Consider the following 55,411-nt stretch of genomic DNA (forward strand, 5'->3'; position numbering starts at 1 on the left):
GGCTTTCCGTACTATTTTTCAGCCAAAATCTTCAAATCAATTCTTTTTATTCACTCTTGATCGTGGGTGTTCTTTATTATCAGTTCTTTCATGGGTAGCTATAGCTATAATTATATCATATCATAGATATTTATTAGCACTGATATATTACCTGATAATTTTTTATTTGCTCTATATCTCAGATAGCCTTGCAAGCTTTTTAGCATTTACCGTAGCTGGATTAGTATTTTTAACAAATAGGCTGTTAGTAACCAAATCACTGCAATCTGTTTTTTTGAAATTATTTACCTTGGCTATGCTTACCGGTTCAATATTGATGCCGATAATTGCCTATAAAATACAGCCACATTATGCCTCAGATCACTATGCCAAGTTTCTACCAGACTCTGCTAAGCACCGTGTATTTATTTGGCACTTTGTTGCCAAGCAAATTATCAAGAAACCAATTTTAGGACATGGATTTGCTTCATCAAGAAATTTTAAAATTGATGAGAAACAAATGATTAGCTATAATCAGTGGACGTGGTCTCCCCTTCCTCTACACCCACATAATAATATAATGCAAATTATATTGGAAACGGGCTTAATAGGTTTGATATTATTTTTATCTTTAATTTACAAATATATTCAAAAAATTAGTAATATATCCTTAGTGCAGTCTTCTAAAAGTGGTAAGATGAATCGAACGACTGAAAATAACAAAAAAATAGGTGTATACTCAAATGATTTGGAGAATTGGAACGTAAGACAAGGGGTGAGCGGACTAGGCGTACATGAAGTACGTGAGTACGCGAATACCCCGCAGTTTTACGAAACCAATTCTTCAAAGCAGAAGAGTATAGATACGTTAAATTACAAGTCAGTTGCCTATGCTTGCTTTACAAATTATTACATAATAGGTATGATTTCATTTAACATTTGGCAAATATGGTGGGTTTGCAGCTCTTTTGGAGCGATGATTTTGTTTCAGTTACTTCTTTCAAAATCACAGGAGTACAATTACTAATGTTGGAAACATCTAATATTTTACAGGAATACTTGCCTATAGCTGTGTTTTTTGGTATAGCATCAGTTTTATCATTGGTAATAGTTACATTGCCAAGGCTTTTAGCTCCTCAAAAATATAATAAGGCTAAGTTGGATAGTTATGAATGCGGATTTGAACCTTTTGGTGATGCTAGAAGCAAATTTGATGTACGTTTTTATCTAATAGCTATTTTATTTATTATTTTTGATCTAGAAATAACTTTTTTGGTGCCATGGGCTATTACGCTTGGACAAATTGGTAAATTTGGTTTCTTCTCAATGATGTTTTTCTTATTGGTACTTACCATCGGTTTTGTATATGAATGGAAAAAGGGAGCTTTAGACTGAGAGTAATGACATGCAAGCAAAGATAGATCTATATGATCAAGATAAGCTCCTTGAAGAAGAAATTTCAAATCGAGGATTCCTTATAACTAAACTCGATGATTTGATAGGTTGGGCTAGATCTAATTCACTTTGGCCCATGAGTTTTGGTCTTGCATGTTGTGCAGTAGAAATGATGCAAGCTGCTGCTAGCCGCTATGATATGGATCGTTTTGGCATGTTGTTTAGACCAAGCCCTCGTCAATCTGATTTAATGATAGTTGCAGGAACCTTAACCAATAAGATGGCTCCGGCTCTTAGAAAAGTTTATGACCAAATGACTGAACCTAAGTGGGTTCTGTCAATGGGAAGCTGTGCCAATGGTGGTGGTTATTATCACTATTCATACTCAGTAGTACGTGGCTGTGATCAGATTGTTCCAGTAGACGTATACGTACCAGGCTGCCCTCCAACTGCTGAAGCTTTGATTTATGGTTTAATGCAGTTACAAAAGAAGATTAGAAGAACTACTAGATTTAGAGAAGGTGACAATGGAAAATATCATTGACGACTTAATAAAAAATCAGGAGCTTGAGATAACTGCTTTGCCTGAAAATGATTTGAATATACATTCAATTAGCTATAAAGCTGGTATAGAAAGTTTGCTACCATTTTTATCGGTAATTAAGGAATCTGAGGATTTACGTTTTACTGTGTTGACAGATTTGTTTGCTGCTGATTTCCTAAACCGCTCTAATCGGTTTGAGATAGTGTATAATTTACTGAGTCTTAAATTAAATAAACGTATATTAGTAAAAATTGAGGCTGGAGAACATGACATAATCCCCTCAGTTACCAAAATATTTAGTGCTGCTTGCTGGTATGAACGCGAAGCATATGATATGTTTGGAGTAATTTTTGCTGGTAGTCATGATAATCGTCGTATTCTAACAGATTATGATTTTGTCGGTCATCCTCTCAGAAAAGACTTCCCATTAACGGGTTACGTGCAGGTTAAATATGATGAGAATCTTGCAAAAGTAGTATATGAGCCAGTGAAACTCGACCAACCATATAGAGAATTTGATTTTTCATCAAGTTGGCAAGGACCAAGTTATGTATTACCTGGAGATGAAAAGGCGAAGTGAAATAACTGTCATATTTACCTTCTTGATTATGGGTATACTGCTCGTAAATGAAGAGTTGGTAGACGATAGTATAACTTCAAGAAGAGCTAGGCAGTAGCAAAGTCGAGCGGCGTAGCGTACATGAGTAACGGAGCAGCTTCGATCTTTGGTCGCGGGAACGCCAATTCTTGAAGTTCTACCTGAGCATATATTCCAGGAAGATAATACTTGCAAAATTGCTTTTTACTAATTATGTTAATGGTGCAATTAGTTTCATAATTTTATTTTAAAAGATATCATGTTAACAATACTAGACTTAGAAAATTTTAAAACCAGGAAAAAAAATAATTCAAATAAGTTGTTTTCAGCTGTTAGTGGTGATTTGCTGGATGCAATAAACGCAGGTAGTTTTTCTAGGTGTTACGGTCTTATCTTACGGTCTTTCGATGACTATAATTTAAAGCAAGTAAATGAAAATTTGCATGAATGTGCAGTATTTGGGTTGGTATTAAGTCTATTACAGCATAAAACATCTGATGACTGCAATAAATTCCTTAAAACTCTAGGGCAAGCCATCAGTGATTCAGATGTTGACACAAGAGAGTGGTTATGTGCTTGTGCACAGGCAAATTCGTTTTCAATGTTATATGATTCTTTAAGAAATTTGAATGGTTTTGAGCTAAACTATAGTTTAGCTTGTCATGATGCTTTAAATCTCGTCAGTACTCCTGAAAATCTAAATACTAATGACAGACAAAACAGTAACAGCGATGTTGCTCTTGCAGGTGTAGAGGAGTTAATTAATCTATTGCTAGAATAGCATAGTTAAATAGTCAATCCTTCAAAAGTCTAAAAACACAACATCTACTATGAATAACAAGCATTGTTAGTGAGTAGACTTAAAAATTTTGAAAATCCATAAGGTTTTAAACAAAATAAGGTGAAAATCTTATGGATTTTGATGTGATTTTTGACCACGAACATGTATTATCTCTTATGTCTACAGCCTTTTTGACGGATCGACTATATAGGATTTTACTATAATTATCTTTTATCAAAAGGAATAAATTCTCTTTGTATATACCCAGTATATAATTGCCGAGGTCTGCTAATTTTTTGTTCAGGATCTTCATGCATCTCTTTCCATTGTCCCATCCAACCAACAGTTCTTGCTATAGCAAAAAGCACTGTAAACATCTGTGATGGTATCCCCATAGCTTGATAAATAATACCAGAATAAAAATCAACGTTTGGATAAAGCTTACGATCTATAAAATATTGGTCATTGAGAGCAATTTTTTCAAGCTCAGTAGCGATTTGGAGTAATGGGTTATTATTTTCTCCTAATTCATCTAATACTTCTTTGCAGGTCTCTCTAAGTACAACTGCTCTTGGATCATGATTTTTATAGACTCGGTGACCAAAGCCCATTAAGCGGAAAGAATCATTTTTATCTTTTGCTCTTGCAATATATTGTGGAATACGGTCTATTGTCCCAATCTCTTTCAGCATATTAATTACTGCCTCATTTGCTCCGCCATGTGCTGGTCCCCATAAAGATGCTATGCCAGTACTGATACAAGCAAACGGGTTAGCACCGGATGATCCGGCTAAACGTACTGTTGAAGTGGAAGCATTTTGCTCATGGTCAGCATGGAGAATAAATATTTTATCTAAGGCGTTCTTTACTACTTGGTTTACCTTATATTTTTCACAAGGCGTCGCAAACATCATATGGAGAAAATTTTCAGTAAAATCTAAACTATTATCAGGATATATAAAAGGCTGGCCTATTGAATATTTATATGCCATTGCTGCAATAGTTGGCATTTTTGCAATCATTCTAATAGCAGCTAACTCGCGTTTATTTTCTTCTACATTTAAAAAACTTGGATAAAATGCAGATAAAGATCCTACCATAGCCAACATAATTGCCATAGGATGAGCTGAGTGACGGAAAGCCATAAATAAGCTTCTAAGCTGTTCATTAACCAACGAGTGATTAGTAATTTTCTGAGAAAAAGATTTATACTGATTAGTGGTTGGTAATTCACCATTTAACAGTAAATAGGCGACTTCTAAGAAATTACTTTTTTCTGCTAACGTTTTAATATCATATCCTCGATGTCTTAATATCCCTTGATCCCCATCTATGTACGTCATTGCAGATTTACAAGCTGCTGTAGACATAAAACCAGGGTCATAAGTGAAATAGCCTGTTAATGAATATATACCGCTAACATCAATAACATCTTGACCAATCGATGCTTTTTTTATTGGTAAATTAAAAGACTTATCACCTATTTTTAATTCAACATCTTCTACTTTCATATATCCTCATTTTATCATATAGCTAACCCTATTAGGAGTAATGTATAGTCTAGGTTAACTATACTACTATATCATATTTTTATTGCCCACTAATACCAAAATGCTAATATTTTACACCGAATTATATGTATCTTTATCTAGAGTACCTTCACTATTATCGATAATCAAGGTAATTGTTGCATCACCTGTAATATTAATGGTGGTACGTAACATATCTAATATCCTATCAATTCCAGCAATTATAGCAACACCTTCAATCGGTAAATGGATTGAAGACAGAACCATAGGTAGCATTATTAAAGAGGCTCCTGGAATACCAGCACCACCTATAGAGCCAAGAGTTGAGGTAATAATAATGACTAAATAATCATGTAATGCTAAATCTACACCCATCATTTGGGCAAAAAATATGGTAGTAAGAGATAAATTTATTGCAAACCCATCCATATTTATCGATGCACCAAGTGGTAATACAAAAGAAGTGCTAGATTCAGAGATGCCTAGACGTTCACGACAAACTTGCATAGTGGTGGCAAGTGTTGCCTTACTACTAGAAGTAGAAAAGGCAAGTATTTGGTATTCCAAACTCTTTTTATAAAAAGGTAATGGTGACATTCGACAAAATACATAAATTAACGCACCAAAAATACCATATTGACATATCATGGCAATCACTACGGCAACAACTAATTTTGATAAACTAATCATTACATCAAAACCTTGCGTACCGACTACCCAAGCCGTTAAAGCAAATGCACCATATGGAGAAAGTTGAATGATCATTGAGATCATTTTTAATACCATTTTTGATAATCTATGAAATAAATCTTTAACAGGTGCAGCACTAGTTCCCATTTTATTTAGTATAAGTCCAGAAAATATTGCAAAGAATACAATTTGTAAAACATTAGAATTGGCAAAAGCTCCTACGATATTATCAGGCACAATATTCACAAAAAAATCAATCATATTAAAGGATTTCTCTTGTGAAACATTTGAGGCAACATCAAAGTTAATATGAACACCATGACCTGGCTTTAATACAAGAGCAACTGTAAGACCAAAAACTACGGCAAAAAAAGTAGTTCCTAAAAAAGCAGTAACAGCCTTTATTCCTACTCTGCCAAGAGAAGTAGGTTCACTCATGCTAGTTATGCCTGCTACTAAACTAAAAAATATTAAAGGAGCAATAATCATTTTGATCAAACGCAAAAAAATATCTCCTACCGGTTTTATATAAGATACATATTCAGGAAAATATATACCAAACATTATACCTAGGATTAATCCCAAGGTAACTTTTTTCCATAATTTCATTGTTTTACTTAATTAAATTAAAGAGTGTTTTGATCCGACATCATCCTGAAATAAATTCAAGATAATATCCACTTGTGTTCAGGATGACACCAACTTTGGAATTCTAGATATACTCAAATGATGTGAAGAATTGGATTTGAAAATGAATGGTGAGCATGCTAGGTGTACATATAGTATAATTACGCATGCGAATCCATGATATTTTCAAAAAATAATTCTTCAAAGCAGAAGAGTATAACATCGCTGACTTAAACTCAGGAAACATTGGACTATATAGTTTGAGTAAATCTTAGCTCTAATAAACACTCTCTTAAAATTAGATACTTTGAGTTACCCAATTTAAATAGCTAGACAGCCCATCTTGAATGTCGAGCTTTATTATTTGCGGAAGATCATAATTATGTATATCAGTAATCACCTTTTCTATTGTATTGTAGTTATCAGACTTAGCCTTTATCACAATACGATATTCTAGCACAGAAGATATCTTGCCTTCCCATTTAAAATAGCTGACTATATTATCTACTTGTATACAAGCAGCTAGATTTTCTTCCAATAAGCTAGTTGTTATTTTATCTACCACCTGCTGGTCATTGGTCGTAGTTAAAATCACACAACATCTTTGTACCACTTATACCTCAACAAAGCAATTAGGTGTTTCAAATAATTTGACTTTTGTAATAATAAAAGAACTATTAGTAAATAATTTTGGTAAAATATTCAATTTTAAGTATAGTGCTATATTTTCTGCAGTTGGATTTTCCTGCATATAATATATTTTTTGACCAGTCCAGTCACATATTCTATCCCCCATTTCTCTATCATTTTGGTGTAATATAATATTATGATCAAAATTATCATCTATCCACTTTTGTATTATTGACTTCATGTAACCAAAATCTATAACCATACCAAGATTATCAGTAACACTTGATTCCACTGTAACTTCAAGGACATAACGATGACCATGTAGAAATTGACACTTATTCTCATGTCCAACAACTCTATGACCTGCATCAAATTCAATTTTACGAGTACACTTTATCATCATTAACCTCAAGTATAGATGTAAGACATCGGTTTAATAGCCTAGGGTATCATCCATGCACTTTTGATATCATCTCAGGCCTATAAGGCCGGCTGGTATCTAAGAAAATAGCCTAGAAGGATGTTATATCTATAGTATCTACATTTTTTATATAACCACTATTAAAATGGCTGCTGATCGTCTATTAGCGAGGAGTCGCGAAAAAGCGGCGACATGGCAATCTAGGATACGCGAAGCGTTACTCTAAAAAACAGCTTCGCTGTTTACCTGGATCGCCACGGCATCTAAAGAGCCTTGCTATGACGATTATAGAAAAATGTGTACTATGATGTTATATACTCTTCTGCTTTGAAGAATTGTTTAATTCTTTAAATATGAGCTAGCAAAGATTCATATCTAGCAATATCCAATTTAATAATATCAATTTTTGTATCATCAATTTCTTCGTCTATTTCTTTTGTTAAAGAGTCTATTTTCCTAATTATCTCATGTAGTTGCAAACTACTAGTATCAACAGCAAACTCTATTACTATATTTACATTTGTCCATGTGACCTCAGCTAACCCTGAGTAGATAAAATACTTAAATACAGAATTATCTACTGTAATTTTTGTCAATCCATCTTTTAAATTTGCAATCAATAACTCATGACCTGGTAAAACCTCAAATTCTCCTAATTCTCCCGGCATTGTTATCATCCGAGCTTCCATGTCAAACACAACATTCACTGGCGTTACAATTTTAACTCTAATTGTTTTATTCATTATGCCACTTTTTCTTTAAGTGTTTCACCTTTCTCTACTGCTTCATCAATGCTACCAACCATATAAAAAGCAGCCTCTGGTAAATAGTCATATTTGCCAGAAACCAACCCATGAAAACCTTCAATAGTATCAGCTAAACTGACAAATTTTCCAGCTATACCTGTAAATACTTCGGCAACATGGAAAGGTTGAGATAAAAAGCGTTGAATTTTCCTTGCCCTAGTAACGGTTAATTTATCTGCTTCCGATAACTCATCCATTCCTAGAATGGCAATTATATCTTGCAGAGACTTATATGTCTGCAAAACTTTTTGTACCTCACGAGCAACCGAATAATGTTTCTCTCCAACAATTGCCGGATTTAGTAATTGTGAACTACTATCAAGTGGATCTACTGCCGGGTAAATACCAAGCTCAGCAATTTGTCGACTAAGTACGGTAGTCGCATCCAAATGGGTAAAAGAGGCAGCAGGAGCAGGATCAGTTAGGTCATCTGCTGGCACATAAATAGCCTGTACAGAGGTAATTGATCCAAGCTTTGTTGAAGTAATACGCTCTTGCAACTCTCCCATATCTGTTGCCAGTGTTGGTTGATAACCAACTGCTGAAGGTATTCTTCCTAAAAGGGCTGATACCTCAGAACCAGCTTGAGTAAAGCGAAAAATGTTATCGACAAAAAACAAGACATCCTGTCCTCCATCTAAATCCCTGAAACTTTCGGCTATAGTAAGACCACTTAAAGCAACTCTAGCTCTTGCCCCGGGTGGTTCGTTCATTTGCCCATAAACAAGAGCTACTTTAGATTTTTTAGGATTTTTTAAATCAATTACCCCAGAGTCAATCATTTCATGATAAAGGTCGTTACCTTCTCTAGTCCTTTCCCCAACCCCTGCAAAAACCGTATATCCTCCATGTGCTTTTGCTATATTATTAATAAGTTCCATAATTAACACTGTCTTTCCTACCCCAGCACCACCAAATAACCCAATTTTTCCTCCTTTTGAATAAGGCGCTAAAAGATCAATGACCTTAATCCCTGTAACCAAAATGTTTCTTTCAGTTGATTGTTCAACAAAACTTGGAGCTGGTTTGTAAATTGAAGCAAAGTCAGTTGAATCAATCTTACCTCTTTCATCAATTGGTACACCAACCACATTTATTATGCGTCCGAGTGTACCAATACCGACAGGTATCTTAATAGTCTCACCTGTATCTATTACTTCTTGCCCTCTTACTAACCCTTCTGTTGGTCCCATAGATATACATCTAGCAATATCGTCTCCTATATGCTGTGATACTTCTAGTATCACTTTCTCTCCATTATTATTGCACTCAAGTGCATTGAGAATTTTTGGCAATTTACCATCACTACTAAACTGCACATCGACTACAGCTGAAATAATCTGCACAATCTTGCCAATATTTGTCATATTTTACCTTAATTGATTTTTTATACGGCTTCTGCCCCTGCAATAATCTCTATCAAATCCTTAGTAATCAGATCTTGTCTAGATCTATTAAGTTTTAGTGTTAACTTATTAATAAGCTCCTTAGCATTTTTTGTTGCATTATCCATTGCTGTCATTCTAGCTCCTTCTTCGCTAGCTCTATTTTGTAGTAGAGCATAATTAATTTGAGCCGATACATAAAGATTAATCATATGCAAAATAAGTCCTTCACCTTCATATTCATAGCTCAAATATTTCTCATTTGAACATAGCTGTTTTTCAATTGGTAATATTTGCTTTTTAGTTGGAATCTGTATCATAGCATTTTTACAATTGTTAAAATATATTTGACAATTGCTAATTCTAGAATCCTCTACCATCTCCATCAGTTTTTCTTTGACCTGAAATGACAAATTATTATTATGAGCTTTTGGAAACTCATAATAATTATCAATATAATGGGAATATTGCCCCTTAAATGCATCATAACCCTTTTTGCCAATAATAATAAGCCTTACTTGTTTACCAGCATTTTCCAAATTTGCAATATCAGATTTTACCTGCTTGGACAGTAAAAAATTAAAAGCTCCGCACAAGCCTCGTTCGGAAGTGACTACTATTAGTAAATGTAACTTATTTATATTAGACCTCTTGCATAATTCTACTTCTGCAAGAGATCTATTCACGTCACCTTGGTATAATAATTCTTCCGAAAAAAATTTTTTCTGTTCGAGAGGCATATCCTGTAAATTATTGCTAGATGCCACACTAGACATTATATCCTGCAGAATCCCAATATAATCCTCTGAGTCCTTAACTTGGTTTTTGGCTTTTGTAAACTTAGTAGCCGAAACTATCTGCATAGCCTTAGTAATTTTTTGCGTTGTTGTAATGCTCTTAATACGAGATCTTAACTGTTTTAAACCTGACATAGCTACCTAATTAATCTTAACGTGAAGTCGATTTAACTTACTGAACAAGCATTAAAGTTTTGCACAAAATTTTCTAAGAAAATTTTTAACTTTTGTTCCATTTCTTCAGTAACTCGTCCTTGCTCTCTAATAGATACTAAAATATTGTTTTCACTCAGTTTTATTTCTTGTAGCATTCTACACTCAAATTCTTTTATTCGTTCAACAGGAATACTATCAAGATAATTCTTTACCCCAGCATAAAGGCTAACCACTTGTTCCTCAACAGGGAAAGGACTATATTGATCCTGCTTCAATATTTCGCTAAGCTTTGTACCATGTGAAATAAGTTGTTTAGTTGAAACGTCTAAGTCTGAACTAAACTGAGAAAAAGCTGCTAATTCCCTAAATTGTGCTAACTCAAGTTTCACACTTCCTGCCACTTGCTTTATAGATTTTACTTGTGCTGCTGATCCTACCCTACTCACGGATATACCAATATTTACCGCTGGTCTGATACCTTTATAGAACAACTCATTTTCTAAAAAAATCTGTCCATCAGTAATTGATATAATATTGGTTGGAATATATGCGGAAACATCACCTGCTTGGGTTTCAATAATTGGCAAAGCCGTAAGAGATCCACCACCAGATTCATCTGACATTTTTGCTGCTCGTTCAAGTAACCTAGAATGTAGATAAAATACATCTCCTGGATAAGCTTCACGTCCCGGCGGTCTTCTAAGTAATAGTGAGATTTGTCTATAAGCAACAGCATGTTTACTTAAATCATCGTAAATAACTAGTGCATGCATACCATTATCACGAAAATACTCACCAATACTACAACCAGTGTAAGGAGCAACATATTGTAACGCAACAGGATCAGAGGCAGTAGCTGCCACAACTGTGGTATATTCCATTGCTCCTGAGTCTTCTAATCTTTTTACTATCTGTGCAATAGTCGATCTTTTTTGACCAATAGCTACATAAATACAATAAATTTTATTTTTTTCATCACCGTCAAGATGAGCTTGTTTTTGGTTAATAATAGTATCGATAACAATAGCGGTTTTACCTATTTGCCTGTCACCAATAATTAACTCCCTCTGACCTCTACCAATAGGAATTAGGGCATCAATTACTTTAATGCCCGTTTGCACCGGCTCTGTAACACTTTTTCTAACAATTATCCCCGGAGCTTTTTCCTCTATATTCCTATATGTATCAGTTATAATCTCGCCTTTACCATCAATAGGATTTGCCATACCATCAACGACCCTACCAAGCAATGACTTACCAACTGGTACTTGTAAAATCTTTCCAGTTCTTTTTACCGCATCACCTTGTTTGACTTCTCGATCACTACCAATTAATACAATACTTACAGAGTCTGTTTCAAGATTAAGAGCTAGACCTTTTACTCCTGACGCAAACTCAACTACCTCGCCAGCTTCCACATTATCAATACCATATACCCTAGCTATACCATCACCAACTGTTACAACCTGCCCTACTTCTCGTAAATCACTAAGCTGATCAATATTAGCAATTTCTTTTTTTAATATTTCAGCAAGTTCGACAGCCTTTAATTGTTGGGTAGACCCCATAGTTATTCCTCATATAAAATTTATTTAACCTACCTTTGTAGCTTTCAAGGTTTTCGTTATTTTTTCTAACATTCCAACAATAGAATAGTCCCTAACTATGCTATCATATTGCACCACAATACCACCAATAATTGACTGATTTCGGTGGAAATTTATGACAACCTTCTGCTGAAACTCATCTGCTAAATATTTTGTTAACCATTCTTTCTCTCTAGTTTGCAAAGATTTAGAAGAAGTTACTTTTACCATTTTAATATTTCTGCTGTTATTAAGTAGTTGTTGGTATAATACTATTATGTTTGATAAAATAGGCATACGTGAATGCCTTAGTAATATTAACAAAAACCGCTTAACTATAGATTTGATATTAAAGGTTTCTGTAATTAACTCAATTATTTCACATTTGTCAATATCCTTTACTATCGGAGAAAATATAATAGCCTTGATTTGCGGATTATCCTCGATAAATTGATTAATAATGGTAATCTGCTGTAATATTTTATCTTCCAAGCTACTTGCCAATGCATTATCAAATAAAGCAGAAGTATAGTTACGTACTAATTTATTGTTAATCATTATGTTTTTATATCCATAAAATTCTATAATCTTAGCGTCTTATATACTCAAATGATTTGGAGAATGGAGACAATAAACAAGGAGTGAACGAACGCAAGCAGTATATAAAGTACGTAAGCACACGAATCTCCCACAAGTATTTGCAAGAACCAATTCTTCAAAGCAGAAGAGTATATATGATCCTTTTTTATTATGCTAAAACTAAATCAAACAATAATAAACCACATACAGCCAAGAAAACAAGCCATGCACGATTGCCCATAATACAGAATGGTTTATATTAAATGAAATAGCCATAGCAAGTGCCGCACCAAATGACACGCCATGCTGCATAACAATGTTTATTCTCCTCCTTGGTGGATAAACTCCATAATCTTCACGGTTCATTTTACTCATTTTTTTTTCCTCATATTAATTCTAGGACAATTTATAACATAATTTATACTTACCACTAAGTAACAAAAAGAATTTTTTTAATTATATATGAATAGCTCTACCATAAGCCTGCAATACTGACTCACCCATCATTTCAGATAAAGTTGGATGAGGGAAAATAGTATTGATTAAATCAAGCTCTGTACCTTCCATAGTTCTAGCAATCACATAACCTTGAATTAGTTCAGTAACCTCTTCGCCTATCAAATGGGCTCCTAACAATTCACCAGTCTTTACATCAAAAATCGTTTTAATCATCCCTTCAGTACAACCATCAACCAAGGCTTTACCATTAGCGATAGACGGGAATCTGCCCATTTTCACTTGGTAACCAGCTTTTTTTGCTTGTTCTTCAGTAAGCCCTACACTAGCAATCTGAGGTGAGGAATAAGTACAGCCTGGAATATTACGTTTCTCTATAGGATGAGCTTTAAGCCCCGCAATAGTTTCTACAGCAATAATACCTTCATGACTTGCTTTGTGGGCAAGCCATGGTGCTGATGTGACATCGCCTATTGCATAAATTCCCTGTTCATCAGTTTGCATAAACTGATTGGTAATAATATGACCTCTATCTATTTTGATATTAGTTTTTTCTAGATTAAGATTTTCCGTATTGCCAACTATACCAACTGCCATCAGCAAAGTTTCAGCTTGTATCTTGTGATTCTTGCCTTCTATCTCAACTTCAATCGTGATATGATCTTGTGTTTGGCTATGATTTAACAATTTGCTATTAGTATGAATTTTTATACCCTTTTTTTCAAAAGTGTTTCGTGCCATTAAAGAAATTTCTTCATCTTCAGCCTGTAATATCCTATTTTGCACTTCAATTACAGTGACATTTGTTCCTAAAGCATTATAAAATGAAGCAAATTCTATACCAATCGCTCCTGATCCAACGATAATCATAGATTTTGGTAATTTATCAAGAACCATAGCCTCTTTGGAGGTAATAACTTGCTTGCCATCCGGCTCAAATCCATCTAAGATTCTAGACCTTGCACCTGTTGCAATTATTATGTCCTTTGCTTTAATCAAAATTTTTTGACCATTATTATTTATCTCCACTACCTTGCCTGTTCCTAGGCTAGCCGTGCCATCAATTATCGTAACCTTATTTTTTTTTAGCAGAGATTTAATACCAAATGTTAACTGCGTCGATATATCTCTAGAACGCTGTACTATTGTTTTTAGGTCAAAACTTGCTTCACCTACTATAATACCATAATCTTTAGCATGTTTAATTTTTTGAAATAATTCAGCTGATTTAAGCAATGCTTTTGTTGGTATACAACCCCAATTTAAGCAAACTCCCCCTAAATGCTCCTTCTCAATCAACACAACTTTTTTATTTAGTTGTGCGGCCCTAATTGCAGCCACGTAACCACCTGGTCCACCACCAATAATCGCTAGATCATAATTTTCCATTAATATATCCACTCATTCTTTCTAGATTTCTTTTATAACTTAATTTAACGGAAGAGTCTATTATTGAAATTTATAACAAGTTTGATTTTTTATACCTTTCTGAGTTAGGATACCTTCCTTAACCCCAAAGATTAGATCACGACTGGCCGACGCAGAAGAAATATCCTTATGTAACAGAATATAATCTTTCCTTGAAAACCAACTATTTGCTAATTTTATTTTAGCAAATTCTAACCTAGACTTAGGAGTTTTGACTTGCGATACTACATTATTAACATATAGTTGCAGAGCTTTTAGTATCTGTGTTGCCATAAATTCAATGAACAAGGTAGACTCCCCTACTTTATCACACTCAGCTAAAACGTCATAGTACTCACTTTGTTCGTTTTTTATTAGTACCTCTACCGAAATATATTTAAAAATTGGATTTGCTTTCATTAATAATCATTGTTGCCATAATACCAATTGCAATAATTAACGCAGTGGTCTAAGATGGGTTTTTAACTGATAAAAGGTACTCAAATGGCTAGGTTAATATTACCACAAGGTTTTCATGGTCATGATTTTATAAAAATGATGAAACATGAGCCGCATGGTCGAAATCGTATACGTTTATTGGCGATGTATCACCTTCAATTAGGCAAATCTTTTAAAGCCATATCTGAAATAGTGAAGTCACACTGGAAAACCGTGCAATCATCGCTCAGAAGATTTAGGAATCATGGTTTTGAAGGATTATTTGAATCACAAAGAAGCGGTGCCCCTAGGAAGATTAACACTATACAAGAATCTGCTATTTTTGATAAAATCAATACGCTCAGTAAAAGTAAAACTGGTGGGTATATAACTGGAAAAGAGCTACATATCATGTTACTTGAGGAATATGGTGCTAAATGTGCTTTAAAAACAGTCTACAATACTATGCACCGCCTTGGTTTTAGCTGGATTACTTCTCGTTCAATGCATCCAAAGTCAAATCAAGAGACTCAAAATACATATAAAAAAACTTTCCAGACATGTTAACAAAATTATTAGCAAAAAATATCGATAGATGTAAAGTTGATATATGGTCTCAGGATGAAACTAGAGTGGGGCAACAAGGTAGCTTAACTCGTATATGGGCTAAGCGTGGCACTAGACCCCGTAAAGTTCGGCAACAGCAATTTATTTCAACATATATTTACGGAGCTGCTTGCCATGAGACAGGAGAAGCTTGTGCATTAATTTTACCATATGCAAACACACAGGCAATGAATAAATTCTTAGAAGAGCTTTCTCGCAGTATTCAAGGCAACCGACATATAGCTTTACTAACGGATAATGCAGGTTGGCACACAGCCAAAAAACTAACTGTGCCAAGCAATATCACTTTGATACCGCTTCCGCCCTATGCACCGGAACTTAATGCAATGGAACAAGTTTGGGAATGGATTAAAAATCATTTCTTGTCTAACCAATGTTATGGTGTATATGAAGATATCGTTACTATGGCTTGTTACGCTTGGAATCAACTTGCTCATAATGTAGATTTAGTAAAATCAATTATGTATAGAGATTATCTATGGATAAATACACCGTGTTAATTATTGCAATTGGTATTACTAGAAACCACAAAACTGGCTACTCTTCTAGCGAAAGAACATAATATAAACTTTACTAAAATTAAAATTAATAATAAGGGCAAATGGGGAAGCTGCTCTAGTAAGGCTGTACTTGCTTTTAATTGGCATCTTATTTTTGCTCCAAAAAAAATATTAAAATACTTAGTGACCCATGAAATATGTCATATAATTGAAATGAATCACAGTCCTCGTTTTTGGAATTTAGTAGCAATACTTTATCCTGACTATAAGTTGGCTAGATTATGGCTTAAGGAACATGGAAATACTCTCCATCAATATTTAATGTCTTAGTAAGTCTATTTGTTTTTGATAATCTTTTGATTGGAAAATAAAATTACCTGATACTAAAATATCAGCTCCAGCTTTTATACAGTTCTTACCAGTAACATCATTTATTCCTCCATCTACAGAAAGCATTATAGGTTTACCAAAATTTTTGATTTTTTCTGAAATAATTTTGACTTTCTCTAGCTGATTCTCTATAAACTTTTGGCTAGAAAAACCGGGGTTTACGGTCATTGCTAGAATTAGTTCTACTTTATCAATAATATAATCTATAGAATTTGGACTTGTAGAGGGAAGTAATGCCACCCCAGCTTTTAACCCTAAATTTTGAATAGTACTTAAAGTTCTGTCAAGATGGATAGTGGTTTCAGGATGGATAGTGATAATATCCGCTCCACTACTAGCATAATCTTTAATCGAATATTCTGGGTTATTAATCATTAAATGTACGTCAAATGATAATGTAGTGTGAGGTCTTAAAGCTTTTATTATAGGAGGTCCAAATGTTAAGTTAGGTACAAAATGTCCATCCATAACGTCTATATGGATCATATCAGCACCAGCTTCTTCCAAAGAACTGATTTCTTTTTGCAAATTAGCAAAATCTGCTGACAGTAACGAAGGTGCGATCTTAATTATTTTCACTTTTGTTTTTATCCTCAATATGAACTTTTTGGCTATTTTTTCTTCTTGCTATATTCTGTTTTAAAGCACTAGACAGTTTTTGAAATTTACTCTCACTAAATTTACTCCCACTATTTTGCAATTTCTACTGCTTTTCCTTTGTTATAAAACCCTTCCTATAAACTTTTTTAAGTTTTTCACTGCATTCTATAAAATACATATCACTTATGTTATACCACCCAAAAACTATAGATATATACCCACAGTTAAAGTGTTTTTAAGCTTATAGCTATTCTATTTAAGACATTTATAATTGAAATACAAATAGTAATATCTACAATTTCTCTCTCAGAAAAATACTGTAATACCAATTGCAATAATTAACACGGTGTATTTATCCAATCTCTATACATAATTGATTTTACTAAATCTACATTATGAGCAAGTTGATTCCAAGCGTAACAAGCCATAGTAACGATATCTTCATATACACCATAACATTGGTTAGACAAGAAATGATTTTTAATCCATTCCCAAACTTGTTCCATTGCATTAAGTTCCGGTGCATAGGGCGGAAGCGGTATCAAAGTGATATTGCTTGGCACAGTTAGTTTTTTGGCTGTGTGCCAACCTGCATTATCCGTTAGTAAAGCTATATGTCGGTTGCCTTGAATACTGCGAGAAAGCTCTTCTAAGAATTTATTCATTGCCTGTGTGTTTGCATATGGTAAAATTAATGCACAAGCTTCTCCTGTCTCATGGCAAGCAGCTCCGTAAATATATGTTGAAATAAATTGCTGTTGCCGAACTTTACGGGGTCTAGTGCCACGCTTAGCCCATATACGAGTTAAGATACCTTGTTGCCCAACTCTAGTTTCATCCTGAGACCATATATCAACTTTACATCTATCGATATTTTTTGGTAATAATTTTGTTAACATGTCTGGAAAGTTTTTTTATATCTATTTTGAGTCTCTTGATTTGATTTTGGATGCATTGAACGAGAAGTAATCCAGCTAAAACCAAGGCGGTGCATAGTATTGTAGACTGTTTTTAAAGCACATTTAGCACCATATTCCTCAACTAACATGATATGTAGCTCCTTTCCAGTTATATACCCACCAGTTTTACTTTCACTGAGCGTATTGATTTTATCAAAAATAGCAGACTCTTGTATACTGTTAATCTTCCTAGGGGCACCGCTTCTTTGTGATTCAAATAATCCTTCAAAACCATGATTCCTAAATCTTCTGAGCCATGATTGCACGGTTTTCCAGTGTGACTTCACTATTTCAGATATGGCTTTAAAAGATTTGCCTAATTGAAGGTGATACATCGCCAATAAACGTATACGATTTCGACCATGCGGCTCATGTTTCATCATTTTTATAAAATCATGACCTTCAAAACCTTGCGGTAATATTAACCTAGCTATTTGAGTACCTATTTATCAGTTAAAAACCCATTTTATAACACCGTGTTAATTATTGCAATTGGTATTATTCCTGAACAATGTCTATATCTAAACCATTCCATCTGTCAAGTAAAGAACTGACAAATTCAGTAGTAAGTTAAATTCTATAACTATTGAAATAAATTTCTACTATCTTTTCGACATTTTATTATTATACTACAGGTTATGATTTTATAATGAACTAGTATAGCCATAATGAATCAACATATTGTAAACTCTCCTGAATCACTTGATGAAAAACGTAATAATGCCTGTCAAGGTGGGGGAGGAGAGAGAATCGCCTTACAACATAAAAAAGGTAAGCTTACTGCAAGAGAAAGAATAGAAGTATTGCTAGATCCTGAGAGTTTTGAAGAAACAGGAATGTTTGTTGAACATAGATGCAGTAATTTTGGCATGAACGACAAAAAATTTCTTGGGGACGGTATAATAACTGGACATGGTACCATAAATGGTAGGTTGGTTTTTGTGTATAGCCAAGATTTTACCGTGTTAGGTGGATCTCTTGGTGAATATCACGCTAAAAAAATTTGTACTATACTCGATTCTGCTTTAGCAGTAGGAGCAGCAGTTATTGGCATCAATGATTCGGGGGGGGCAAGAATTCAGGAAGGGGTTGACTCTCTTAGTGGTTATGGAGAATTATTTCAACGTAATGTAATTGCTTCCGGTATTATTCCACAAATCACCTTAATTATGGGACCTTGTGCTGGTGGTGCTGTTTATTCTCCTGCCTTAACAGATTTCATATTCATGGTTAAAAATACTTCTTATATGTTTGTAACAGGACCAGACGTAGTTAAAACTGTTACAGGTGAAGAAGTAAGCCAAGAACAACTTGGCGGAGCAAAAATGCATACTACAAAGAGTGGTGTTGCTGACCTTGCTTTTAAAAATGATATAGAGCTACTTCTAGAAACTAGAAGGTTTTTTAATTTTTTACCTCTATCAAATCGTAGTCCCCTACCACATCGTCGTACCGAAGACCCAGCTGATCGGGTTGATATGTCCCTAAACACCTTAGTCCCAAGCATTCCGAACAAAGCTTATGACATGAAAGAATTAATTGAGCGTATTGTTGATGAAGGAGAATTTTTTGAGCTGCAACCAGATTTTGCTAGAAACATTATAATCGGCTTTGGTTATATGGAAGGAAGACCTATAGGATTTGTTGCGAATCAACCATTACATTTAGCTGGCTGTTTGGATATTAACGCATCAAGAAAGGCAGCAAGGTTTGTTCGTTTTTGTGATGCGTTTAATATCCCAATAGTAACTTTAGTTGATGTACCAGGTTTTTTACCTGGCACTGATCAAGAGCATAACGGAATTATTAAACATGGAGCAAAATTGTTATATGCGTACGCTGAAGCAACTGTACCAAAAATTACCATAATTACTAGGAAAGCTTATGGTGGAGCTTATATAGTGATGAATTCAAAACATCTTCGTGGTGATGTAAATTACGCGTGGTTCAACTCAGAAATTGCAGTACTTGGTGCTGAAGGAGCTGCTGAAATAATATTTAAAGAAGAATGCAAAGATACAGAATCAAAAAAACGAAAAATCCAAGAGTATAAAGATACTGTCACTTCTCCTTTCACTGCAGCATCTAGAGGATACTTAGACGATATTATAAAGCCTCAAAATACTAGATGGCGTATATGTAAAGCACTAAACTTTCTTCAAAACAAAAAAATACAATTACCATGGAAGAAGCATGATAACTTACCACTTTAGTATACTTAAGCACGAGATTTTATGACTAAACCATTATTTGAGAAAATTTTAATCGCCAATCGTGGTGAAATAGCTTTGAGAATAATGCAAACCCTAAAGAAGATGAGTATTAAATCAGTTGCCGTATATTCTGAAGCAGATACACATTCAATGCATGTACAATATGCTGATGAAGCTTATTATATCGGCAATTCTCCTGCCACTGAGAGCTATTTGTCAATTAAAAATATTGTAAATGCTATTAGAGCAAGTGGTGCTTCAGCAGTACATCCAGGATATGGATTTTTATCAGAAAATTCAAATTTTGCAAATATCTTAAAAAGGGAAGGAGTTGCCTTAATAGGTCCCAATGCTTCTGCTATTAAGAAAATGGGTGATAAAATTGAAGCAAAAAAAATCGCTATGGAAGCAGGAGTCAGCACTGTCCCTGGCTATATTGGTACTATCAGCAACATAAATCAGGCCATAGAAATTGCAGAAAAAATAGGTTTCCCTGTTATAGTTAAGGCAACAGCTGGTGGTGGTGGTCGTGGAATGAGAGTGGTAAAAAACTCTGAAGAAATGGCTAATGCCTTTGAATCAGCTAAGCTTGAGGCAGTAAATAATTTTAGCGATGGTAGATTATTCATTGAAAAATTAATTCAGTCCCCAAGGCATATTGAAATACAATTATTAGCTGATCAGTATGGTAACAGTGTTTGTCTTGGTGAGCGAGAATGTTCAATTCAACGTTACCATCAAAAAGTAATTGAAGAAGCCCCAAGCTCCTTTATTACCGAGGAAATACGGCAAAAAATGTATAAAGAGACCATAGCTTTATCTAGCAAGGTAGGTTATTACTCAGCCGGGACAGTTGAATTTATAGTTGATTTAGATAAGAATTTTTATTTCCTTGAGATGAATACTAGGTTACAAGTTGAGCATCCAGTAACTGAACTGATCACTGGTATTGACATAGTAGAAGAGATGATAAAAATTGCTGCTGGTGAAAAATTATCATTTTCTCAAGAAGATATAAAATTAAAAGGGCATGCGTTTGAATCTAGAATTTGTGCAGAAAACCCCATGCGTGGATTTCTGTCGTCTAGCGGTAGAATTACTGAATATGTAGAACCACCAAAAAATGCTAATATACGTGTGGATACAGGTCTTGGACTTGGTGGAGAAGTTAGTATGTTTTATGATTCAATGATTGCAAAACTTTGTACTTACGGAGAGACTAGAGAACAATCTATTGAGGTTATGCGTTCTGCTTTAAGTGCTTACATAATACAAGGTATTTCTCATAATATTAGTTTCTTAGAAGCAGTAATATCACATCCTCGTTTTATAGCAGGTGATATAAATACTGCATTTATAGAAGAAGAATATCCAGATGGTTTTTCTGGAGCAAGCTTAACTTCTGAAATCACTAAAATATTCCTAGCTACAGCCATTTTTGTTTATATTGCTGAGCAAAAACGTGCTGCGTTAATTTCTGGTCAAATAGTCGATCAAACTAATAAAATCGGTACTAGATGGGTTGTATCAATTGATGATAAACTATTTCCAGTTTTAATTAAATCAGTAGATTATGGTTATAATATAAGACAAGAAAATGATAGAATTTATATCCGTAGTAACTGGAACTTAGGTAGTAGACTCTTTTCCTGTATTGTAAATGGTAGAAAAGCCAATATAAAAATTGGCAATATCTTAACAGGTTATATGTTATCACATTCAGGTATTACTGTTAAAGCTTATGTCCGTTCTCCACGGATGTCTGAACTAGAAGCGTTGATGATTACAAAAAATATCCAAGAAGAGCAAACAGAGCTGCATGCCCCGCTTGCAGGACAAATTATTGCAATTAAGATTCAAGAAGGTAGTACGGTAGTTATTGGTCAAGAGATTATGGTTTTAACTGCCATGAAAATGGAGAATATACTTGTTGCTGAGCGTAATGGGAAAATTGCTAAAATCTTAGTTAATGAGAAAGATCAGGTGGTTAGTGGGCAGGTGTTACTTGAATTTGCTTAGGTTTAAACTAGATATAATAATAGCTTGAAAATTAATTGTAACTAGGTTCTGTTGACAAAAATTATAACGTAACCATATTAAAGTTCCAACAAAATTTAGAAAAGCTAAGAAAGTGGCTGGAGCCTTATCAAATCTAGAAAATATACGCCTAAAATGTTTGATTTTACCAAATAAGCACTCAATTAAATATCGTTCCTTATAAGTATGTTTATCATATTCACGTTGTACTTTACGGTTAGATTTTGGTGGTATAACAATCTCACACCCCTTATTTTCTAAACTTTCTACAAATGCACTACTATCGTATCCTTTATCGGCTATCACAGTCGTATTCTGAACATCTTGAGTAAGATTTCCCGCTTGAGTTATAGCCGAGTAGAAATCATAGCTCTTACCATCCTTTAATTAATAAAGTTTCATTGCTATTATAGCCCTCACAGAACCGTGCTTGTGGTTTTCCCACACACGGCTCTTCAATATAGCTATTCTGCTTTGAAGTAGTACCATATAAAGAAAACTTTATTTTTGGCATTGGTAGCGGATTCCACTGCAAATAGTTTTTAAACCATTTATAGCTTACTTTTCTACTACCTCTTCGGTTTATCCACTTATACTAATTGCAATAATTAACACGGTGTTATAAAATGGGTTTTTAACTGATAAATAGGTACTCAAATAGCTAGGTTAATATTACCGCAAGGTTTTGAAGGTCATGATTTTATAAAAATGATGAAACATGAGCCGCATGGTCGAAATCGTATACGTTTATTGGCGATGTATCACCTTCAATTAGGCAAATCTTTTAAAGCCATATCTGATACCAATTGCAATAATTAACACGGTGTATTTATCCAATCTCTATACATAATTGATTTTACTAAATCTACACATTATGAGCAAGTTGATTCCAAGCGTAACAAGCCATAGTAACGATATCTTCATATACACCATAACATTGGTTAGACAAGAAATGATTTTTAATCCATTCCCAAACTTGTTCCATTGCATTAAGTTCCGGTGCATAGGGCGGAAGCGGTATCAAAGTGATATTGCTTGGCACAGTTAGTTTTTTGGCTGTGTGCCAACCTGCATTATCCGTTAGTAAAGCTATATGTCGGTTGCCTTGAATACTGCGAGAAAGCTCTTCTAAGAATTTATACTAATTGCAATAATTAACACCGTGTTAATTATTGCAATTGGTATTACAGAGATGTACAAGAACAGATGGCCTATCGAGGTATTATTTTAAGTCATGAGACAGTAAGATTTTGGTGCAATAAATTTGCGGTTTATTTTCAAGATGTTATCAGAAAGCGAGAGAGGAAACCAACTGATAAATGGCATTTAGATGAGATGAATATTAAGATTAAAGGCGAGGTATTTATATTATGGAGAGCTGTTGACTCTGAGGGGCATGAATTAGAAGTATTACTGCAGAAGCGTCGTAATAAAAAATCAGCTATTCGTTTTTTATCAAAATTATTGGGTCATTATCCAGCTCCAAGAGTAATTGTTACTGATAAGCTCAGAAGTTACATTAAGCCGATTAAGCTTATGTGCCCTAAAACTGAGCATCGCACTCATAAAAGACTAAATAATCGTGTTGAGAATGCTCATCAACCAACTAGGCGCAACGAGAAGATATTAATTAAATTTAAGCATCCTAATTCAGCCCACTGTAAATTATCACTGATGGGAAAAGTCAGAAATATATTTGCCGTAAATGTTGGAAGATATAGTAAAACAGCAATTGAGCAAAGAATTGCATTTGCATCAGCTAAATCCATTTGGGACGAAGCCACTCAAAGACTTCTTGCTGCCTGAAATCTAAAAATTGGTAGTACTACCTGGAATACAGTGTGCTGGTGCATCCATATGTGTACCAATCCCTGCATGCATTTTGAACTGCTGCACACGAAATTCTTCATTCTGTCGGCAGTCAGAATAATCCAATTTAACATCAATATTAAACCCACAACCTCCACTCCACGAAGGAGTCTGCTCATCAAGAGTGTGTGTGAGATCAATAATTTTGTATGGAAAAATTATAGCTATCCCTCCTTCAAACTTACCAAAAAGAATCAATTCGCAATATTCCTATTATAAAGAAAGTAATATAAACAACTATACATAAAACTATATATAAAGTGTAATTAAATACGTAACCTGTCTGCGATCTACTCACCAAAAAACCAAAGTAATTTACCGTTTTAGCAAAGCTATTTGGACCAAATCTATCTATCACTCTTTGATCCATCAAATTGCATAACTTACTTAAGTTAGTTACTAATCTTACTATCACAAAGTCATAAACCTCATCAAAATAATATTTATGTACCAACAGCTTTTCTATAAATCCTATTTTTATTTTTTCTTTGATTCTTCTATAAAAATAAAGCCCCAAAACAATACCTATTAGTCCCGAAACCATTGGTAATAATTTTATATAAAGAGGAGGATGCATTGCTAGTATTTGGTAAATATGAATGTTAAATATACTATCAAGGAAATAACCATTTGGTTTGTCAAAAAACAATATATAATAACCTATCATTCCTGCAAGAAAACTACCTGCCACTAAAAGACTAAGTGGTGCATTCATGATATGGGGTGATTCATGGACATGATTGATGTCAATAGTTAGTCTAGTTTTTCCATGAAATACTAATAAGATAATTTTCATAGAATAAATGGCAGTCAGGACTGCAGTAAGAATTCCAATAATAAACACGATAGTACCGATACCACCGCTACTATATGCTAGCTCTAAAATAGCATCTTTTGAATAAAATCCTGCTAAAGGATAAATACCTATGAGTGCCAGTGATCCAATTAAAAAATTACAATAAGTAATTGGCATCTTATCTTTTAAACCACCAATCTTAAAAATATTTTGCTCATGACAAGCGTGAATTACACTACCAGCTGATAAAAATAATAAAGCTTTAAAAAATGCATGGGTGACTAAATGAAAAATACCAGCATTATAAGCTGACACACCACAAGCAAGAAACATATAACCAAGTTGGCTACAAGTAGAATAGGCAATAATTTTTTTTATATCATCTTGAACTATGGCAATAGTTGCGGCAAATATACATGTAATACCACCAATAATGGAAATAAAGTGCAATACCCCTATACTATATTCAAATAAATAAGAACATCTAGCTACTAAAAAGACCCCAGCTGTTACCATGGTTGCAGCATGAATAAGTGCCGAGACAGGAGTTGGTCCTTCCATAGCATCTGGTAGCCATATATGCAAGCCAATTTGAGCCGACTTGCCCATGCATCCCAAGAATAATAGTAAACATACCACGTCAATTACTGTTGCTTTAAAACCCAATATACTCAATTGCATCTTAGATAATGACTCTGCTTTATCAAATACACTAGCAAAATCAACTACACCAAAATAAACAATAATGGTAATAATCCCAAGTATAAAAGCAAAATCTCCTACCCTATTTACTATAAAGGCTTTAATTGCTGCTTTATTCGCTGATTCTTTCTGATACCAAAAACCAATTAACAAATACGAACATAGGCCAACACCTTCCCAAACAAAAAATAATTGGACAAAATTATCTGCTGATACCAAAGCTAGCATAAAGAAAGTGAATAATGATAGAAATGCTAGAAATTTAGGTAATCCATCATCATCCGCCATATAGCCAAGAGAATAAATATGTACTACAGCTGAAATCCAAGTAACCACTATAAACATAATAGCGGTTAGCTGATCGACATAAATCGCCCAACTTACTTTCATGTTACCAATTTCTAGCCATTTTGCTAAAATTATATGAATAATGGCTTTGTTTATACCCACATTGTAAAATATAAACATAGATAATAATGCCGATAAACTTATTGCAATAGTGGCAATAAAAGCTGCTTGCTTCTTGCTAAAACACTGACAAAACAAACCATTGATAATACCAGAGATTAAAGGTAACATTACTGTAAGTGTTGCTGCCGAAGCTATCATATCAATTAGCCCTTCATCTGATTTATATCACCCACTTCTATTGAGCCTTTATTTCTAAAATAAACTAGTAATATTGCAAGTCCTATTGTGGTTTCAGCAGCTGCTATTGTTAAAATTATTATACTAAAAATTTGCCCAGACATCTCATGTGTATAAGTAGAGAATGCCACAAAATTGATGTTTACAGCCAGCAGCATCAATTCAATTGACATAAGAATTGTTATGACATTCTTACGATGCATAAACAAACCAACCATCCCTATACTAAAAATGAGGGCCGATAAAGTTAAATAATGTTCCAAAGTAATAGTACTAATCATATTTGAGTCCTTCTATTCCCTTATTTAAATGTGGTTTGCCCATTAATATGGAGTTATCTTTATTTTTAGCATACTGCTTAGCAATATCCTGTCTTTTAAGTTCGCTGCGATGTCGAATAGTTAAGGTAATACAAGATATCATTGCCACAAATAGAATAATACCCGAAACTTGAAAAGGTAAGATATAATCGGTATATAGTATTTCCCCAATAGCATGAGTATTAGTTACACCTGATGTTATCTCAAATTGGTTATTATCCAAAATTATATTTTTAGTACCTAACCAAATTATCAGGACAAGATCAGCAAACATAATAAGTGCAACAGAAATACTTATAAATAAGTTTCTTTTAAATTGCACAATAACATCGGTAAAACGAATATTCAGCATCATGATAACAAACAAAAATAATACTGCTACTGCCCCAACATATATAACAATCAATATCATTGCTAAAAATTCTGCCCCTAGCAAAACCATTAGCCCCGAACCGTTACAGAAAGTAAAGATCAACCATAAGACAGAATAAACAGGGTTTTTACTGATGACTACCAAACAACTACTTATAACCATTAATCCCGCAAATAAATAAAAAAATATCTCCATAATTATCTATATTTATAATCATCATGTAGCTTAATTGTTAGTTCTTGTTCCCACATATCACCATTTTTCAGCAATTTTTCTTTGTCATAAAGCAATTCTTCATGGGTAATAGTAGCAAATTCAAAATTAGGGCCTTCCACTATCGCATCAACTGGACATGCTTCTTGGCATAGACCACAATAAATGCATTTAGTCATATCAATATCATATCTAGTGGTACGCCTACTACCATCTTCTCTTTCTTCTGCTTCAATAATAATAGCTTGAGCCGGACAAATTGCTTCACAAAGCTTACAAGCAATACAACGCTCCTCACCATTAGCGTAACGCCTTAATGCATGCTCACCTTTAAATCTTGGGCTTATCCTTCCCTTCTCATAGGGATAATTTATAGTTACTTTAGGTTTGAAGAAATACTTCAAAGTTAGACTAAGCCCTGAGATTATTTCAAATAAAAAAAAAGACTTCAGGTAACTAATTATTTTCATTTTATTATACACCAAAAATTTGTAGCACTAAGCATGTTTACAATTTATTTTTTCTTCCTAGAGAAGGTTTTAGGTATACTATATACACTCTTCTGCTCCTACAAATTGTTTTTTGAAAATATCATGGATTTGCATGCTCACCATTCATTTTCAAATCCAATTCTTCAAAGCATTTGAGTGTACTTAAAAAGTTCTATCTTTTAATAAATCAGCTATTGCCTGATAAGATTTCAGAGCTTTTTCTGGATCACTGGCAATCATTTCTGCTCCAAGTTTCTCATTATTATTCATATTCCATAAACGACAATTATCCGGGCTAATTTCATCCGCCAACATTACCATAAATTCCTCACCATTAAACACTCTGCCAAATTCTAGTTTGCATTCAACAAGCCTTATACCAATACCTGTAAATAATCCACTTAAAAAATCGTGTGTTCTTATGGCTTTATGTTTTACTTCATCAATTTCTTGTTTACTTAACCAACCAAAATTTAGTATTTGGTGTTCATTAATTATAGGATGCTTTAACTCACTACTTCTAACTCTAAAATCGATAATTGGATGATCAAATACGTATCCTTCTTCCATAGAGAATTCTTTTACAAACCTACCGCAAGCTACTGTAGAAACTAATATTTGAACGGGGAAAATATCTACAGATTGTATTAATTGCTCACGCATGTTAATTTTTTCAATTAGGTGGTTATCTATTCCTACCATATCAAGTCTGCTCATTATGAAGGACGAAATATTATTATTCAGCACCCCTTTGCCCGAAATATCAAAAATCTCTCCGTTTTCTAAAGTAATTTTGTCAGTAAACGCCATAATAAAAGCAAAATCTTCTTGTGACTGATAAAGAGCTTTACTTGATCCTTGATATAACTTTTGTTTCATTTGAAAAAGATTCTATAGTAGCGGCTTTCACCTTTTGTACAAATTTAATATTTATTATATCAGAAGAATAGATTAAATAAATATTTAATACTAATCCAGCTAGCAGAGATTGCTATAACAGCTATAATAATACCAATTGCAATAATGAACACGGTGTATTTATCCAATCTCTATACATAATTGATTTTACTAAATCTACATTATGAGCAAGTTGATTCCAAGCGTAACAAGCCATAGTAACGATATCTTCATATACACCATAACATTGGTTAGACAAGAAATGATTTTTAATCCATTCCCAAACTTGTTCCATTGCATTAAGTTCCGGTGCATAGGGCGGAAGCGGTATCAAAGTGATATTGCTTGGCACAGTTAGTTTTTTGGCTGTGTGCCAACCTGCATTATCCGTTAGTAAAGCTATATGTCGGTTGCCTTGAATACTGCGAGAAAGCTCTTCTAAGAATTTATTCATTGCCTGTGTGTTTGCATATGGTAAAATTAATGCACAAGCTTCTCCTGTCTCATGGCAAGCAGCTCTGTAAATATATGTTGAAATAAATTGCTGTTGCCTGTTGCCCAACTCTAGTTTCATCCTGAGACCATATATCAACTTTACATCTATCGATATTTTTTGCTAATAATTTTGTTAACATGTCTGGAAAGTTTTTTTATATCTATTGTGAGTCTCTTGATTTGATTTTGGATGCATTGAACGAGAAGTAATCCAGCTCAAACCAAGGCGGTGCATAGTATTGTAGACTGTTTTTAAAGCACATTTAGCACCATATTCCTCAACTAACATGATATGTAGCTCCTTTCCAGTTATATACCCACCAGTTTTACTTTCACTGAGCGTATTGATTTTATCAAAAATAGCAGACTCTTGTATACTGTTAATCTTCCTAGGGGCACCGCTTCTTTGTGATTCAAATAATCCTTCAAAACCATGATTCCTAAATCTTCTGAGCGATGATTGCACAGTTTTCCAGTGTGACTTCACTATTTCAGATATGGCTTTAAAAGATTTGCCTAATTGAAGGTGATACATCGCCAATACACGTATACGATTTCGACCATGCGGCTCATGTTTCATCATTTTTATAAAATCATGACCTTCAAAACCTTGCGGTAATATTAACCTAGCTATTTGAGTACCTATTTATCAGTTAAAAACCCATTTTATAACACCGTGTTCATTATTGCAATTAGTATAACAATTACTCTTGGAGCTGGATAATGACCCAATAATTTTGATAAAAAACGAATAGCTGATTTTTTGTTACGACGCTTCTGCAGTAATACTTCTAATTCATGCCCCTCAGAGTCAACAGCTCTCCATAATATCAATACCTCGACTTGAATCTTAATATTCATCTCATCTAAATGCCATTTATCAGTTGGTTTCCTCTCTCGCTTTCTGATAACATCTTGAAAATAAACCGCAAATTTATTGCACCAAAATCTTACTGTCTCATGACTTAAAATAATACCTCGATAGGCCATCTGTTCTTGTACATCTCTGTAACTATTATTGAATCGATGATATAACCATACTGCATGGCTAATAATGATTACTGGAAAACGATGTCTCTTTGGGGATTGAATAATACACATAGCACTGAAATTTAGGTAACAATTGTCACTGATAATCTATAAATTATTCCCTACATTTGCTCAATACTTAATTTACATTTCTCTTAACTTGACGGTGCCGTTGGAAGATATAGTAAAACAGCAATTGAGCAAAGAATTGCATTTGCATCAGCTAAATCCATTTGGGACGAAGCCACTCAAAGACTTCTTGCTGCCTGAAATCTAAAAATATAGCTCTTTTTGATACTATTTTACTTAACTTGACGGTGCCATATGTGTTAATAATATCAACAAGAAACATAAAGTGAAAATATTTTATAATATAGATAACTTTAATAGCTAATAATTATTGATTTACAACATCTATATCTATATCTTTACCTGATAGACAAGCTATCATTAGCTGAATTAAATTAACTCACTTAAAGGAAAAATTTATGCACAAAGGTGAATTCATTGATTATATAGCAAACCAACAAAATTGTACTAAAGTTGAAGCTGAAAAAATTATAAATACATTTACCAATGCAGTTACTTCTATTCTTGCTGAAGGTAAAGACGTAATACTGATTGGCTTTGGTAAGTTTTACTCTAGTAAAGTAGCAGCTAGAGCTGGCAAAAATCCTAGAACTGGTCAGCCTCTTAAAATTGAAGCTTACGTTCAACCTAAGTTCTCTGCTGGTGAAAAACTAAAATCTGCCTGCAATGGACGTAAAGACTCAAAACCAAAAACTGCAAAGTAAGTAATATACTCAAATGATTTGAAGAATTGGATTTGAAAATGAATGGTGAGCATGCAAACCCATGATATTTTTAAAAAACAATTCTTTAAATTATTTGAGTATACTCTATTTTGAGCTAACCATGATCAAAATGAAACATCGCTTTAATTTGTTACTCACACTTATTAGATTTTATCAATTCTTTATTTCCCCCCTACTTGGTGATAATTGTCGTTTTAATCCATCATGTTCAGAATATGCTAGATCAGCAATAATAATGCATGGTAATATTAAAGGATTATGGTTATTTATTAAGAGAATAATTAGGTGTAATCCTTTCTGTCAAGGTGGATATGATCCTGTGCCTAATACTACCCAACCTGAAAATTAATTGGAAGAGTATACTCGAATGCTTTGAAGAATTGTTTTGTGAAAATATCAGGAACTCGCGTACTCATATACTAAATGTACACCTAGTTCGCTTGCCCCTCATTTTCAACTAGAGCTACGGCACCGTCAAGTTAAGAGAAATGTAAATTAAGTATTGAGCAAATGTAGGGAATAATTTATAGATTATCAGTGACAATTGTTACCTAAATTTCAGTGCTATGTGTATTATTCAATCCCCAAAGAGACATCGTTTTCCAGTAATCATTATTAGCCATGCAGTATGGTTATATCATCGAGTCAATAATAGTTACAGAGATGTACAAGAACAGATGGCCTATCGAGGTATTATACCAATTGCAATAATTAACACGGTGTTATAAAATGGGTTTTTAACTGATAAATAGGTACTCAAATAGCTAGGTTAATATTACCGCAAGGTTTTGAAGGTCATGATTTTATAAAAATGATGAAACATGAGCCGCATGGTCGAAATCGTATACGTTTATTGGCGATGTATCACCTTCAATTAGGCAAATCTTTTAAAGCCATATCTGAAATAGTGAAGTCACACTGGAAAACCATGCAATCATCGCTCAGAAGATTTAGGCATCATGGTTTTGAAGGATTATTTGAATAACAAAGAAGCGGTGCCCCTAGGAAGATTAACACTATACAAGAATCTGCTCTTTTTGATAAAATCAATACGCTCAGTAAAAGTAAAACTGGTGGGTATATAACTGGAAAAGAGCTACATATCATGTTACTTGAGGAATATGGTGCTAAATGTGCTTTCAAAACAGTCTACAATACTATGCACCGCCTTGGTTTTAGCTGGATTACTTCTCGTTCAATGCATCCAAAATCAAATCAAGAGACTCAAAATAGATATAAAAAAACTTTCCAGACATGTTAACAAAATTATTAGCAAAAAATATCGATAGATGTAAAGTTGATATATGGTCTCAGGATGAAACTAGAGTTGGGCAACAAGGTAGCTTAACTCGTATATGGGCTAAGCGTGGCACTAGACCCCGTAAAGTTCGGCAACAGCAATTTATTTCAACATATATTTACGGAGCTGCTTGCCATGAGACAGGAGAAGCTTGTGCATTAATTTTACCATATGCAAACACACAGGCAATGAATAAATTCTTAGAAGAGCTTTCTCGCAGTATTCAAGGCAACCGACATATAGCTTTACTAACGGATAATGCAGGTTGGCACACAGCCAAAAAACTAACTGTGCCAAGCAATATCACTTTGATACCGCTTCCGCCCTATGCACCGGAACTTAATGCAATGGAACAAGTTTGGGAATGGATTAAAAATCATTTCTTGTCTAACCAATGTTATGGTGTATATGAAGATATCGTTACTATGGCTTGTTACGCTTGGAATCAACTTGCTCATAATGTAGATTTAGTAAAATCAATTATGTATAGAGATTATCTATGGATAAATACACCGTGTTAATTATTGCAATTGGTATTATTTTAAGTCATGAGACAGTAAGATTTTGGTGCAATAAATTTGCGGTTTATTTTCAAGATGTTATCAGAAAGCGAGAGAGGAAACCAACTGATACATGGCATTTAGATGAGATGAATATTAAGATTAAAGGCGAGGTATTTATATTATGGAGAGCTGTTGACTCTGAGGGGCATGAATTAGAAGTATTACTGCAGAAGCATCGTAACAAAAAATCAGCTATTCGTTTTTTATCAAAATTATTGGGTCATTATCCAGCTCCAAGAGTAATTGTTACTGATAAGCTCAGAAGTTACATTAAGCCGATTAAGCTTATGTGCCCTAAAACTGAGCATCGCACTCATAAAAGACTAAATAATCGTGTTGAGAATGCTCATCAACCAACTAGGCGCAACGAGAAGATATTAATTAAATTTAAGCATCCTAATTCAGCCCACTGTAAATTATCACTGATGGGAAAAGTCAGAAATATATTTGCCGTAAATGTTGGAAGATATAGTAAAACAGCAATTGAGCAAAGAATTGCATTTGCATCAGCTAAATCCATTTGGGACGAAGCCACTCAAAGACTTCTTGCTGCCTGAAATCTAAAAATATAGCTCTTTTTGATACTATTTTACTTAACTTGACGGTGCCAGTAAGTCTATTGCAAGGAGCTATATCACCCCCCTTCCCTATTTACTTCGTATTTGTAACATCCCCAAAAAGAGTAAAAAATAGGCAAACATCTGCATAAAAAATACCATGCCACTCAATGCTGGTAAAAATATAACGATAATAGGTTGTAATAAAATGGGCACTCCACTTGAAAATAATACTATCCTAGTGCATGTTTGCCAAGAGGATTTAGGACCAAAATAATTAGTTAACAGATATACTAATATAATAATAAAGCTTTTTTCGAATAAAATTGTTACAAAACGAAAGACTATCATTATTGGCATTAAAATGTAAATAAATACCTTCGGTGCTTGTGTAAGAATCCTAGAAAAATGCTTTTTAATGACTTCTTCAGTTAGAATTTTTTGATCAGAAGTAAATAATTTAGAATATCCAATACTAAATGCACTCTTTTTTTTATCAGTTATTTCAATCGTAGTAAGGGTTATATTATTGCTACTAAAGAGGATAGGAACTTTAATTTTTTCGCTATAAGGTAGTTGATTCTTTGAGTCTATAACAGCAATTTTATTACCATTTTCATCGAGTAAATATATAGCTTCATCTTGATCAACTAAAATTTTACTACCATCATAATAGATTTCCGGTAACTGTTTTAATATATATTCAATAGTTGTGGTGCTTTTTGTAGAGCGGTTTTCAGTAAAATAATCCGTCAAAGCCAACAAATAATTAAATATAAAAAGACAGAAAATCAATGATGATATAAAAGATACAGTAAATATGTATTTAATTCCATACCCTGTATATGATCTATAAACATCTTGGTAAAAATTTATTGAACTGATTGATAACCGTAATTGATGAAATAAAGTAGTAAACCACGAGAAAACGGATAATAGTTTTGTTGTCATAATATCTATTTTGATGTAGATTCATAAAAAATTTTTATCAATATATTCCAATTCTTAAAACTAGAAAAGTATATATCTTTTAACATAAAAGCGATATTTATCATAATGAAGTTTAATAAAATACCAAAATATTCAAAAGAATATTGTAAACTAAGTAACTGTATTAGAGTTTTAGCAAGTGATAGCATAGAGCATGCCAAGTCAGGCCATCCAGGTATGGTACTTGGCATGGCAGATGTGATGACAGTTTTAGTGTTTGATTTTCTTAAATTCAATCCTAATGATCCAACTTGGTTTGACCGTGATCGCCTAGTTCTATCAGCTGGGCATGGATCTATGTTACTTTATAGTTTTTATTATTTAACAAATTATAAAAATTTTCACTTAGAAGATTTAAAACAATTTCGCAAATTACATTCAAAAACTCCTGGACATCCAGAATATGGAGCATATGAAGCTATTGAGGCTACTACAGGTCCTTTAGGTCAGGGATTTGCCACTTCAGTGGGTATGGCTATTGGTCAAAAAAAATATCAACAAAAATTGGGCAAAAATCTTAGTGATCATAAAATTTACTGTATAATTGGAGATGGATGCCTAATGGAAGGTATAAGCTACGAGGCTGCTTCTTTAGCTGGACATTTATGCCTTAATAACCTAATAGTTTTATTTGATGATAATAAAATTTCCATCGATGGCTCTATCAACCTTACCGTATCTGAAAACCATTTGCTTAAATTTACTGCCATGGGTTGGATTACCGAATCTATAGATGGGCATGATTTTGAGCAAATTAATGCCAGCTTAACTAGGGCAAAAAATTCTGATAAACCCTACTTTATTGCCTGTCGTACTTTAATTGCCAAAGGTTCTATTAACAAGGTAAATTCAGATGCAGCCCATGGTTCGCCCCTTGGCAAAGATGAAGTTAAATTGCTAAAAGAAAATTTAGGTTTTAAGGATGAAGAATTTGACCTAGCAAAAGAATTAAAAGATATATGGGGCATCGCTTGGCTAAGAAATCAAGTGAGTTATAATAATTGGCAGGAAAACTTTGTTGATATAAGTCAAGAACAAAAAGTGTATTTTGCTAGACCTAATATCGATTGTTCTTTTCTTGACAATATCCCGATCCCGGTAAAAGATGAAGCAACCCGTAGTTCATCCGGTAGAATTGTAGAAGAATTAAGCAAACTATCTGACAAAATTATTTTTGGGTCAGCTGATTTATCATTATCCAATAATATCAAAAATAATCATAGTAAAGTAATCAGTAAAGATGATTTTAGCGGCAACTACATCCATTATGGTGTTCGTGAGAATGCTATGGGTTCTATCATGAACGGACTGTCATTATCAGGATTTTTGCCTGTAGGTGCTACTTTTCTAGCCTTTTCTGATTATATGAAGCCAAGTATGCGACTTTCTGCTATTATGCAGCAACAAGTAATCTATATAATGACTCATGATTCAATCGGTGTAGGAGAAGACGGCCCTACTCACCAACCAGTTGAGCATCTAGCGTCCTTTCGAAGCTTACCAAATATGATGGTATTACGCCCTGCAGACTATATAGAAACAGCCGAGTCTTGGCGAATTGCACTATCTAATAAACAAGGTCCTTCTATTCTTGCTTTAACAAGACAAGCTGTTCCTCAAATTACTAAGATTCAAAATGGGGAAAATCAAATAGTTAGCCACATTAGTTCACAAAATTTATACTCTAAAGGTGGTTATATATTGTCAGGAAATAGTCAAGAAAAAGTAGATGTTGCTATCTTTGCTACAGGTTCTGAATTATCAATTGCCTTAGAGGTAAAAGATATACTAAGCAAAAATGGATTTAGTGTAAATGTTATTTCAATATTATGTTTTGAGTTATTTTTTAAACAGCCTCGTAGCTATACCCAAAATATCCTATCCAATGCCAAATTGAAAGTGGCTATAGAAGCTGCAAGTAGCTTTGGCTGGCATCGAATCATTGGAGAAAACGGACTGTTTTTTGGAGTCGACCAATTTGGTCTATCTAGTTGTTCTGAAGATGTATACTCATATTTTGGTCTTACTCCTTCAAATATCCTAGAAAAGATTATGGCAAAAATTAAGGAGATGTAAAAAAGGTATCATTGCAAGTAGGCGAAAGGGCACCGTCAAGTTAAGTAAAATAGTATCAAAAAGAGCTATATTTTTAGATTTCGGGCAGCAAGAAGTCTTTGAGTGCCTTCGTCCCAAATGGATTTAGCTGATGCAAATGCAATTCTTTGCTCAATTGCTGTTTTACTATATCTTCCAACATTTACGGCAAATATATTTCTGACTTTTCCCATCAGTGATAATTTACAGTGGGCTGAATTAGGATGCTTAAATTTAATTAATATCTTCTCGTTGCGCCTAGTTGGTTGATGAGCATTCTCAACACGATTATTTAGTCTTTTATGAGTGCGATGCTCAGTTTTAGGGCACATAAGCTTAATCGGCTTAATGTAACTTCTGAGCTTATCAGTAACAATTACTCTTGGAGCTGGATAATGACCCAATAATTTTGATAAAAAACGAATAGCTGATTTTTTGTTACGACGCTTCTGCAGTAATACTTCTAATTCATGCCCCTCAGAGTCAACAGCTCTCCATAATATCAATACCTCGACTTGAATCTTAATATTCATCTCATCTAAATGCCATTTATCAGTTGGTTTCCTCTCTCGCTTTCTGATAACATCTTGAAAATAAACCGCAAATTTATTGCACCAAAATCTTACTGTCTCATGACTTAAAATAATACCTCGATAGGCCATCTGTTCTTGTACATCTCTGTAACTATTATTGAATCGATGATATAACCATACTGCATGGCTAATAATGATTACTGGAAAACGATGTCTCTTTGGGGATTGAATAATACACATAGCACTGAAATTTAGGTAACAATTGTCACTGATAATCTATAAATTATTCCCTACATTTGCTCAATACTTAATTTACATTTCTCTTAACTTGACGGTGCCCTTCAAAGCATAAGATTGTACTTTTTTATCATCCTTTCTACTGAATTATCTAGCACAAGTTCTTGATAATTAGAAGCAAATTCTATCCATCGTAATTCGTTTGATTCAGAATTTTTTATAAAATAGTCGTTGCAAACGGTTTTTAATAAAAATCTCACATCATAATGATAATGTTCTTGGTCTATAGAATTATACCAATTGCAATAATTAACGCAGTGGTCTAAGATGGGTTTTTAACTGATAAAAGGTACTCAAATGGCTAGGTTAATATTACCACAAGGTTTTCATGGTCATGATTTTATAAAAATGATGAAACATGAGCCGCATGGTCGAAATCGTATACGTTTATTGGCGATGTATCACCTTCAATTAGGCAAATCTTTTAAAGCCATATCTGAAATAGTGAAGTCACACTGGAAAACCGTGCAATCATCGCTCAGAAGATTTAGGAATCATGGTTTTGAAGGATTATTTGAATCACAAAGAAGCGGTGCCCCTAGGAAGATTAACACTATACAAGAATCTGCTCTTTTTGATAAAATCAATACGCTCAGTAAAAGTAAAACTGGTGGGTATATAACTGGAAAAGAGCTACATATCATGTTACTTGAGGAATATGGTGCTAAATGTGCTTTAAAAACAGTCTACAATACTATGCACCGCCTTGGTTTTAGCTGGATTACTTCTCGTTCAATGCATCCAAAATCAAATCAAGAGACTCAAAATAGATATAAAAAAACTTTCCAGACATGTTAACAAAATTATTAGCAAAAAATATCGATAGATGTAAAGTTGATATATGGTCTCAGGATGAAACTAGAGTTGGGCAACAAGGTAGCTTAACTCGTATATGGGCTAAGCGTGGCACTAGACCCCGTAAAGTTCGGCAACAGCAATTTATTTCAACATATATTTACGGAGCTGCTTGCCATGAGACAGGAGAAGCTTGTGCATTAATTTTACCATATGCAAACACACAGGCAATGAATAAATTCTTAGAAGAGCTTTCTCGCAGTATTCAAGGCAACCGACATATAGCTTTACTAACGGATAATGCAGGTTGGCACACAGCCAAAAAACTCACTGTGCCAAGCAATATCACTTTGATACCGCTTCCACCCTATGCACCGGAACTTAATGCAATGGAACAAGTTTGGGAATGGATTAAAAATCATTTCTTGTCTAACCAATTGTTATGGTGTATATGAAGATATCGTTACTATGGCTTGTTACGCTTGGAATCAACTTGCTCATAATGTAGATTTAGTAAAATCAATTATGTATAGAGATTGGATAAATACACCGTGTTCATTATTGCAATTGGTATTACTAGGAATTAGATGAACATCTATATCATAAATCTGTCTAGAAATCGGCTCAATCTCTAAAATACCCGATTCTTCCTGTGCCTCTTTAATTGCTACAGCCAAAATGTTATTATTACCGTCACAATGTCCTCCTGGTTGCAACCATTTATCCAACTTACGATGATGCATCAGTAAGAACTTTGTTTTATCAGAATTAAGCAAGAATCCTGAAGCGGTAAAATGTCCTTCTTTTGTCTCCCTACTAAATGGATTTTTACAATTATCTAGAAAGTCCAACATCCTTTCTTTATATTCTTCTTGAAAATTGCTGACATAGTTTTTTATACTCTCACGTAAGTTCATAATACTTCTTTTCGTCCCATCTCTGTCATTTCCATTACAAGCTGCTTTATTTTCTCAACTCTTGATTTATTTACGATCAATAAAGCATCCTCAGTATTAATAATTATTATATTATCAACGGTACCGTCAAGTTAAGAGAAATGTAAATTAAGTATTGAGCAAATGTAGGGAATAATTTATAGATTATCAGTGACAATTGTTACCTAAATTTCAGTGCTATGTGTATTATTCAATCCCCAAAGAGACATCGTTTTCCAGTAAGCATTATTAGCCATGCAGTATGGTTATACCAATTGCAATAATTAACACGGTGTATTTATCCAATCTCTATACATAATTGATTTTACTAAATCTACATTATGAGCAAGTTGATTCCAAGCGTAACAAGCCATAGTAACGATATCTTCATATACACCATAACATTGGTTAGACAAGAAATGATTTTTAATCCATTCCTAAACTTGTTCCATTGCATTAAGTTCCGGTGCATAGGGCGGAAGCGGTATCAAAGTGATATTGCTTGGCACAGTTAGTTTTTTGGCTGTGTGCCAACCTGCATTATCCGTTAATAAAGCTATATGTCGGTTGCCTTGAATACTGCGAGAAAGCTCTTCTAAGAATTTATTCATTGCCTGTGTGTTTGCATATGGTAAAATTAATGCACAAGCTTCTCCTGTCTCATGGCAAGCAGCTCCGTAAATATATGTTGAAATAAATTGCTGTTGCCGAACTTTACGGGGTCTAGTGCCACGCTTAGCCCATATACAAGTTAAGCTACCTTGTTGCCCAACTCTAGTTTCATCCTGAGACCATATATCAACTTTACATCTATCGATATTTTTTGCTAATAATTTTGTTAACATGTCTGGAAAGTTTTTTTATATCTATTTTGAGTCTCTTGATTTGATTTTGGACGCATTGAATGAGAAGTAATCCAGCTAAAACCAAGGCGGTGCATAGTATTGTAGACTGTTTTTACAGCACATTTAGCACCATATTCCTCAACTAACATGATATGTAGCTCCTTTCCAGTTATATACCCACCAGTTTTACTTTCACTGAGCGTATTGATTTTATCAAAAATAGTAGACTCTTGTATAGTGTTAATCTTCCTAGGGGCACCGCTTCTTTGTGATTCAAATAATCCTTCAAAACCATGATTCCTAAATCTTCTGAGCGATGATTGCACAGTTTTCCAGTGTGACTTCACTATTTCAGATATGGCTTTAAAAGATTTGCCTAATTGAAGGTGATACATCGCCAATAAACGTATACGATTTCAACCATGCGGCTCATGTTTCATCATTTTTATAAAATCATGACCATGAAAACCTTGTGGTAATATTAACCTAGCCATTTGAGTACCTTTTATCAGTTAAAAACCCATCTTAGACCACTGCGTTAATTATTGCAATTGGTATAAAACAGCAATTGAGCAAAGAATTGCATTTGCATCAGCTAAATCCATTTTGGACGAAGCCACTCAAAGACTTCTTGCTGCCTGAAATCTAAAAATATAGCTCTTTTTGATACTATTTTACTTAACTTGACGGTGCCGTATGCTTTCTTTTCATAACTAATTACCTTAATTATTGATTGTATTTTTTCTAAAATTAAGTTTCAAAGATGACTCTCAGCAAATTGCCAATTAATCATATGTTCTATATAAACTGAGACATAGTCTAGACGCTTATTACGATAATCTATATAGTATGCATGCTCCCAAACATCACAGGTAAGCAGAGGTTTCATAGATTTAGTAATAGGAGTTTCACCATTACTAGTTTTTACTATTTTTAATTTCCCATTATTAGAGACTAACCACGCCCAGCCGCTACCAAATTGACTTACTGCTGCTTGCTTAAATTCAGTAGCAAAATTCTCATAACTGCCAAAATCTTTATTTATCTGTTCCAATATCTTACCAGTAGGCTTTCTTCCACCTGAAGGCTTAATAGAATGCCAAAAGAAAGTATGATTCCATATTTGTGCTGCATTATTAAATATGGCTGCTTCAGTTGGTTTTATGCTTGTAGAAATTATTAATTCTTCCAAACTTTTTTGCTGCAACTCCTGGTTATCTTGCAAAAGATTATTCAGGTTAGTTACATATGTTTGGTGGTGTTTCCTATGGTGGTAGTCAAAAGTTTCAGGGGAAAAATGCGGAACAAAATCACTTTTACCATAAGGTAATTCCGGTAAGACAAAAGGATAAGATGTTTGGTTAGATTGTTTGCAATATATCATAATTTCCTCAATTTTAGTATAAAATATTTACTTTTTTATTAAGCACTCTCGTTATCATTCCAATTCTAGATTAATAAAATTAATCCGAAATTGAGGTTTAGTATATCATAAGGCACCGTCAAGTTAAGTAAAATAGTATCAAAAAGAGCTATATTTTTAGATTTCAGGCAGCAAGAAGTCTTTGAGTGGCTTCGTCCAAAATGGATTTAGCTGATGCAAATGCAATTCTTTGCTCAATTGCTGTTTTACTATATCTTCCAACATTTACGGCAAATATATTTCTGACTTTTCCCATCAGTGATAATTTACAGTGGGCTGAATTAGGATGCTTAAATTTAATTAATATCTTCTCGTTGCGTCTAGTTGGTTGATGAGCATTCTCAACACGATTATTTAGTCTTTTATGAGTGCGATGCTCAGTTTTAGGGCACATAAGCTTAATCGGCTTAATGTAATACCAATTGCAATAATTAACGCAGTGGTCTAAGATGGGTTTTTAACTGATAAAAGGTACTCAAATGGCTAGGTTAATATTACCACAAGGTTTTCATGGTCATGATTTTATAAAAATGATGAAACATGAGCCGCATGGTCGAAATCGTATACGTTTATTGGCGATGTATCACCTTCAATTAGGCAAATCTTTTAAAGCCATATCTGAAATAGTAAAGTCACACTGGAAAACTGTGCAATCATCGCTCAGAAGATTTAGGAATCATGGTTTTGAAGGATTATTTGAATCACAAAGAAGCGGTGCCCCTAGGAAGATTAACAGTATACAAGAGTCTGCTATTTTTGATAAAATCAATACGCTCAGTGAAAGTAAAACTGGTGGTATATAACTGGAAAGGAGCTACATATCATGTTATACCAATTGCAATAATTAACACGGTGTATTTATCCAATCTCTATACATAATTGATTTTACTAAATCTACATTATGAGCAAGTTGATTCCAAGCGTAACAAGCCATAGTAACTATATCTTCATATACACCATAACATTGGTTAGACAAGAAATGATTTTTAATCCATTCCCAAACTTGTTCCATTGCATTAAGTTCCGGTGCATAGGGCGGAAGCGGTATCAAAGTGATATTGCTTGGCACAGTTAGTTTTTTGGCTGCGTGCCAACCTGCATTATCCGTTAGTAATACCAATTGCAATAATTAACGCAGTGGTCTAAGATGGGTTTGTAACTGATAAAAGGTACTCCAATGGCTAGGTTAATATTACCACAAGGTTTTCATGGTCATGATTTTATAAAAATGATGAAACATGAGCCGCATGGTCGAAATCGTATACGTTTATTGGCGATGTATCACCTTCAATTAGGCAAATCTTTTAAAGCCATATCTGAAATAGTGAAGTCACACTGGAAAACCGTGCAATCATCGCTCAGAAGATTTAGGAATCATGGTTTTGAAGGATTATTTGAATCACAAAGAAGCGGTGCCCCTAGGAAGATTAACACTATACAAGAATCTGCTCTTTTTGATAAAATCAATACGCTCAGTAAAAGTAAAACTGGTGGGTATATAACTGGAAAAGAGCTACATATCATGTTACTTGAGGAATATGGTGCTAAATGTGCTTTAAAAACAGTCTACAATACTATGCACCGCCTTGGTTTTAGCTGGATTACTTCTCGTTCAATGCATCCAAAGTCAAATCAAGAGACTCAAAATACATATAAAAAAACTTTCCAGACATGTTAACAAAATTATTAGCAAAAAATATCGATAGATGTAAAGTTGATATATGGTCTCAGGATGAAACTAGAGTTGGGCAACAAGGTAGCTTAACTCATATATGGGCTAAGCGTGGCACTAGACCCCGTAAAGTTCGGCAACAGCAATTTATTTCAACATATATTTACGGAGCTGCTTGCCATGAGACAGGAGAAGCTTGTGCATTAATTTTACCATATGCAAACACACAGGCAATGAATAAATTCTTAGAAGAGCTTTCTCGCAGTATTCAAGGCAACCGACATATAGCTTTACTAACGGATAATGCAGGTTGGCACACAGCCAAAAAACTAACTGTGCCAAGCAATATCACTTTGATACCGCTTCCGCCCTATGCACCGGAACTTAATGCAATGGAACAAGTTTGGGAATGGATTAAAAATCATTTCTTGTCTAACCAATGTTATGGTGTATATGAAGATATCGTTACTATGGCTTGTTACGCTTGGAATCAACTTGCTCATAATGTAGATTTAGTAAAATCAATTATGTATAGAGATTGGATAAACACACCGTGTTAATTATTATAATTGGTATAATAGGGGGTAAATTCAAGAATTACTTAGTTTGTCCGTGAAAACTATATAAACCGGCATCCTCTCACAGAGGTGTCTACTGATAAACATGTCTCACAGATGCGACAGAACCCTTTTTGAGACCAATTTAATTAACTTGACGATGCCGTCTAATTTGCTAAATTTTTCTCTAGACAGATAAGAATAATCTGTGTATATTGTATGTAAATTAATTAATTATATTAAGAATCATGAGTATTAAAGATATTGCATCTAAGGTAACTGATCTTGCTTATAAGGTAGGTTCATGTCATTATATGGCAACAGTGGAGCAATTGTATGATAAAACGTTGGTAGGGACTGGGTGGAATGTATTATGTAATTCTGCAGATTATGCAAATACTAATCAATATAGTTATAAATCAGTAGCATTAATCAATGCTAAAACTAAAGAAATTCATATTACTAGTGCTGGTACTAAACCAAATAAAGATGATATACTAGATGATATAAGGATTACTTTTGCATACACTCCTAATAAGCTTGAACCACTACAAAACTTTGTTAATAAGGTAATAGAATTAGTTGGTGGAAATGAAAAAGTGCAGGAATATACCTTTAGTACTAGTGGGCATTCTTTAGGTGGGATTATCTCAGATTTAACATCATGTGAAATTGGTTCAAGAGGTTTTAGTTTTGATAAATCTGTTACTTTTGATAATCCCGGTTCAAAAGAAGTTGTACAATATGCAATACGCAATAATTTATTTACTGGTACAGTGCAAACTACAATAGATGAATTATCAGAGCATTGTGAAGTGTATAATGCTAAGCCGAATTTTATTAATACTACTAATACCCAACTAGCTAAAAAGATACATTTACTTGTTCCTGACAATAAATACACTGATGTTGAAGTAATTGAGTCATCTGGGTTTTTTAATTACTTATATGATAAAGTAGGTGCAGTAGTAAATAAATGTGCAGACTATTTCGGAGTGACAAACGTAATAGAGCAAATACAAAGTCATAAACTATCTAATTTCAATCAAGATGGGATTACATATATTCCTGTAGAAAGTTGGAACAAAGGTTTGTTCAATAAAGAAAAGTTAATTGTACAAGATAGCAATCAATTAAAAAAACAGATGAAACATATTGATTCTACAGGTGATGATATAGTGCTATTGAGTTCGCAAGAAGAAAATGATAGCAGTCTAGTTTTTTTTGAGAAAAAAGAATATGATTGTAGAGATATTGTAAGAGCCTCATGTGCTACAGAGGCTGATTTAATTTTACCACAAGGATGTGGTTCATTAATAGAGATGGGATGGGACGTAATTAATTAATATGTTAACATATCCTATTGTTTTTTATATTGTGGATTGAGTTATAAATGTTACATTATCTTATTTTAAACCTAATAAAAAGTATACCGCCTGCTATAAATGCAGTGGTTCACTCTAGTATTAATCATTTGATGCCTAAAACAACTATAAAAATAAGCGATCAAGAAGCAATAGAAAATCTTTCTAATTTAGTAGTGACTACAAGTGCAGATGGATTTGATACTGTAACTCATATCGGTGTTGTGAAGGAAGTAAAGGGCTCAGAAGTTGAAGAGTAATTCCAAATATGAGATAGAAGCCTTGGAGTATCTGGTATCCAAACTCAATAACAACCAGCTTCAGCTGGTTGTTTGATATCTAGACTTCTTGCTGCATGAAATCTAAAAACATAGTAATGTAATTAACTTGACGGTGCCGTCTAACTTGCTAAATTTTTCTCTAGACGAATAGAACAATTATATTATATTACAAATATATTTGTAATATAATTAGGAAGAAAAAATATGGGACGTATTAATAATGGAAATTGGGTTAATCAGCATCGGAAGATCCAAGGAAAGTTTCAGAATAAACAAGATATTGAAGCATACTTATTTGATAAAAAGCTGAGTAATTGGAACAATATACAAGAAAATAATAGACTAAACACAGATGACTTACCTAATATTCCTGCCATACTGGATTACGAACCTAATCTTTCAAGACAGAGTATTATATAGCCTATTGATGGAAGTAAAGCACATACCCCTGCTACACAAGCTTTCTTGACCGCTCTTACCACCCTTTCTGTTATTTCTCCTAATATTACCGCTTCGTCTAAGAAATATATCTCGACAGATAGTCAAAATAGCTTATCACATACGGTAAGCAGTTGGTAAATATACTATATATGATAATGAGTTATACCAATTACAATAATTAACACGGTGTATTTATCCAATCTCTATACATAATTGATTTTACTAAATCTACATTATGAGCAAGTTGATTCCAAGCGTAACAAGCCATAGTAACGATATCTTCATATACACCATAACATTGGTTAGACAAGAAATGATTTTTAATCCATTCCCAAACTTGTTCCATTGCATTAAGTTCCGGTGCATAGGGCGGAAGCGGTATCAAAGTGATATTGCTTGGCACAGTTAGTTTTTTGGCTGCGTGCCAACCTGCATTATCCGTTAGTAATACCAATTGCAATAATTAACGCAGTGGTCTAAGATGGGTTTGTAACTGATAAAAGGTACTCCAATGGCTAGGTTAATATTACCACAAGGTTTTCATGGTCATGATTTTATAAAAATGATGAAACATGAGCCGCATGGTCGAAATCGTATACGTTTATTGGCGATGTATCACCTTCAATTAGGCAAATCTTTTAAAGCCATATCTGAAATAGTGAAGTCACACTGGAAAACCGTGCAATCATCGCTCAGAAGATTTAGGAATCATGGTTTTGAAGGATTATTTGAATCACAAAGAAGCGGTGCCCCTAGGAAGATTAACACTATACAAGAATCTGCTCTTTTTGATAAAATCAATACGCTCAGTAAAAGTAAAACTGGTGGGTATATAACTGGAAAAGAGCTACATATCATGTTACTTGAGGAATATGGTGCTAAATGTGCTTTAAAAACAGTCTACAATACTATGCACCGCCTTGGTTTTAGCTGGATTACTTCTCGTTCAATGCATCCAAAGTCAAATCAAGAGACTCAAAATACATATAAAAAAACTTTCCAGACATGTTAACAAAATTATTAGCAAAAAATATCGATAGATGTAAAGTTGATATATGGTCTCAGGATGAAACTAGAGTTGGGCAACAAGGTAGCTTAACTCATATATGGGCTAAGCGTGGCACTAGACCCCGTAAAGTTCGGCAACAGCAATTTATTTCAACATATATTTACGGAGCTGCTTGCCATGAGACAGGAGAAGCTTGTGCATTAATTTTACCATATGCAAACACACAGGCAATGAATAAATTCTTAGAAGAGCTTTCTCGCAGTATTCAAGGCAACCGACATATAGCTTTACTAACGGATAATGCAGGTTGGCACACAGCCAAAAAACTAACTGTGCCAAGCAATATCACTTTGATACCGCTTCCGCCCTATGCACCGGAACTTAATGCAATGGAACAAGTTTGGGGAATGGATTAAAAATCATTTCTTGTCTAACCAATGTTATGGTGTATATGAAGATATCGTTACTATGGCTTGTTACGCTTGGAATCAACTTGCTCATAATGTAGATTTAGTAAAATCAATTATGTATAGAGATTGGATAAATACACCGTGTTAATTATTGCAATTGGTATAAAACAGCAATTGAGCAAAGAATTGCATTTGCATCAGCTAAATCCATTTGGGACGAAGCCACTCAAAGACTTCTTGCTGCCTGAAATCTAAAAATATAGCTCTTTTTGATACTATTTTACTTAACTTGACGGTGCCTTATCAAAAGCTAAAAAACAGAAACTTGATTTTAATGAATTCTTATTGAGCGGTACAAAATTTGAACAACTAGAAATCAAGAGAGTGAGGGAAGAAACTTGGGAGACTTGAGTTATGAGATATCTTCTAGTACAGGGCATTTAAACATTGCAGCTTATCTAGCCATATTATATAATAATTATCTTAAAAATTGTTTCGGTATTTATGAACAAATGGATCTATTATTTTGGTACTAACGGTGGGGAAGGCAATGCTCAAATGAAAGACATACTCGGTAGTAAAGGAGCTGGTCTTGCTGAAATGTCTAACTTAAATTTACCTATTCCCGATGGTTTTACTATTACTACAGAACTTTGTAATTATTTTTATAAAAATAATTACAATTTGCCTGAAAATTTTAATAAGGATTTAGCGGTAGCTGTTAAAAATTTAGAAAATGCTACTGGTAAGATTTTTGGGGATCATAAAAATCCACTACTACTATCCGTCCGTTCAGGTTCAAGAGCCTCTATGCCCGGCATGATGGATACTATACTTAATCTTGGGTATAATGATCAAGTTTGCGATGTGCTATCCAGTACTGGAAATGAAATTTTTGCTCTTGACAGCTACCGAAGATTCTTAGAAATGTACGGATCAACAGTATTATCCGTTTCAAACGGATTATTTAAGAATGCATTTGAAATGCATAAGAGCAAATGTAATATTTATCAAGAGAACGAAATTGCTGGGGATTTCCTAAGAATAATAGTTGAAGAGTTTAAAAAGATAATCTTTAATCATTGTGGTGAATCGTTTTTTGATCCATATACACAACTAGAAGAATCAATAAAAGCCGTATTAAAATCTTGGACAAGTGGTAGAGCAATAACTTATAGAAAGCTACATAATATACCCAATGATTGGGGTACAGCGATTAATGTACAGTCAATGGTTTTTGGTAATCAAAACAATAATTCTGCAACAGGAGTAGTATTTTCACGTTGCCCTGCAACTGGTGAAAATAAGCTTTTTGGTGAATATCTAGTAAACGCCCAAGGTGAAGATGTAGTGTCAGGGACAAGAACCCCAAGCCCTATTATGTCAAACGATCATATTCCTGATTGCTCAATGCAAACAGTTATGCCACAAATATTTGATCAATTACAGAAAATTTGTAAGAAGTTAGAACTACATTACTTGGATATACAAGATATAGAATTCACCGTGGAAAACGGTAAGTTCTATGTCTTGCAAACACGTACTGCTAAAAGAACAGCTTTAGCCAGTATTAAAATTGCCACGGATATGGTACAAGAAGGACTGATTACTAAACAACAAGCAATAATGCGTGTAGATCCGGAATCTCTAACTCAGCTTTTGCACACGGCTATTGATTATAGCAATACTCTAAGCCCCATTGCTAAAGGACTGCCAGCATCTCCTGGGGCTGCCACTGGTATAGTAGTTTTTTCTCCATATGATGCCGAGAAAATGTCACATCACCATAAAGTAATTTTGGTACGCCATGATACTAGTCCTGAAGATATAAATGGTATGTATGTTTCAGCCGGTATTCTTACAGCTAGAGGCGGAATGACATCACATGCGGCTGTAGTCGCTAGAGGATTAGGAAAACCATGTGTTTGCGGGGCAAGTGATGTGGTAATAGATGAAAAAAAACAGCTCTTTAAAATAGGGGAAACTATCATTAATTATGGTGACTTAATAACTATAGATGGTGGAACAGGAAAAATTTTTTTAGGGGAAGTACCACTTATTCAGCCTAGTTTTACTAAGAAATTTCAAACAATTTTAGATTGGGCAGATGAATTTGCTACTTTAAAAGTTAGAGCCAATGCTGAAACTATTTTAGACGCTGGTGTTTCCATGAAATTTGGGGCGTGTGGAATTGGACTATGTAGAACAGAACATATGTTTTTTGACCCTGATAAAATTCCATTAGTACGAGAAATGATAATTGCTCCTGATATAGAACGGAGAAAACATACGATAAATAAATTATTGCCCTTGCAAATTCGAGATTTTAAGGCATTATTTCGAATTATGCATAATAAAGCCGTAAATATAAGACTGCTTGACCCTCCTTTACATGAATTTTTGCCAACAACAGAGATTGATAAAAGAAACTTAGCAGATGTTATGAATCTACCTTTAGCTGTTGTGGAACAACGTTTGCACGCATTATATGAAGTGAATCCCATGCTTGGACATAGAGGATGTCGCCTAGGTATTTCTTATCCTGAGATTTATCAAATGCAAATAATGGCAATTTTTACTGCTATCAGAGAATTGCAAATTGAAGAAAATATAAATATTGTTCTAGAGTTAATGATTCCGTTAATCAGTGACGTTAATGAGCTAAAAGCTTTAAAGATACATATACAAGATGTGATCATTGACATGGAGAATACTAACCAATGTAAGTTTGATTTTACTCTTGGTACTATGATCGAGCTACCAAGAGCTGCTTTAAAAGCTGGAGAAATTGCCAAGCAGGTAGATTACTTTAGCTTTGGTACCAACGATTTAACACAAACAACTTACGGCATTTCTAGAGATGATGTAGCGTCATTTTTTCCAGACTATTTGGAAAAAAAAATCTTTGCATTTGATCCTTTTAGTAAATTGGATGAGGAAGGGGTTGGTGAGTTAATAGAAATTGCTATAAAACGTGGGCTAAAAAACAACCCTACATTAAAACTTGGCGTATGCGGAGAACATGCGGGCAATCCTGATTCTATAGAGTTTTTTCATAAAATTGGTTTGCATTATATATCCTGTTCACCATACCGAATTCCTATAGCTAGGATTGCCGCAGCTCAAGCGGAAATAAAGAAATGTGGGTAAAAATATCCCGGTAAATCTATATTAATTATTATTTCTTTACCAAATATTTTCTCCGGTAAGATTATTCTTTTGGCATGTAATAACATTTCCTTGGATAAAGCCATGGCTTCTTGAGTACCATATTTTGTGTCACCTATTATGGGACAACCCAGCATTTTCGCATGAAATCGAAGTTGATGCATTCTGCCAGTAAGAGGAGTGAACTCAACTAGAGTCAAACCATTATTTAAGTTTTTTAGCAATTTATAGCAAGTTATGGCTAATTTGCCATGTTCTTCATCATTTTGTACAGTCTCATACGCCCCTCCCCTATTCTTCCCTATCATACCACTAATTTCTCCTTCATGTTGCGGAAGGTTACCTAAAACTACTGCAATATAGGTTTTCTGAATATTCTTTTCCTTAAAGGCTTTCACTAATTTTATACTACTCGCATAATTTTTAGCGATTAGTAATATACCTGAAGTATCTTGATCTAACCTATGTACTAGTTTTAAATCTGCCCCTTGGCTATTTAAATATTGTAGTGCATCATCTATAGATAGGCTTATTTTACTACCGCCTTGGGTTGCAAGACCTACTGGCTTATTAATTGCTATAAGCCACTCATCCTGATAAACTAGGTAATCCTTCATTAACTTACCAGCTAGTATAACTGTCGAACTCGAAAAAACCCTATCAGACGCTTTTTGAGGTTCTAAATTTAAACTATCCTCTATAAAAATTTGATCCCCAGCCTTTATTCGCAAATTTGCCGCTACCTTACAAGAATTAACCATTATCTGTTTAAACCTTAAGGCACGCTCAACCATCCCTTGGGTAAGGCTAGGATATAATTTCTTCAAGTAACGATCCAACCTACAAGGTAGTTCGATATCTACATTTAATATTGCCACTAGCTACTCTTTAACAAAAAATACCCCCATAATATACATGATAATAGTATAATAGCAAAAATCTGATGCACTAAGGCCATTAATATAGGTACTGAATATAAAATAGTAATTATGCCAGCTAACATTTGTAATATCAGCACACCAACAATATAATAAGCAACTTTGTTTAATTTAGGATGCTTGGTTTTTATTAGACTCAACACTAACAAACCAACACTAGTACAAACAATATACGCTCCAATTCTATGGATAAACTGAACAAAAACAGCATCACTTAAACTATCTCTACTCAATAGTGTAAAAGCTATTTCTTGAGGTATAAAACTATTCCCCATTAACGGAAAGCTATTATATACAAGCCCTGCATCAAGACCTGCAACTAGACCACCTAAAAAAATCTGTATATAAACTATAATAATAGTGAATATACAAAAGAATTTTGCTAAATTTAAACTTATTGTCCGTTCAACTAGTAAAATATCAAAACTATTTTTCATCAGCTGATAGAACAGTAAATTATAGATAATAACTGCAATAACCAAATGACAAGCTAAACGGAAATGACTGACATATGGCTGCGAAATTAGACCACTTTTCACCATATACCAGCCCATAAATCCTTGGACTGCAAATAATAACGATATCGCCAAATATACAGGCAGTAACCTTGTATCAATCCGTCCACGTACAAAAAAATATAGTAATGGTACTAGATACAACAAACCTGTTACTCTGCCAGCAAAACGGTGAATAAACTCAAGCCAAAAAATAAATTTAAACTCTGAGAGAGCCATATTAGTATTTTTTTGCTTATATTCAACAGATTGTTGATATTTAGCAAACTCATCCTGCCAATCAGCATTACCCAACGGGGGAACAATACCTGAAACCGGTTTCCATTCAACAATTGATAAACCAGCATCAGTAAGCCTAGTGAGACCTCCTAAAGAAATCATAAATATTACCATGCAGCAGCATACCGCCAACCAACGCTTTACTAATATGTGTGACATTAGACCCGCTACCTTTAATATCTATAATATAAAATATAACAAATTTTTATCGTCCACTAATACTCTTTTTCATTATGAACCTCATGTATGATATTTTTTACCTAAATATTCTATCAATAACAGCACCTACATCTAATTCTTCCATTTTTCCAGTCCTACGATCTTTTAGTTCGACCACATTATTTTCAGCTTTTTTAGGACCAATGATTATTTGGTATGGTGATCCTATAAGATCATGGGTGGCAAATTTGCTACCGGCTCTTTCATTGGTATCATCGTATAATACTTCTATTTTACTTGCCACAAGTTTATCATATAGATTTTGTGATAGTTCATTGCATTTGCTATCAAGTATGTTCAAATTTAATATTGATACCATAAAAGGAGCAATATTTGTAGACCATATAATCCCTTTATCATCATGACTTGATTCGATTATGGCAGCTAAAAGTCTTGAAATACCAATACCGTAAGAACTCATTTCCACTGGCACAAGATTACCATTATTACTATTTACTAAAGCATTCATGGCTTTGGCATATTTTGTGCCAATATAAAAAATATGCCCAACTTCAATACCCTTACTACTGGCAAGGTCATGTTCTGATAACAGGCATTTATCAGGATCATGCTTTTCTTCTGCTGCCGCATATAAGGTTTGTAATTTTTCAATATCTAAACTTTCCTGGTCTGTTAAAGATAGAAATTTTTTATCATAAAAAATTGTACTCTCACCATTATCAGCAAGAATATGGAACTCGTGGCTTAAATTGCCACCAATTGGACCATTATCAGCAAGTACTGGGATTACAGTTAAACCCATATCACGAAATGTTTGCATATAGGCTAGATACATCTGATTATAGGTTTTTACAGCACTTATTTGATCTATATCAAAAGTATATGCATCTTTCATTAAGAATTCTCTACCACGCATAACCCCAAAGCGAGGTCTAATTTCATCCCTAAATTTCCATTGAATATGATATAAGTTTTTTGGCAAATCCTTATAGGACTGAATATTATTTCTAAAAATATCAGTCACCATGTCTTCATTAGTAGGCCCAAACAATAACGTATTATCATGGCGATCTTGGAATTTTAGCATTTCTTTGCCATAATTCTCAAATCTTCCAGATTCCACCCATAAAGATGCTGGTTGAATACAAGGCATTAATATTTCAATAGCCCCTACCTTGTTCATATTAAGTCGAACGATATTTTCAACATTTTTAAGGACTTTTAAGCCTATCGGCAACCAGCTATAAATCCCAGCAGATTGCTGTCTTATCATACCACTTCTAAGCATCAACCGATGAGAAACCACTTGTGCCTCCACTGGTTCTTCCTTCAGCACAGGTAAAAAATATTTTGATAGTAACATAAAGTTTACCTTGGATTATTTTTTGGAAATAATATTTAGGAATTCGTGGCGATATTTCTGCTGCTCTATATATATACCTGTATAATGCATAGTATTCATAATACTATCATTTTGCATAACTCCTCTAAGAGTCATACAGCTATGTAATGCAGAAATCTTAACCGCAACACCTAGGGGCTGAATATATTTCTGTAATGTTTCAGCAATTTGTACAGTCATCTTTTCTTGAATCTGTAGTCTCCTAGCAAAAACATCAACTATCCTAGCGAGCTTGCTGATACCTATTATACAATTATCAGGTATATAAGCTATATTTACCGTACCAGTTATCGGTAACATATGATGTTCACAAAATGAATTAAAATGTATGTCTTTTAACACTATGAAATCCTGAAAATTACAAGTATCGTAAAATTTAGTCGTTAATATTTCTTCCACATCTCTATCATACCCAGAAAACACTTCTTGGTAAGTTTTTATTACTCTATAAGGAGTTTTGAGTAGCCCTTCCCTATTTGGATCTTCACCAATAAATCGTAATAAAGTTTTAACTGCCTCTTTGGCTTCTTCTGTAGTAGGTTTTTTCAAGTCCATTATTTTTATTCCAATTACTTAAACAAGATTCTTCTACCACAAATAATAACAAACATCAAGCCACCAACAATAGCAATCAGCCCACCACCACCCATTATACCCATTAATAATTTACTGCCAATAGTCATTTCTACCCCTGGTGTTTTTCGCATCACCCCGTACCCACCAGCAAAAAGAAGAGCTATAATATGTAACATTTGCCCTATAGTTATCGTTATAATTGCTGTTGTAAAATATGAGTTCTTCTGCTGTTTATCGTCACATAGAAGAAAGCAGAAACCCATACACGCTACACTAATCCCAACAATTGAACCATGATAGTGGGCAGGAATAGTAACATTCATACCTGTAATTAATATACCAATAAATCCCCCGGATAAAAATAATATGCTAGAACAAATTATGCTCATCTTTATATAGCTAACTTGATTACTATTTACTCGTAGCAAACTAGTGTCATTGCGAGGAGCTACTTTAGTAGCAACGAAGCAATCTATAACAGTGATTAGAAATGGATTGCTTCGTTGGCTTACGCTTCCTCGCAATGACGAAGTAATATTATTCAAATTAGCTGTAACTAGCTCATAAAACATTATTATCAAAGACAAAGTTTCTGCTATCCCGCCACCATATTTCATTTGTTTAGTGTAGTATTCTTTAAATTCAGCATCTATAATATCATATAATAAATGTCCACTAATAGCTGCAACACTTATAACAAAATTTAAATATAATAGTGCAAGGTACAGCTTTTTAAATCTTAATTCCTTACCTATCCACACATGGAATAACACTATCATTACTAATATCAAAATTTGCGTGTAAATAAACTGTAATAAATGCCCGCCACTCCAAAAAAGCAATTCATAGTAAAATTCCATATCGATTGGTACAAGTTTAATCATTTCTTGTAATTGGTAATAAGACCAAATAAAACATACCCATACTAATAGCCACATTATTACGGTAGAAAGAATAGTAAAATTAATGAGGGAGTTAAAGTAAGATATTTTGCAACAGTTCCATAATGTATATAAGGCAAATAACAATACAGATACACCAAACAAACTAATTCCGAGAATAAATATTAGATTCTCCAGCATTGGTATGTAATTGTTCATTACAGGAAAATTTTGGGCACAAAATGGTGATAAAGCTATTAGTGCAGTAGAAATAAATGCTATTATTACACATGTTATGCTGGGAGTTGTTGCCTCTAGATTATAGCTCCAAACACATGCTATAACTGACATCAACCAAACTAGGATTGATAAATTAACATGAATAACCAAAGCTGAGCGAAAAATTTCTGTATTTGAAAATAAGTTAACTAACATTGGAGTGCGGAGCATTACCAATATTATTGAATACACACCAGCAAGAGCAAGCGAAAATACACCATTCCTAAGCCAGTAAATAGCTAACTTATTATGGCTTAATTGTAGAATTATATTCTCAAGATTCATAAAGAATACTTACGAATGGTGGGTTTGAGAAGACTTGAACTTCCGACCTCACGCTTATCAGGCG

The 55,411-nt window shown here is 33.9% G+C and carries 72 protein-coding genes, 1 tRNA gene and 3 pseudogenes (2 of these 76 cut by a window edge); 32 read left to right on the forward strand and 44 right to left on the reverse strand.

From position 1 onward, the window contains the following. From ACFE3K_RS03430 to ACFE3K_RS03450, 5 genes are all read left to right on the forward strand, one after another. Nucleotides 1-1,006: the 3' portion of an O-antigen ligase family protein gene (locus ACFE3K_RS03430; RefSeq protein ID WP_375359368.1), read on the forward strand. Its footprint begins 431 nt before the window's first position; 1,006 of the gene's 1,437 nt are visible here — the last part of the coding sequence; its start codon lies off the left edge, out of view; the stop codon is at nt 1,004-1,006. After that, nucleotides 1,006-1,374, forward strand: a complete 369-nt coding sequence (locus tag ACFE3K_RS03435; protein ID WP_375359369.1) for an NADH-quinone oxidoreductase subunit A — start codon at nt 1,006-1,008, stop codon at nt 1,372-1,374. The genes ACFE3K_RS03430 and ACFE3K_RS03435 overlap by 1 nt, the downstream gene beginning before the upstream one ends. A 10-nt stretch (nt 1,375-1,384) precedes the next feature. Continuing rightward, nucleotides 1,385-1,918 (forward strand): NADH-quinone oxidoreductase subunit B family protein, encoded by a 534-nt coding sequence (locus tag ACFE3K_RS03440; RefSeq protein WP_341747808.1) that lies wholly within the window; start codon nt 1,385-1,387, stop codon nt 1,916-1,918. Further along, entirely contained in the window at nt 1,896-2,498 is a 603-nt protein-coding gene (locus tag ACFE3K_RS03445) for an NADH-quinone oxidoreductase subunit C (protein WP_375359370.1), read from the forward strand. The genes ACFE3K_RS03440 and ACFE3K_RS03445 overlap by 23 nt, the downstream gene beginning before the upstream one ends. 277 nt (nt 2,499-2,775) lie before the next feature. After that, a complete protein-coding gene (locus tag ACFE3K_RS03450) occupies nt 2,776-3,297 on the forward strand; it encodes a hypothetical protein (RefSeq protein ID WP_375359371.1) in 522 nt (173 codons plus the stop codon). 224 nt (nt 3,298-3,521) lie between these two features. On the opposite strand, the gene ACFE3K_RS03455 is transcribed toward ACFE3K_RS03450, so the two are convergent. The 12 genes and pseudogenes from ACFE3K_RS03455 to ACFE3K_RS03510 form a co-directional block, all read right to left on the reverse strand. Continuing rightward, entirely contained in the window at nt 3,522-4,808 is a 1,287-nt protein-coding gene (locus tag ACFE3K_RS03455) for a citrate synthase (protein WP_375359372.1), read from the reverse strand. A gap of 111 nt (nt 4,809-4,919) precedes the next feature. Further along, a complete protein-coding gene (locus ACFE3K_RS03460; RefSeq protein ID WP_375359373.1) occupies nt 4,920-6,125 on the reverse strand; it encodes a dicarboxylate/amino acid:cation symporter in 1,206 nt (401 codons plus the stop codon). A gap of 316 nt (nt 6,126-6,441) precedes the next feature. Next, nucleotides 6,442-6,738, reverse strand: coding sequence for a divalent-cation tolerance protein CutA (cutA, locus tag ACFE3K_RS03465; RefSeq protein ID WP_341755864.1), 297 nt, complete (start codon nt 6,736-6,738; stop codon nt 6,442-6,444). An 18-nt stretch (nt 6,739-6,756) separates the two neighbouring features. Beyond that, the gene (locus ACFE3K_RS03470; RefSeq protein ID WP_342272047.1) at nt 6,757-7,173 is read right to left on the reverse strand and encodes a 6-pyruvoyl trahydropterin synthase family protein; all 417 of its coding nucleotides are present in this window, start codon (nt 7,171-7,173) and stop codon (nt 6,757-6,759) included. Between the two features lie 368 nt (nt 7,174-7,541). Further along, nucleotides 7,542-7,937, reverse strand: coding sequence for an ATP synthase F1 subunit epsilon (gene atpC / locus ACFE3K_RS03475; RefSeq protein WP_375359374.1), 396 nt, complete (start codon nt 7,935-7,937; stop codon nt 7,542-7,544). Further along, a complete protein-coding gene (atpD, locus tag ACFE3K_RS03480; RefSeq protein WP_375359375.1) occupies nt 7,937-9,367 on the reverse strand; it encodes a F0F1 ATP synthase subunit beta in 1,431 nt (476 codons plus the stop codon). Before atpD ends, atpC begins: the two co-directional genes overlap by 1 nt. A gap of 20 nt (nt 9,368-9,387) precedes the next feature. After that, nucleotides 9,388-10,317: an ATP synthase F1 subunit gamma gene (gene atpG / locus ACFE3K_RS03485; RefSeq protein ID WP_375359376.1), complete on the reverse strand. Its 930-nt coding sequence runs from the start codon at nt 10,315-10,317 to the stop codon at nt 9,388-9,390. A gap of 32 nt (nt 10,318-10,349) precedes the next feature. Beyond that, nucleotides 10,350-11,906, reverse strand: coding sequence for a F0F1 ATP synthase subunit alpha (gene atpA, locus ACFE3K_RS03490; protein ID WP_375359377.1), 1,557 nt, complete (start codon nt 11,904-11,906; stop codon nt 10,350-10,352). Nucleotides 11,907-11,930: 24 nt separating this feature from the next. After that, nucleotides 11,931-12,482, reverse strand: coding sequence for an ATP synthase F1 subunit delta (gene atpH, locus ACFE3K_RS03495; RefSeq protein WP_375359378.1), 552 nt, complete (start codon nt 12,480-12,482; stop codon nt 11,931-11,933). 201 nt (nt 12,483-12,683) lie between these two features. After that, on the reverse strand, nt 12,684-12,878 hold the full coding sequence (locus tag ACFE3K_RS03500; RefSeq protein WP_341751782.1) for a hypothetical protein: 195 nt from the start codon (nt 12,876-12,878) through the stop codon (nt 12,684-12,686). Between the two features lie 81 nt (nt 12,879-12,959). Beyond that, the gene (gene lpdA / locus ACFE3K_RS03505) at nt 12,960-14,348 is read right to left on the reverse strand and encodes a dihydrolipoyl dehydrogenase (RefSeq protein WP_375359379.1); all 1,389 of its coding nucleotides are present in this window, start codon (nt 14,346-14,348) and stop codon (nt 12,960-12,962) included. Between the two features lie 60 nt (nt 14,349-14,408). Beyond that, nucleotides 14,409-14,807 (reverse strand): annotated as a pseudogene (locus ACFE3K_RS03510) (Fic family protein); the annotation flags it as partial. Between the two features lie 63 nt (nt 14,808-14,870). Here ACFE3K_RS03510 and ACFE3K_RS03515 point away from each other — a divergent pair. The 3 genes from ACFE3K_RS03515 to ACFE3K_RS03525 are packed head-to-tail and all read left to right on the forward strand — an operon-like array spanning nt 14,871 to nt 16,261. Further along, the gene (locus ACFE3K_RS03515) at nt 14,871-15,371 is read left to right on the forward strand and encodes a helix-turn-helix domain-containing protein (RefSeq protein ID WP_375359380.1); all 501 of its coding nucleotides are present in this window, start codon (nt 14,871-14,873) and stop codon (nt 15,369-15,371) included. Next, nucleotides 15,365-15,931, forward strand: a complete 567-nt coding sequence (locus ACFE3K_RS03520) for an IS630 family transposase (protein WP_375358988.1) — start codon at nt 15,365-15,367, stop codon at nt 15,929-15,931. Before ACFE3K_RS03515 ends, ACFE3K_RS03520 begins: the two co-directional genes overlap by 7 nt. A gap of 3 nt (nt 15,932-15,934) precedes the next feature. Next, nucleotides 15,935-16,261: a M48 family metallopeptidase gene (locus ACFE3K_RS03525; protein ID WP_375359381.1), complete on the forward strand. Its 327-nt coding sequence runs from the start codon at nt 15,935-15,937 to the stop codon at nt 16,259-16,261. Here ACFE3K_RS03525 and rpe read toward each other — a convergent pair. From rpe to ACFE3K_RS03540, 3 genes are all read right to left on the reverse strand, one after another. Continuing rightward, nucleotides 16,250-16,900, reverse strand: a complete 651-nt coding sequence (gene rpe, locus ACFE3K_RS03530) for a ribulose-phosphate 3-epimerase (protein WP_375359382.1) — start codon at nt 16,898-16,900, stop codon at nt 16,250-16,252. The two genes, ACFE3K_RS03525 and rpe, sit on opposite strands and share 12 nt — an antisense overlap. A gap of 359 nt (nt 16,901-17,259) precedes the next feature. Further along, nucleotides 17,260-17,820, reverse strand: a complete 561-nt coding sequence (locus ACFE3K_RS03535; protein WP_375358539.1) for an IS630 family transposase — start codon at nt 17,818-17,820, stop codon at nt 17,260-17,262. Then, on the reverse strand, nt 17,814-18,263 hold the full coding sequence (locus ACFE3K_RS03540; RefSeq protein WP_375358519.1) for a helix-turn-helix domain-containing protein: 450 nt from the start codon (nt 18,261-18,263) through the stop codon (nt 17,814-17,816). Before ACFE3K_RS03540 ends, ACFE3K_RS03535 begins: the two co-directional genes overlap by 7 nt. Before the next feature lie 285 nt (nt 18,264-18,548). Here ACFE3K_RS03540 and ACFE3K_RS03545 point away from each other — a divergent pair, with 285 nt between their 5' ends. Together ACFE3K_RS03545 and ACFE3K_RS03550 are read left to right on the forward strand one after the other, a co-directional pair. Continuing rightward, nucleotides 18,549-20,093 (forward strand): acyl-CoA carboxylase subunit beta, encoded by a 1,545-nt coding sequence (locus tag ACFE3K_RS03545; RefSeq protein WP_375359383.1) that lies wholly within the window; start codon nt 18,549-18,551, stop codon nt 20,091-20,093. Nucleotides 20,094-20,114: 21 nt separating this feature from the next. Continuing rightward, the gene (locus ACFE3K_RS03550; protein WP_375359384.1) at nt 20,115-22,112 is read left to right on the forward strand and encodes an acetyl-CoA carboxylase biotin carboxylase subunit; all 1,998 of its coding nucleotides are present in this window, start codon (nt 20,115-20,117) and stop codon (nt 22,110-22,112) included. Here the strand turns inward: ACFE3K_RS03550 and ACFE3K_RS03555 are convergent. The 3 genes and pseudogenes from ACFE3K_RS03555 to ACFE3K_RS03565 form a co-directional block, all read right to left on the reverse strand. Beyond that, nucleotides 22,095-22,481 carry a transposase gene (locus ACFE3K_RS03555; protein WP_375359469.1) on the reverse strand — a complete coding sequence of 129 codons (387 nt, stop codon included), beginning with the start codon at nt 22,479-22,481 and terminating at the stop codon, nt 22,095-22,097. The two genes, ACFE3K_RS03550 and ACFE3K_RS03555, sit on opposite strands and share 18 nt — an antisense overlap. 22 nt (nt 22,482-22,503) lie before the next feature. After that, nucleotides 22,504-22,644 carry a hypothetical protein gene (locus ACFE3K_RS03560; RefSeq protein ID WP_375359385.1) on the reverse strand — a complete coding sequence of 47 codons (141 nt, stop codon included), beginning with the start codon at nt 22,642-22,644 and terminating at the stop codon, nt 22,504-22,506. 351 nt (nt 22,645-22,995) lie between these two features. Further along, nucleotides 22,996-23,256: pseudogene (locus tag ACFE3K_RS03565) on the reverse strand (transposase); the annotation flags it as partial. A 71-nt stretch (nt 23,257-23,327) separates the two neighbouring features. Between ACFE3K_RS03565 and ACFE3K_RS03570 the strand changes: the two are divergent. Beyond that, nucleotides 23,328-23,936, forward strand: a pseudogene (locus ACFE3K_RS03570) (IS6 family transposase); the annotation flags it as partial. Between the two features lie 3 nt (nt 23,937-23,939). On the opposite strand, the gene ACFE3K_RS03575 reads toward ACFE3K_RS03570, so the two are convergent. The 10 genes from ACFE3K_RS03575 to ACFE3K_RS03620 form a co-directional block, all read right to left on the reverse strand. Continuing rightward, on the reverse strand, nt 23,940-24,197 hold the full coding sequence (locus ACFE3K_RS03575) for a cyclase family protein (protein ID WP_375359386.1): 258 nt from the start codon (nt 24,195-24,197) through the stop codon (nt 23,940-23,942). Continuing rightward, nucleotides 24,181-26,106: an NADH-quinone oxidoreductase subunit L gene (gene nuoL, locus ACFE3K_RS03580; RefSeq protein ID WP_375359387.1), complete on the reverse strand. Its 1,926-nt coding sequence runs from the start codon at nt 26,104-26,106 to the stop codon at nt 24,181-24,183. Before nuoL ends, ACFE3K_RS03575 begins: the two co-directional genes overlap by 17 nt. Before the next feature lie 5 nt (nt 26,107-26,111). Next, on the reverse strand, nt 26,112-26,426 hold the full coding sequence (nuoK, locus tag ACFE3K_RS03585) for an NADH-quinone oxidoreductase subunit NuoK (protein ID WP_341747416.1): 315 nt from the start codon (nt 26,424-26,426) through the stop codon (nt 26,112-26,114). Then, the gene (locus tag ACFE3K_RS03590) at nt 26,419-27,033 is read right to left on the reverse strand and encodes an NADH-quinone oxidoreductase subunit J (protein WP_375359388.1); all 615 of its coding nucleotides are present in this window, start codon (nt 27,031-27,033) and stop codon (nt 26,419-26,421) included. The genes nuoK and ACFE3K_RS03590 overlap by 8 nt, the downstream gene beginning before the upstream one ends. Before the next feature lie 2 nt (nt 27,034-27,035). Then, entirely contained in the window at nt 27,036-27,515 is a 480-nt protein-coding gene (gene nuoI / locus ACFE3K_RS03595) for an NADH-quinone oxidoreductase subunit NuoI (protein WP_375359470.1), read from the reverse strand. A 189-nt stretch (nt 27,516-27,704) separates the two neighbouring features. Then, nucleotides 27,705-28,421, reverse strand: coding sequence for a phosphoribosylaminoimidazolesuccinocarboxamide synthase (locus ACFE3K_RS03600; RefSeq protein WP_375359389.1), 717 nt, complete (start codon nt 28,419-28,421; stop codon nt 27,705-27,707). 121 nt (nt 28,422-28,542) lie between these two features. Next, nucleotides 28,543-29,001, reverse strand: a complete 459-nt coding sequence (locus ACFE3K_RS03605) for a transposase (protein WP_375359471.1) — start codon at nt 28,999-29,001, stop codon at nt 28,543-28,545. Continuing rightward, on the reverse strand, nt 28,943-29,074 hold the full coding sequence (locus ACFE3K_RS03610; RefSeq protein ID WP_375359390.1) for a hypothetical protein: 132 nt from the start codon (nt 29,072-29,074) through the stop codon (nt 28,943-28,945). Before ACFE3K_RS03610 ends, ACFE3K_RS03605 begins: the two co-directional genes overlap by 59 nt. Beyond that, nucleotides 29,068-29,517: a helix-turn-helix domain-containing protein gene (locus ACFE3K_RS03615; RefSeq protein WP_375359391.1), complete on the reverse strand. Its 450-nt coding sequence runs from the start codon at nt 29,515-29,517 to the stop codon at nt 29,068-29,070. Before ACFE3K_RS03615 ends, ACFE3K_RS03610 begins: the two co-directional genes overlap by 7 nt. An 83-nt stretch (nt 29,518-29,600) precedes the next feature. After that, entirely contained in the window at nt 29,601-30,035 is a 435-nt protein-coding gene (locus tag ACFE3K_RS03620; RefSeq protein WP_375359392.1) for an IS6 family transposase, read from the reverse strand. 416 nt (nt 30,036-30,451) lie between these two features. Here ACFE3K_RS03620 and ACFE3K_RS03625 point away from each other — a divergent pair, with 416 nt between their 5' ends. From ACFE3K_RS03625 to ACFE3K_RS03655, 7 genes are all read left to right on the forward strand, one after another. Then, complete coding sequence (locus ACFE3K_RS03625) at nt 30,452-30,757, forward strand: HU family DNA-binding protein (RefSeq protein WP_341752074.1); 306 nt, start codon at nt 30,452-30,454, stop codon at nt 30,755-30,757. Nucleotides 30,758-30,887: 130 nt separating this feature from the next. Further along, nucleotides 30,888-31,127, forward strand: coding sequence for a membrane protein insertion efficiency factor YidD (gene yidD, locus ACFE3K_RS03630; RefSeq protein WP_342260400.1), 240 nt, complete (start codon nt 30,888-30,890; stop codon nt 31,125-31,127). A 217-nt stretch (nt 31,128-31,344) separates the two neighbouring features. Beyond that, nucleotides 31,345-31,506 carry a hypothetical protein gene (locus ACFE3K_RS03635; protein WP_375359394.1) on the forward strand — a complete coding sequence of 54 codons (162 nt, stop codon included), beginning with the start codon at nt 31,345-31,347 and terminating at the stop codon, nt 31,504-31,506. An 83-nt stretch (nt 31,507-31,589) separates the two neighbouring features. Then, complete coding sequence (locus ACFE3K_RS03640) at nt 31,590-31,763, forward strand: hypothetical protein (RefSeq protein ID WP_375358833.1); 174 nt, start codon at nt 31,590-31,592, stop codon at nt 31,761-31,763. A gap of 96 nt (nt 31,764-31,859) precedes the next feature. Next, nucleotides 31,860-32,039, forward strand: coding sequence for a helix-turn-helix domain-containing protein (locus tag ACFE3K_RS03645; protein ID WP_375359472.1), 180 nt, complete (start codon nt 31,860-31,862; stop codon nt 32,037-32,039). Continuing rightward, nucleotides 32,033-32,599, forward strand: a complete 567-nt coding sequence (locus ACFE3K_RS03650) for an IS630 family transposase (RefSeq protein WP_375358988.1) — start codon at nt 32,033-32,035, stop codon at nt 32,597-32,599. Before ACFE3K_RS03645 ends, ACFE3K_RS03650 begins: the two co-directional genes overlap by 7 nt. After that, entirely contained in the window at nt 32,593-33,198 is a 606-nt protein-coding gene (locus tag ACFE3K_RS03655; RefSeq protein ID WP_375359395.1) for an IS6 family transposase, read from the forward strand. Before ACFE3K_RS03650 ends, ACFE3K_RS03655 begins: the two co-directional genes overlap by 7 nt. 90 nt (nt 33,199-33,288) lie before the next feature. Here the strand turns inward: ACFE3K_RS03655 and ACFE3K_RS03660 are convergent, their stop codons facing one another. Then, nucleotides 33,289-34,149, reverse strand: coding sequence for a DUF1189 family protein (locus ACFE3K_RS03660; RefSeq protein WP_375359396.1), 861 nt, complete (start codon nt 34,147-34,149; stop codon nt 33,289-33,291). Between the two features lie 105 nt (nt 34,150-34,254). Between ACFE3K_RS03660 and tkt the strand changes: the two genes are divergently transcribed. Beyond that, on the forward strand, nt 34,255-36,264 hold the full coding sequence (gene tkt / locus ACFE3K_RS03665) for a transketolase (RefSeq protein WP_375359397.1): 2,010 nt from the start codon (nt 34,255-34,257) through the stop codon (nt 36,262-36,264). A 65-nt stretch (nt 36,265-36,329) separates the two neighbouring features. On the opposite strand, the gene ACFE3K_RS03670 is transcribed toward tkt, so the two are convergent. After that, nucleotides 36,330-37,055: an IS6 family transposase gene (locus ACFE3K_RS03670; protein ID WP_375359398.1), complete on the reverse strand. Its 726-nt coding sequence runs from the start codon at nt 37,053-37,055 to the stop codon at nt 36,330-36,332. 354 nt (nt 37,056-37,409) lie between these two features. On the opposite strand from ACFE3K_RS03670, the gene ACFE3K_RS03675 reads away from it, so the two are divergent. From ACFE3K_RS03675 to ACFE3K_RS03685, 3 genes are read left to right on the forward strand one after another with little or no spacing between them, the layout of a single operon-like run. Further along, nucleotides 37,410-37,910 (forward strand): helix-turn-helix domain-containing protein, encoded by a 501-nt coding sequence (locus ACFE3K_RS03675; protein ID WP_375358475.1) that lies wholly within the window; start codon nt 37,410-37,412, stop codon nt 37,908-37,910. After that, nucleotides 37,904-38,362, forward strand: a complete 459-nt coding sequence (locus ACFE3K_RS03680; RefSeq protein ID WP_375358821.1) for an IS630 family transposase — start codon at nt 37,904-37,906, stop codon at nt 38,360-38,362. Before ACFE3K_RS03675 ends, ACFE3K_RS03680 begins: the two co-directional genes overlap by 7 nt. Further along, nucleotides 38,292-38,498 (forward strand): hypothetical protein, encoded by a 207-nt coding sequence (locus ACFE3K_RS03685; RefSeq protein WP_375359400.1) that lies wholly within the window; start codon nt 38,292-38,294, stop codon nt 38,496-38,498. The genes ACFE3K_RS03680 and ACFE3K_RS03685 overlap by 71 nt, the downstream gene beginning before the upstream one ends. Here ACFE3K_RS03685 and ACFE3K_RS03690 read toward each other — a convergent pair. The 6 genes from ACFE3K_RS03690 to ACFE3K_RS03715 form a co-directional block, all read right to left on the reverse strand. Next, complete coding sequence (locus tag ACFE3K_RS03690; protein ID WP_375359401.1) at nt 38,405-38,824, reverse strand: NUDIX hydrolase; 420 nt, start codon at nt 38,822-38,824, stop codon at nt 38,405-38,407. The two genes, ACFE3K_RS03685 and ACFE3K_RS03690, sit on opposite strands and share 94 nt — an antisense overlap. Before the next feature lie 302 nt (nt 38,825-39,126). Continuing rightward, nucleotides 39,127-39,258, reverse strand: coding sequence for a hypothetical protein (locus ACFE3K_RS03695; protein ID WP_375359402.1), 132 nt, complete (start codon nt 39,256-39,258; stop codon nt 39,127-39,129). 21 nt (nt 39,259-39,279) lie between these two features. After that, nucleotides 39,280-39,687, reverse strand: a complete 408-nt coding sequence (locus tag ACFE3K_RS03700) for an IS630 family transposase (protein WP_375359403.1) — start codon at nt 39,685-39,687, stop codon at nt 39,280-39,282. Further along, entirely contained in the window at nt 39,681-40,082 is a 402-nt protein-coding gene (locus ACFE3K_RS03705; RefSeq protein WP_375359404.1) for a helix-turn-helix domain-containing protein, read from the reverse strand. Before ACFE3K_RS03705 ends, ACFE3K_RS03700 begins: the two co-directional genes overlap by 7 nt. Before the next feature lie 362 nt (nt 40,083-40,444). After that, nucleotides 40,445-41,071, reverse strand: a complete 627-nt coding sequence (locus tag ACFE3K_RS03710; protein ID WP_375359405.1) for a superoxide dismutase — start codon at nt 41,069-41,071, stop codon at nt 40,445-40,447. Between the two features lie 163 nt (nt 41,072-41,234). Beyond that, nucleotides 41,235-41,504, reverse strand: coding sequence for a transposase (locus ACFE3K_RS03715; protein ID WP_375359223.1), 270 nt, complete (start codon nt 41,502-41,504; stop codon nt 41,235-41,237). A gap of 85 nt (nt 41,505-41,589) precedes the next feature. On the opposite strand from ACFE3K_RS03715, the gene ACFE3K_RS03720 reads away from it, so the two are divergent. Next, a complete protein-coding gene (locus ACFE3K_RS03720) occupies nt 41,590-41,913 on the forward strand; it encodes a helix-turn-helix domain-containing protein (protein ID WP_375359406.1) in 324 nt (107 codons plus the stop codon). Nucleotides 41,914-41,954: 41 nt separating this feature from the next. Here the strand turns inward: ACFE3K_RS03720 and ACFE3K_RS03725 are convergent, their stop codons facing one another. Then, the gene (locus ACFE3K_RS03725; RefSeq protein ID WP_375359407.1) at nt 41,955-42,236 is read right to left on the reverse strand and encodes a transposase; all 282 of its coding nucleotides are present in this window, start codon (nt 42,234-42,236) and stop codon (nt 41,955-41,957) included. A 51-nt stretch (nt 42,237-42,287) separates the two neighbouring features. Here ACFE3K_RS03725 and ACFE3K_RS03730 point away from each other — a divergent pair, with 51 nt between their 5' ends. From ACFE3K_RS03730 to ACFE3K_RS03750, 5 genes are all read left to right on the forward strand, one after another. Next, nucleotides 42,288-42,788 (forward strand): helix-turn-helix domain-containing protein, encoded by a 501-nt coding sequence (locus ACFE3K_RS03730; RefSeq protein WP_375359408.1) that lies wholly within the window; start codon nt 42,288-42,290, stop codon nt 42,786-42,788. Continuing rightward, nucleotides 42,782-43,342, forward strand: a complete 561-nt coding sequence (locus tag ACFE3K_RS03735) for an IS630 family transposase (protein ID WP_375358953.1) — start codon at nt 42,782-42,784, stop codon at nt 43,340-43,342. Before ACFE3K_RS03730 ends, ACFE3K_RS03735 begins: the two co-directional genes overlap by 7 nt. A gap of 245 nt (nt 43,343-43,587) precedes the next feature. Continuing rightward, nucleotides 43,588-44,685 carry a hypothetical protein gene (locus ACFE3K_RS03740; protein WP_375359410.1) on the forward strand — a complete coding sequence of 366 codons (1,098 nt, stop codon included), beginning with the start codon at nt 43,588-43,590 and terminating at the stop codon, nt 44,683-44,685. A gap of 47 nt (nt 44,686-44,732) precedes the next feature. Then, a complete protein-coding gene (locus ACFE3K_RS03745; protein WP_375359411.1) occupies nt 44,733-44,963 on the forward strand; it encodes a hypothetical protein in 231 nt (76 codons plus the stop codon). Nucleotides 44,964-45,188: 225 nt separating this feature from the next. Next, complete coding sequence (locus tag ACFE3K_RS03750) at nt 45,189-45,404, forward strand: hypothetical protein (RefSeq protein WP_375359413.1); 216 nt, start codon at nt 45,189-45,191, stop codon at nt 45,402-45,404. A gap of 199 nt (nt 45,405-45,603) precedes the next feature. Here ACFE3K_RS03750 and ACFE3K_RS03755 read toward each other — a convergent pair whose 3' ends face one another. Then, nucleotides 45,604-45,885: a transposase gene (locus tag ACFE3K_RS03755; RefSeq protein WP_375359407.1), complete on the reverse strand. Its 282-nt coding sequence runs from the start codon at nt 45,883-45,885 to the stop codon at nt 45,604-45,606. Nucleotides 45,886-45,936: 51 nt separating this feature from the next. Between ACFE3K_RS03755 and ACFE3K_RS03760 the strand changes: the two genes are divergently transcribed. The 4 genes from ACFE3K_RS03760 to ppdK all read left to right on the forward strand — a co-directional run bounded on the left by ACFE3K_RS03760 (nt 45,937) and on the right by ppdK (nt 49,994). After that, the gene (locus ACFE3K_RS03760) at nt 45,937-46,437 is read left to right on the forward strand and encodes a helix-turn-helix domain-containing protein (RefSeq protein ID WP_375359408.1); all 501 of its coding nucleotides are present in this window, start codon (nt 45,937-45,939) and stop codon (nt 46,435-46,437) included. Further along, the gene (locus tag ACFE3K_RS03765; RefSeq protein ID WP_375359414.1) at nt 46,431-46,850 is read left to right on the forward strand and encodes an IS630 family transposase; all 420 of its coding nucleotides are present in this window, start codon (nt 46,431-46,433) and stop codon (nt 46,848-46,850) included. Before ACFE3K_RS03760 ends, ACFE3K_RS03765 begins: the two co-directional genes overlap by 7 nt. Continuing rightward, nucleotides 46,819-46,992, forward strand: coding sequence for a hypothetical protein (locus tag ACFE3K_RS03770; RefSeq protein WP_375359129.1), 174 nt, complete (start codon nt 46,819-46,821; stop codon nt 46,990-46,992). Before ACFE3K_RS03765 ends, ACFE3K_RS03770 begins: the two co-directional genes overlap by 32 nt. A gap of 356 nt (nt 46,993-47,348) precedes the next feature. Next, nucleotides 47,349-49,994: a pyruvate, phosphate dikinase gene (gene ppdK, locus ACFE3K_RS03775; protein ID WP_375359415.1), complete on the forward strand. Its 2,646-nt coding sequence runs from the start codon at nt 47,349-47,351 to the stop codon at nt 49,992-49,994. Here ppdK and ACFE3K_RS03780 read toward each other — a convergent pair. The 6 genes from ACFE3K_RS03780 to ACFE3K_RS03805 all read right to left on the reverse strand — a co-directional run. Further along, nucleotides 49,967-50,884, reverse strand: coding sequence for an RluA family pseudouridine synthase (locus tag ACFE3K_RS03780; RefSeq protein ID WP_375359473.1), 918 nt, complete (start codon nt 50,882-50,884; stop codon nt 49,967-49,969). The two genes, ppdK and ACFE3K_RS03780, sit on opposite strands and share 28 nt — an antisense overlap. Nucleotides 50,885-50,889: 5 nt before the next feature. Continuing rightward, nucleotides 50,890-51,903, reverse strand: coding sequence for a COX15/CtaA family protein (locus ACFE3K_RS03785; protein ID WP_375359416.1), 1,014 nt, complete (start codon nt 51,901-51,903; stop codon nt 50,890-50,892). 97 nt (nt 51,904-52,000) lie between these two features. Beyond that, nucleotides 52,001-53,287: a proline--tRNA ligase gene (gene proS, locus ACFE3K_RS03790; RefSeq protein WP_375359417.1), complete on the reverse strand. Its 1,287-nt coding sequence runs from the start codon at nt 53,285-53,287 to the stop codon at nt 52,001-52,003. A 15-nt stretch (nt 53,288-53,302) separates the two neighbouring features. Next, the gene (folE, locus tag ACFE3K_RS03795; protein WP_375359418.1) at nt 53,303-53,875 is read right to left on the reverse strand and encodes a GTP cyclohydrolase I FolE; all 573 of its coding nucleotides are present in this window, start codon (nt 53,873-53,875) and stop codon (nt 53,303-53,305) included. 20 nt (nt 53,876-53,895) lie between these two features. Next, nucleotides 53,896-55,347 (reverse strand): hypothetical protein, encoded by a 1,452-nt coding sequence (locus ACFE3K_RS03800; RefSeq protein ID WP_375359419.1) that lies wholly within the window; start codon nt 55,345-55,347, stop codon nt 53,896-53,898. A 16-nt stretch (nt 55,348-55,363) separates the two neighbouring features. Further along, nucleotides 55,364-55,411, reverse strand: a tRNA-Ile gene (locus ACFE3K_RS03805); it runs 29 nt beyond the window's last position.

This window comes from Candidatus Tisiphia endosymbiont of Neophilaenus lineatus (genome assembly GCF_964264975.1).
Classification (GTDB): Bacteria; Pseudomonadota; Alphaproteobacteria; order Rickettsiales; family Rickettsiaceae; genus Tisiphia.

Excerpts from the sequence above, each read along its gene's own strand:
- ACFE3K_RS03545 (WP_375359383.1), top strand. The coding sequence starts at position 18,549 with ATGAATCAACATATTGTAAACTCTCCTGAATCACTTGATGAAAAACGT.
- ACFE3K_RS03670 (WP_375359398.1), bottom strand. The coding sequence starts at position 37,055 with ATGTGTATTATTCAATCCCCAAAGAGACATCGTTTTCCAGTAATCATT.
- ACFE3K_RS03520 (WP_375358988.1), top strand. The coding sequence starts at position 15,365 with ATGTTAACAAAATTATTAGCAAAAAATATCGATAGATGTAAAGTTGAT.
- tkt (WP_375359397.1), top strand. The coding sequence starts at position 34,255 with ATGAAGTTTAATAAAATACCAAAATATTCAAAAGAATATTGTAAACTA.
- ACFE3K_RS03710 (WP_375359405.1), bottom strand. The coding sequence starts at position 41,071 with ATGATATATTGCAAACAATCTAACCAAACATCTTATCCTTTTGTCTTA.
- ACFE3K_RS03600 (WP_375359389.1), bottom strand. The coding sequence starts at position 28,421 with ATGAAACAAAAGTTATATCAAGGATCAAGTAAAGCTCTTTATCAGTCA.
- ACFE3K_RS03715 (WP_375359223.1), bottom strand. The coding sequence starts at position 41,504 with ATGTGCCCTAAAACTGAGCATCGCACTCATAAAAGACTAAATAATCGT.
- ACFE3K_RS03735 (WP_375358953.1), top strand. The coding sequence starts at position 42,782 with ATGTTAACAAAATTATTAGCAAAAAATATCGATAGATGTAAAGTTGAT.
- ACFE3K_RS03685 (WP_375359400.1), top strand. The coding sequence starts at position 38,292 with ATGCAATGGAACAAGTTTGGGAATGGATTAAAAATCATTTCTTGTCTA.
- ACFE3K_RS03535 (WP_375358539.1), bottom strand. The coding sequence starts at position 17,820 with ATGTTAACAAAATTATTACCAAAAAATATCGATAGATGTAAAGTTGAT.
- ACFE3K_RS03440 (WP_341747808.1), top strand. The coding sequence starts at position 1,385 with ATGCAAGCAAAGATAGATCTATATGATCAAGATAAGCTCCTTGAAGAA.
- ACFE3K_RS03500 (WP_341751782.1), bottom strand. The coding sequence starts at position 12,878 with ATGAGTAAAATGAACCGTGAAGATTATGGAGTTTATCCACCAAGGAGG.
- ACFE3K_RS03550 (WP_375359384.1), top strand. The coding sequence starts at position 20,115 with ATGACTAAACCATTATTTGAGAAAATTTTAATCGCCAATCGTGGTGAA.
- ACFE3K_RS03745 (WP_375359411.1), top strand. The coding sequence starts at position 44,733 with ATGTTACATTATCTTATTTTAAACCTAATAAAAAGTATACCGCCTGCT.
- atpG (WP_375359376.1), bottom strand. The coding sequence starts at position 10,317 with ATGTCAGGTTTAAAACAGTTAAGATCTCGTATTAAGAGCATTACAACA.
- ACFE3K_RS03690 (WP_375359401.1), bottom strand. The coding sequence starts at position 38,824 with ATGAACTTACGTGAGAGTATAAAAAACTATGTCAGCAATTTTCAAGAA.
- ACFE3K_RS03785 (WP_375359416.1), bottom strand. The coding sequence starts at position 51,903 with ATGTCACACATATTAGTAAAGCGTTGGTTGGCGGTATGCTGCTGCATG.
- ACFE3K_RS03675 (WP_375358475.1), top strand. The coding sequence starts at position 37,410 with ATGGCTAGGTTAATATTACCACAAGGTTTTCATGGTCATGATTTTATA.
- ACFE3K_RS03660 (WP_375359396.1), bottom strand. The coding sequence starts at position 34,149 with ATGACAACAAAACTATTATCCGTTTTCTCGTGGTTTACTACTTTATTT.
- ACFE3K_RS03750 (WP_375359413.1), top strand. The coding sequence starts at position 45,189 with ATGGGACGTATTAATAATGGAAATTGGGTTAATCAGCATCGGAAGATC.
- ACFE3K_RS03615 (WP_375359391.1), bottom strand. The coding sequence starts at position 29,517 with ATGATGAAACATGAGCCGCATGGTCGAAATCGTATACGTGTATTGGCG.
- ACFE3K_RS03760 (WP_375359408.1), top strand. The coding sequence starts at position 45,937 with ATGGCTAGGTTAATATTACCACAAGGTTTTCATGGTCATGATTTTATA.
- atpD (WP_375359375.1), bottom strand. The coding sequence starts at position 9,367 with ATGACAAATATTGGCAAGATTGTGCAGATTATTTCAGCTGTAGTCGAT.
- ACFE3K_RS03450 (WP_375359371.1), top strand. The coding sequence starts at position 2,776 with ATGTTAACAATACTAGACTTAGAAAATTTTAAAACCAGGAAAAAAAAT.
- ACFE3K_RS03470 (WP_342272047.1), bottom strand. The coding sequence starts at position 7,173 with ATGATAAAGTGTACTCGTAAAATTGAATTTGATGCAGGTCATAGAGTT.
- ACFE3K_RS03700 (WP_375359403.1), bottom strand. The coding sequence starts at position 39,687 with ATGTTAACAAAATTATTAGCAAAAAATATCGATAGATGTAAAGTTGAT.
- nuoL (WP_375359387.1), bottom strand. The coding sequence starts at position 26,106 with ATGATAGCTTCGGCAGCAACACTTACAGTAATGTTACCTTTAATCTCT.
- ACFE3K_RS03610 (WP_375359390.1), bottom strand. The coding sequence starts at position 29,074 with ATGTTAACAAAATTATTAGCAAAAAATATCGATAGATGTAAAGTTGAT.
- ACFE3K_RS03515 (WP_375359380.1), top strand. The coding sequence starts at position 14,871 with ATGGCTAGGTTAATATTACCACAAGGTTTTCATGGTCATGATTTTATA.
- lpdA (WP_375359379.1), bottom strand. The coding sequence starts at position 14,348 with ATGGAAAATTATGATCTAGCGATTATTGGTGGTGGACCAGGTGGTTAC.
- ACFE3K_RS03640 (WP_375358833.1), top strand. The coding sequence starts at position 31,590 with ATGATGAAACATGAGCCGCATGGTCGAAATCGTATACGTTTATTGGCG.
- proS (WP_375359417.1), bottom strand. The coding sequence starts at position 53,287 with ATGTTACTATCAAAATATTTTTTACCTGTGCTGAAGGAAGAACCAGTG.
- nuoK (WP_341747416.1), bottom strand. The coding sequence starts at position 26,426 with ATGATTAGTACTATTACTTTGGAACATTATTTAACTTTATCGGCCCTC.
- ACFE3K_RS03730 (WP_375359408.1), top strand. The coding sequence starts at position 42,288 with ATGGCTAGGTTAATATTACCACAAGGTTTTCATGGTCATGATTTTATA.
- atpA (WP_375359377.1), bottom strand. The coding sequence starts at position 11,906 with ATGGGGTCTACCCAACAATTAAAGGCTGTCGAACTTGCTGAAATATTA.
- ACFE3K_RS03720 (WP_375359406.1), top strand. The coding sequence starts at position 41,590 with ATGGCTAGGTTAATATTACCACAAGGTTTTCATGGTCATGATTTTATA.
- ACFE3K_RS03705 (WP_375359404.1), bottom strand. The coding sequence starts at position 40,082 with ATGTATCACCTTCAATTAGGCAAATCTTTTAAAGCCATATCTGAAATA.
- ACFE3K_RS03540 (WP_375358519.1), bottom strand. The coding sequence starts at position 18,263 with ATGATGAAACATGAGCCGCATGGTCGAAATCGTATACGTTTATTGGCG.
- atpH (WP_375359378.1), bottom strand. The coding sequence starts at position 12,482 with ATGATTAACAATAAATTAGTACGTAACTATACTTCTGCTTTATTTGAT.
- ACFE3K_RS03435 (WP_375359369.1), top strand. The coding sequence starts at position 1,006 with ATGTTGGAAACATCTAATATTTTACAGGAATACTTGCCTATAGCTGTG.
- yidD (WP_342260400.1), top strand. The coding sequence starts at position 30,888 with ATGAAACATCGCTTTAATTTGTTACTCACACTTATTAGATTTTATCAA.
- ACFE3K_RS03625 (WP_341752074.1), top strand. The coding sequence starts at position 30,452 with ATGCACAAAGGTGAATTCATTGATTATATAGCAAACCAACAAAATTGT.
- ACFE3K_RS03770 (WP_375359129.1), top strand. The coding sequence starts at position 46,819 with ATGCAATGGAACAAGTTTGGGGAATGGATTAAAAATCATTTCTTGTCT.
- ACFE3K_RS03680 (WP_375358821.1), top strand. The coding sequence starts at position 37,904 with ATGTTAACAAAATTATTAGCAAAAAATATCGATAGATGTAAAGTTGAT.
- ACFE3K_RS03455 (WP_375359372.1), bottom strand. The coding sequence starts at position 4,808 with ATGAAAGTAGAAGATGTTGAATTAAAAATAGGTGATAAGTCTTTTAAT.
- ACFE3K_RS03765 (WP_375359414.1), top strand. The coding sequence starts at position 46,431 with ATGTTAACAAAATTATTAGCAAAAAATATCGATAGATGTAAAGTTGAT.
- ACFE3K_RS03635 (WP_375359394.1), top strand. The coding sequence starts at position 31,345 with ATGTGTATTATTCAATCCCCAAAGAGACATCGTTTTCCAGTAATCATT.
- ppdK (WP_375359415.1), top strand. The coding sequence starts at position 47,349 with ATGAACAAATGGATCTATTATTTTGGTACTAACGGTGGGGAAGGCAAT.
- ACFE3K_RS03590 (WP_375359388.1), bottom strand. The coding sequence starts at position 27,033 with ATGGAGATATTTTTTTATTTATTTGCGGGATTAATGGTTATAAGTAGT.
- ACFE3K_RS03800 (WP_375359419.1), bottom strand. The coding sequence starts at position 55,347 with ATGAATCTTGAGAATATAATTCTACAATTAAGCCATAATAAGTTAGCT.
- ACFE3K_RS03650 (WP_375358988.1), top strand. The coding sequence starts at position 32,033 with ATGTTAACAAAATTATTAGCAAAAAATATCGATAGATGTAAAGTTGAT.
- atpC (WP_375359374.1), bottom strand. The coding sequence starts at position 7,937 with ATGAATAAAACAATTAGAGTTAAAATTGTAACGCCAGTGAATGTTGTG.
- ACFE3K_RS03740 (WP_375359410.1), top strand. The coding sequence starts at position 43,588 with ATGAGTATTAAAGATATTGCATCTAAGGTAACTGATCTTGCTTATAAG.
- ACFE3K_RS03620 (WP_375359392.1), bottom strand. The coding sequence starts at position 30,035 with ATGTGTATTATTCAATCCCCAAAGAGACATCGTTTTCCAGTAATCATT.
- ACFE3K_RS03560 (WP_375359385.1), bottom strand. The coding sequence starts at position 22,644 with ATGCCAAAAATAAAGTTTTCTTTATATGGTACTACTTCAAAGCAGAAT.
- ACFE3K_RS03460 (WP_375359373.1), bottom strand. The coding sequence starts at position 6,125 with ATGAAATTATGGAAAAAAGTTACCTTGGGATTAATCCTAGGTATAATG.